We start from the raw sequence: 56,447 nt of genomic DNA on the forward strand, positions 1-56,447 counted from the left end.
CGTTCGCGAATAGCGTTCGCGACCCCTATGCGCGTTCGCGTAGCGCGATCCCGGTTCGCCATGTCACCATGGGCGCCATGGACACCCTCGACATGGAGATCCAGGACGCGGCGAAGAAGCGGAAGCGAGCCGAGGAGGCCTTCAACCGCGCCGACGCCGAGTTGCGCGCACTCCTGGTCAAGGGCCGCGCGGAGGGGAAAGGCCCGTCGCACATGGCGAAGCTGACCGGCTTCACCCGCGAATGGGTCGCGAAGATCGCGCCCGACCCGAAGGCCGCCGCCGCGCAACCCAAGCGCAAGGTCGTCGTGCGCCGTCGCAAGCCTGCGGCCGAGGACTGACCTGTCCATCTCCCCTCCCCTCTCTGCCCCGCGGCCGGTGCCGCGGGGCGTTGTCGTGTCAGGCGGCGTGCTGCTGGCGGCGGAGCTTGCGGCGTTCGCGGGCGGTGAGGCCGGCGCGGATGCCGTGGTCGTCGCCGGTGGCGAGGGCGTCGTCGAGGCAGCTGTCTTTCACCTCGCACCGGCCGCAGATCCGTTTGGCGTCGCGGACGGTGCCGCCCTTGGTCGGGTAGAAGGGGTCGGGCCCGGTCTGGGCGCACAGGGCGGAGTCCTGCCAGGACATGTCGGGGCGGGCCATCACGCGGCCTCCTCGTACTGGCGGCGGGCGTGGGCGGTCCAGCCGTTGACGATCTGCTTGACGTAGTTCTCGGAGCGGCCGACCCGGCGGGCGATCTCTCCGGGCGCGATGCCGAACGAGGCGAGGTGGCGGATCTCGTCGGCGACCAGCGGGTCGCGCCGACTGCTCGCCGCGGAAGTTTCGACGGCGGCCGGGTCGAAGGCGGGGTCGTCGATGTGGCCGTAGTCCTCCCACCAGGTGGGGTCGGGCCAGCCCTGGGCGGCGGCGCGGCGTCGGTTCGGGGTGTAGCTGCCGGGCGTCTGCGATATGCGGCGGTAGGTGGCGGCGATGCGGTCGCGGGTGATGCCGCGGACGCTGCTCTGGTGGCCGTTGACGATGTCGTTGAGGGTGGTGGATTCGGTGCCAGCGTCGGCGGCGATGGCGGTGAGGGTGTGGCCGATGGCCATGAGCGCTTGGAGGCGGCGGCGGGTACCGGTGGCGTCGATGTAGCGGCCGGGTGCGGGCTTGGGCCGGACGGCGAGGATGCGGTTGGCGGCGGACCGCTGGATGGTCTCCTGGCCGGCGAGGAGCCGGTGGAGGGTGGAGGTAGAGCACCCGGCGGCGCGGGCGATGCCGGGCCAGCCCATGCCGGAGTCGAAGAGGACGCGGACGTGGGCGGCGACGGGCTGGGCGGGGATGCGGAGATTGCGGCCGGTGGCGTTGAGGACGCGGCGGCGCTTGCTGTAGCGGGCTTTGGCGGCCCGGCAGGGCTTGCAGGGGCATCCGGGGACGCCTTGGGCGGGCCGGCCGGTGGCTCGGGCGGTGGTGCCGTGGGGCGGCAGGGGGCTGATGGAGGGGCGGAGCGGGCGGCTCACGGCCGGTCCTCCTTCCGGTCGGGTGTGGGTGTGGGGCGGCAGCAGAGGCGGTGGGTGGCGAGGGCGAGGAGTCCGATGGCGGCCCAGGCGGTGGCTACGGCGAGGGTGATCACGCGGCGGCCTCCCTGCGGGCGGCGCGCTGCTGGGCTATGCCGCGGCCCTTGGCGGACAGGCGCCAGACGCTGATGCGGTGGCCGTGGGTGGGGCCGGAGGTGGAGGGCACCATGCGGCCGGTGTGTTCGATGACTCCGCCGGTGCGGAGGGCGTTGATGGCGGCGCCGAGGTAGCCGTGGCCGAGTTCGGGGAGCACGTCGCGGAGGTCGTTGCAGGAGAACTCGGGCTTGCGCTGGCCGTAGTGGAAGACGGCCTGCTCGACGAGGAACTGGCTCCATTCGGACTGCTGGATGATCTGGTCGAGGGTGGTGTTCTTGTCGGCGTCGGCGAGGCGTTCGGCTGGGGTGAGGGTGCGCGGCATGGCTGGTCTCCTCGGTGTGGTTCTCTGGGGGTGGGCCGCCCCCGATTGCCGCGGGGGCGGCCCGGGGGGTTCAGTCGACGAGCTCGCCCTCGATGGGGCCCTCGTCGTAGTCCTCCGGCCCGGCCGGCTCGGCCTGCGGGCGCGGGGTCTGGACGGCCGCGGTGGGCCCGTTCTCGGCGGCGACTTCCTTCGCGGCGCGCAGCTGCTCCTTGCGCCACTCGGTGGAGGTCGGCACCCACGGCTCCAGGCGGCGGGCGACGGTCTTGAGGACCATCTGGTCGAACCACTTCACCCACGGGGACTTGGGGTGGTCGCTGCCGCGGGACTCCTTGCGGACCTTGTCGATGTAGTCGCGGTTGATGACGACGACGCGGGACGGGGTGCCGTCCTGGAAGATGCCGTAGGCGTAGGCACCCTTGACCTCGCCTCGGTCGCCGAACCAGTCGACCTCGTGGTAGGGGACGGTCTGGGGGCCTTCCCAGCGGGGCGGCTGGTGGTCGTCGATCTTGCCGGGCTTCCAGATGAACTCGTCGTTGGAGCAGACGACCTCGGCCTGCACGGTCTTGATGGCGCCGGCGCGGTAGATGCGTTCGACGACGCCGCGGTAGCCCTCGATGCCCTGGACCTCGTTGCCGAACGGGACGAGGTAGTAGGACTCGGTGCCGGGCTCGTGGCCGAGGCGGGCGCAGTCGAGGAGGGCGTTCATCAGGGAGCCGGGGTTGCGGCTGGCCGCGGCGGCGAGGTTCTGGTCGCGGCGGAGGCTGCCGACGGCGAGCCGCATCCAGGTCTCGCCCTTGATGTGCTCGGGGAGGACGAGGGTGAAGTCTTCGCGGTACTGGCGGACGAGGGCTTCAGGCCCGTTGTCGCGGGTGGCTATGGCGTTGCTGATCTGGCTCATGCGGCGGTGCTCCTGTAGGGCTGGAGGGCGTGGGTGGTGCCGTCGGGGTTGACGGTCCGGTAGGCGATGCGGCGGTCGCCGCAGACGGCGCGGTAGCCGCTGCCGATGAGGTCGAGGACTTCGGAGGCGGCCTGGCGTCTGGCTGCTTCGGCGGCCCGCAGGTTGGCGCCGGTGGCCTCGTACCGGTCGGCGAGGTCGATGGGGATCTGAACGTCGACGTCTTCGCGTCCGGCCGGCTGGCGGCGGATGGTCTGGTAGGTGGCGTCGGAGTCGTCGATGTCGGGCCGGTTGCCGTGGCGGACGTCGTCGAGGAACCGTTCGGCGGCGTCGCGCATGACCTGGGCGTCGGTCTCGTCGAACCAGACGGTGTATTCGCGGTAGTCGCAGCCGCCGATGAGGACGGCGATGTCGGTGCGGCGGTAGCCGAGGACGTCCATCTGCTGGAGCGTCTGGCAGCGGTAGTGGATGGGGACGCCGTCGGGGTCGCCGTCGGGTCCCCATTCGTCGCCGGTGGGGCTGGTTTTGAGTTCGACGAGCCGGTCGTCGGCGATGCGGTCGGGGGTGGCGCGCTGCCATTCGCGCTGGGCGTGCCGCCAGGTGCCGGTCTCGTGGAGGGTGAGGTCGGGGTGGTTGTCGGCGTACTTGGCGGCGACGGCGGGCTCCAGGCGGACGCCCCATTCCATCGCCGGGTTCGTCTCGAACGGGGGGCTGGGGAGGCCGGCTTTCTTGTGCCAGAGGGAGAAGCGGGACTGCCAGGGGGACAGGCCGAGGACGGCGGCGATCTCGGTGGCGGTGATGCACAGGCCGCCGCGGGCTTTCTCCCATTCGGGGGTGCCGGGGGTGAACTGGCCGAGGAGGATGCCGGTCGGGGTGATGGCGGTGGTCACTAGAACGGCACGACCTCTCGGCGCCTGCGCCACAGGGGGAGGCGGATTCCGGCGGGGTCCCAGCAGTCGCAGAGTTCGGGGCCCCAGGTGGTGTCGATGCCGCCGTGTCCGGCGCAGGTGGGGCATGCGGGGTCGGGCTGGCGGGTGATGTAGAGGGCGCGCTGGTGGAGTTCGATCTCCCAGCGCCAGAGGCGGATGCGCACGGGCTTCTCCTTGGGGGGTCAGCGCTGGGCGCCGCAGCGGGCGCAGCCCTTGTGGCCGGGGATCTGGACGTGCCCCTCGGGCCGTTCGTTGCCGTACAGGTCGATGCAGCGGTTCTTGTTCATCTCGGGGCCTTTCGAGGTCGAGTGCCGTTGGTGGCGGTGGCCGGGGCTTGGTGCACCTGCCGCCGGGCCGGTGTCATCCCGGCGGCAGGCGGTCGGGGGTTAGGCGACGTGGTTGTCGCGGGCCTGCGGGGCGAGGCGGTGCCGGCAGGAGCCGGTGAGGCAGGGGCGGGCGCGGCGGTCCCACTCGTCGCCGTTGACGCGCTCGTGCTGGTAGCCCTCCGCGGTCTCGCGGCGCCGGTCGGCGGCGCGCGGGATGAACTCCTTGTGCGCGGCCTCGGCGGGGTCGCTGTCGAGCGCGGACGGGTAGACGGAGCCCTCGACGCAGCCGGCAGGGTTGATGCGGATCCAGAAGGCCATCACGCGCCCGCCTTCGCGGCGATGTTGCGGTCGGTGCCGCAGTGCACGCAGCGGACGAGGCCGCAGTCGCGGCCGTTGCGGTGCTCGACGCTGGGGGACCAGGCGTAGCCGCGGTGGAGGACGACGGCGTACAGGACCGGGTCGTACTCGCTGCGGTCGTCGCGGAGCGCCATCTGGGCGAAGGTCGCGTTGTAGTCGGCGGCGTCGGCGAGGGCGGTCTCGGCGCTGTCCTTCTGGTGGATGTCGTCCATGCCGGAGATCCAGACGGCCCACTCCTGGTCCTCGTAGCCGAGGCGGGTGCGGTCGGGGCCGAACAGGTTCGTGGTCACTGCTGCTCCTTGAGGGATGCGTGGAGGTGTCGGGCGAGGGTGAGGAGTGCGATGCCTGCGGTGGTGAGGGCGATCGCGCCGGCCGGGCAGGCGAGACGGGCCAGGGCGGTCACTGGGCGGCCTTGCGGTGCTCGGGGCACAGGTCCCGTCCGTCGCGGGTCCATCGCCAGCCACGGGTCTTCAGCAGGCGGCGCAGCTCGCGGTGGGTGTACGGCTCGAACCGGACCGGCCAGTGGCCTTCGGGGTATTCGCACTCGGGGTGGTCGCAGAGGAGGATCAGGTAGGCGTCGGCGCTCACTGCTGCTCCCCTTCCGTGTGGACGACGGCCCCGTTCCAGCAGTCGGCGAGGTCGGGGTCGATGTCGAGGAAGGCGTGACGTTGTTCGGCGAGGTGGGGGCTGGTCTGGCAGGCGCGGAGGTTCTCGATGAGCTGCTCCAGCGGCACGTCCAGGTCCGCGATCGTCCGGCCGACGGGGGCGGTCATCGGGGCTCACCCGCCTCGGCGTCCTCGACCAGCTCGGTCCAGCACTGCGGCCACTCGTCGGCGGGCTCCGCATACGGGCTCCACGGCTCCGACGCGGCGGTCTGGATCCACCCGAACGCCATCCGCTTCCCGGTGCCGGGGTGCACGGTGATGTGCTCGACGCGGAAGCGCGTGAGGAGTTCGGGAGCGGTGAACCCGTTGGCGTCGTAGGCGTAGGTCCGGCCGGGCTGGAAGAAGTCGGCGGGCACACCGGGGCACCTGCCGTGTACCGCAGTCCCTTTACGCAGTCCGGAGTGGAGGTGGGCGGGGTGCGGCTCCGGACGCACGCACGGGACCGCCTCGGCGCCGGCCTGCTGCTCCAGCTCGGCGACCCGCGCCCGCGCCTCGTCCCGCTCGCGCTCCAGCCGCTCGTTCGCGGCGCAGCGGTCGGCCTCCACCGACGCCAGCGCCTCCAGCTCGGCCCGCAGCCGCTCCACCTCGGCCCGGTACTGCTCGCACTGTGCGGCGAGTCCGTTGGCGGTGGCGCGGAACTCCGCCGGATCGACCATCCCGCTGCTGGTGGCGAGGTTGAACGCCCACTTGATCAGCGTCTCGGCGGCCTCGCGCTCCGGCGACAGGGGGGTGGACTCGCTCATGCCACACCCCCGAGCTGCTGCTGGGGAGCGGGCCCGCTGGTGACGGCGTCGCAGAAGCGTGCGATGTCCTCGAAGGACTCGGCCTCGCGCCGGTACTCGATCAGGTAGAGCGTGCGGAAGCTCAACTCGAACTCCGTCGCATTCCTCCGCGCGGCCTCCGGAGCGGCTCCCCGGGCAAGGAGGTACCGCTCTGCTGCCGTCGGATCCTCCGCCGTCCACGGTGCCGGGTGGAGGGACACTCCCGCCTTCGCCAGTTCGTAGACCGCGTCGCAGGCAGCCGAGCGATTGCCGTCGTTCACGAGGGAACCGGCCAGCGCGGCCCTCTCGGCCAGTTCGTTCAAACGGGCCAAGGTCATCCGGCACTCGAAAGCGGCATGCCCGCGGGCCTCCGCGGTGGCGGACGCGCTGCAGTGGGCTTCGAGGACGGCTTCGGTGAGCCGGGTATAGGGAAGCCCTTGGGCGTACTCAACGACCTCGGCGAAGTCCCCGGACTCGAAGGCTTCCCGGCCGGCTGTGGTGGGCCATCGCTCGGAGCAGAAGGCGATCAGGGCAGCTTCGTTGTCCTCGAACTCAACGTGGGGCGTGGACACCCAGGAGCGGGCCACCGAGATGCCGTGCGCCATCGCGGCGTTCTCGTGTTCCTTGACCCGCTTCGCGGGGTCTCCGGTCTGGCCGACCTTCACTGTCCCGCTGCTGAACTCCAGGACGTAGACGTACCGCTCAAGGCGGCGGCGGATGTTCTCTCGCTGGCGATGCCGGCGATCAGCTTGCGATGATGGAGACAACAGAGGTCCCCTTTCTTCTCGTGGGTGAAGGTGGATCTCAGGCCCCGGCTGCCGGGATGGCCCCCGGCGGTTGGGGCCGCATGCCGCTCAGGCGGCGGCGTACTCGACCGGTGCGTTGGCGGGATCGATGTCCGGGTTGCTGTGGGGGTCGGCCGCCTCCTGTGCTTTCAGCCACGCGTCGAGGACGGCGATGCGGTAGGCGACCCGGCCGCCGATCTTGAAGCTGGCGGGCCCCTTCTTCTTCAGCCGCCACTTACGCAGCGTGCTGACCTCGTAACCGAGGTAGTCGGCGGCGTCGTCGAGCCACAGGACTCCCGGCGGGGCCTTCCTCGGGGTGCGGTTCACAGGGTCTTCCTCTCTCAGGTGGGGGTCTTCGAGTTGGTGGACGAACCGTTCTGATCCGGAGACGCGGGCGGCGCGAAAAGCACCAGGACGGCGACGCCGACGGCCTCCGCGATGCGGTGGGCGGTCTCCATGTCGCAGTCCTTGCGGACGCCGTTCAGGAGGTGCCCTATCAGCGAGTGGTGGGTGAGCCCGACCTCTTCGGCGAGGGTTCGGGTGCTGTACGGGGTGCCGCGTCCGGGGTGCTCCATGACCCATTTGAGGGCCTTGGGGTCCCGGAGCGTGTAGCGCACGCTCAATGGATCTCCATTGGGACGAACTGGCTTCGCTTGAGACCACTTAAGCAGACTGGAGACGTTACGTCTACAGATCAGAACGGCCGAAGGTGAAGTTTTGGCCGACTCGCTAGTCAGGTAGCCTCATCTTGTAGACGATGTGTCTCTGATCGGGGGAACGCTGCACGGCCTGACCTGCGAATTGCAGAGTCGGGACCGACTCACACGAGAGACAGACGACGTGAATGAGACCGAAGGGACACCACCCATGGAGGCTCCCGCCCAGGGCCTCGGCCGTGGCCAGACCAGCCCCGGCCCCCTCCCCGAAGCCGCCCGCGACATCGACCGCGACGACCTGAGCCGCCTCGTCCGCGAGGTCAACGACGCAGGCGTCTCCTTCCAGCAGATGGCCGATCGCGCCGCAGCCGCCGGCGAGAAAGGCTCCAAGCCCTACTTCCAGAAGCTCGCCACCAACGCGGTCGCCACCGCCCCCTCCCCCGACCTGCTGCGCGGCATCGCCGCCGGCCTGCGCAAGCCGCTCACGGTGGTGCAGCGGGCCGCGGCCGTCCAGTTCCTCGACTACCAGGCCACCGAGCTGTCCGGCTACGACGACGACGTGCGCGTCATCGTCGCCCACCTGGCAGGCATGGAGAAGATCGAGCGGAAGCGCTGGCTGGCGATGATCGAAGCCAGCGAGCGGGCCGCCCGCGAGGAAGGCTGACCACCTTCCGGAGACGGTTTGTCTACAACCTGTTGTGTCGTCAACTACACAGGGGTACCGTCCTTCCCTCAGGCGCATATGCCTCAGGGGACCCCCATCACCCTGCGGCGACACATATGGGGGTGCCCTCATGCTCTCTGTCCGCTTCGAGCACGACGAACTCGGCCTCTGTACCGACGACGAGCCGGTCTACACGGTGGAGCGAAGAGGAGGGATCACCTACAAGCTCCACTGCGGCCTGTTCCTCCCCGAAGGGGTCGCGGCTCTCAACTCGGCTGCCGCCCGGGTCCTCAGCGGGGGACAGTGGTTCCAGCTGTGGGGAGGCGAGATCATCAGCATCAACTCGCCTGAAACGGGAGGCCGCCATGCCGGGGTACATCGAGGACCGCTGGTTCACTAAGGACAAGAAGCCCACCGCCCGGCACGGCAAGGGGATGCGGTACAAGGTCACCGGCATCCCCGGCGTGCGGGCCCGGTCCTTCCCCGACGGGAAGCTGACTGCGGCGCGGGCGTGGAAGGCGAAGGCCGAGCACGAGGCGCAGATCGGCGAGTTCGTCGATCCGCGCCTCGGCCAGCTCTCCCTCAGGGACTACGTCGAGGGCCACTGGTGGCCGGCGAAGACCGGTGACCCGGCGACGCTGCTGACGATCCGTTCCCGGCTGGACCACATCACCGCGCTGCTCGGCGCCCAGCCGCTGAACGCCATCCGGGTGCCGCAGCTGCGGCTGTTCCTGAAGCAGATGGAGTCCCGCGTCGGCCCGTCGACAACGCACGAGGTGTGGGGCTACCTGTCGGCGGTGCTGCAGGCCGCGGTGGAGGACGAGCGGATCCGGAAGAATCCCTGCCGGGCGAAGACCATCACTCTGCCGAAGATCCCGGACCGGAAGGTCCAGCCGTGGAGCAAAGAGCGGATCCGGGCGGTGCGCGAGGCGCTGCCGGAGCGGTTCCGGGCGATGGTGGACGTTGGGGTCGGGTGCGGGCTGCGGCAGGGTGAGGTGTTCGGCCTGGCGGTCGAGGACATCGACGAGGCGGCCGAGGTGCTGCATGTGCGGCGGCAGGTGAAGAAGGTCGGCTCGAAGCTGGTGTACGCGCTGCCAAAGGGCGGCAAGACTCGCATCGTGCCGGCCCCGCCGTACCTGCTGAAGACCCTCAAGGAGCACATGGACGCGCATCCGCCGAGAGAGGTGACGCTGCCGTGGGGGGACCCGGCGGACCCGACCACGGAGAAGGAGGAGCGGGAGCGGGCCCCGCGCACCCACGCTCTGATCTTCCTCGCCGCCCAGGGCGGGGCGTGCCGGCGGGATGTGTGGAACGGCCGGTACTGGAAGCCGGCGCTGGCGGCGGCCGGAGTCATCGGTGAGGCCGTGCAGGTGCGGCAGGGGCCGCGGCGGCGGGCGGTGCGCAAGTACGAGGCGGCCCGCGAGGACGGCTTCCACGTGCTGCGGCACACCTTCGCCTCCGTGCAGCTTCACGCGAGGGAGCCGGTGGTGGCAGTATCGAAGTGGCTCGGCCACGCGGATGCGGCGATCACGCTGCGGGTGTACGCGCACATGATGCCGGAGGCCGACGGGCGCGGGCGGCGCGCGATGCAGGAGTGGTTCGAGGCGGATTCCTAAACGATCTCCCCAGATTCTCCCCAGTCTTATTGGATCAAGAGAAGCGGGCCCCTCTCGCCGGAGCGAGAGGGGCCTGTCGGCTTTCGTCAGCAGATGCCGACAGAAGCCAGCGCGCGCCTCTGACCTGGAGAAACATGGGCCGGGAAGAGGACGTAGCAGACGCCGCCCGTGCCGCTCCGCACCCGACCGTTGGCGTCGTACCGCTTCGTCCTCAGCCAGATGTTCTCGAACTGACGGCGCTTGTAGACGTGGCGGACGGCCTCGTTGCTGGGGCTCGCCGGGTCGTTGGCGATGACGTCGCCGTCCTCCGTGAAGCCGATGACGGTCATCAGGTGGCCCGAGGTGCCGTAGCCCGCGCCGTCCAGTTCGGAGGCCATGAAGGACTGGGACGTGATCAGGGGGATGCCCGCGCGGATCAGCCTCTCGGCGTCCGCCAGGGAGTCCAGACGCGTCACGATGCCCTGCATGTCGCGGTACGTGGCCGCGTACGCGGTGTTGAACGGCCAGTTCCCACAGCCGGAGTACTGGTAGTCGTAGGTGAAGCGGGCGGCGTGGCAGACCTGGGGGTCGGCGTACTCGGGGTTGACCCAGGCCAGGTCCTCGGCGGTGGGCTTGCGGCCCCAGTACTCGATGATCATCTGCGAGGAGGTGGGGCTGCACCACGCCTCTCCGCCGTTGTCGTACTCCGGGTACTGGCCGATGTGGGTGTTCTGCGAGTAGCGCGGGACGTCCAGCTCCACGCCCGCGGCCACGCCCGGCGCGGTGGCCGGGACCTCGAAGCGGTCGGGGACGTCGGAGCCCATGGCGCCCAGGCGCCAGAGCGTCGGGGTGGCGTCGGTGCCGGGGGCGCGGTGCAGGGTGGCGCGCAGCCGGTAGGAGGCCAGGCGCAGGCCGGTGGAGGTGTCGTCGACGGCGAAGGTGTCGGTCCAGACGCTGGACTTGCCGTCGCCCTGGTCGTCCACGGAGGTGCGGCGGACGTCCTGGTCGCCGGCGGCCCAGACGCCCAGGGTGTACCAGGGGGTGTCGGTGCCGTCGGTGTAGGTCCCCCGCATCTCGATCCGGATCCAGGTGCCGGCCGGGGTGTGGGCGTTCCAGGAGGCGACGAGCTCGCTCGCGGGCACCGGCAGGCGGTGGACCGGGGAGGTCCAGACGGCGTACTCCCAGGTGGCGGTGCGCCGGGTGTGCGGGTCGGTGTAGTCGGTGGTGCCCGCGGGCGCGGCGATCGCGACGCCGGGGCGCCGGCCGGCCGCCACACGGGTGCCCTGCCCGGTGCCGGACCGCCAGTCGGCGGCGGAGGTCCAGCCGTGGTAGTCCACCGAGGAGCCGTCCCGCGAACCGCCCCGGGAGGCGGCCGGAGCGGCGGAGAGCGGGGAGGCGGCGGCCGAGGAGGCGACGGCGGCGGTCGCCGCGGTGGCGATGGCGGCGGCGAGTACGGTGCGGCGGGTGGCCGGTCTGCTGTCGGTCATGGCGGTGGGTACCCCGGTCCTTCCGTGAGTCGGTGCGTGGAGGAGGCCGCGTCCGTGAACCGCGCGGGTGTGGCGGGTGCGGTGCGGCGAGGCACCGTGAGGTCTCCTCATCTTGCCCCCGGCGGATCACCGCGGCCAGTGTTCGCGTCCGCCGGACGCGCGGATTCATTGGTCTCGTCCTCTGCCGGGGAGGGCGGCCGGGGCGCCGGCGGGCGGCCGTACGCTGGAGCGGTGACCCCACGAGCCTCCAGCGCCTCCGGTGCCTCCGTCGGCCCCGGTGACCTCGCCGGTCTCGCCCGGCGGTTGCGCGCCCTGCCGCCGTCGTGCGGGCCGGTGCGCCTGGTGGCGGTCGACGGGCACGCGGGGTCCGGCAAGAGCACGCTGGCCGGACGGCTGGCGGCGGAACCGGGCGGGGCCCCGGTGCTCCATCTGGACGACCTGGCCAGCCATGACGCCCTGTTCGAGTGGACCGGCCGCGTCCTGGAGCAGGTGGTCGCGCCCCTCGCGCACGGGGAGCCGGCCCGGTACGGGGTCTACGACTGGGAGCGCCGGGTGTTCGACGGGGAGCGCACGCTGCCGCCCGCGCCGGTGGTGCTGGTGGAAGGGGTCGGCGCGGGCCGCCGTGCCCTGCGCCCTCATCTGGCCTGCGTCCTGTGGCTGGACGTGCCGCGCGAGGAGGCCTGGGCGCGCGGGCGGCGGCGGGACGGGCCGCGGCTCGACGCCTTCTGGGACGGCTGGGAACGCGCGGAGGAGCGGCACTTCGCCGCCGATCCCACCCGCCCCTACGCCGACCACCTGGTGCGGCGGGACGCGGGGGGATATCTGGTGCGTCCGGGCCCGCGCGGGGCGGACGCCGAATCCGCCCGCGCACACGGTGGGTGACGTGCCGTCGGAGGCGGACGCTCCCGCCGTACCGGGCGGCGGATCCCCGTCCGGCCCGGCTTGACCGACCACGGGTCCGGGTTCTACGTTCTCCCCGAACGGCCCGGACAGGCCGTTCACCACGCGAAGCCCCCGGTTGTTCCCCCGTGACCGGGGGCTTCGTTCTGCCCGGACGCCCTCGGCCTCCCCGTCTCACCCCGTCTCACCCCATCTCACCCCACCTCACCCCGTCCCACCCCACCTCACCCCGTCTCACTCCGCCTCGCATCACCGTCCGTCACCGAACGGCCGCGCCCCGAGCGCCGGTCCGCCCCCTCTGCCCCACTGGCCTGCCCATACGCCGTCTACGACCGAAACCGTCGCGCGGGTACCATGCCAAAGGCCGTGGGGGGTCGGGGCACCGCCTTGCCGTCTGCGGCAACTTCCTTCCTCAGCAAGGCCGTTGAGCGTCGTTGGGAACCGCCACCGCCGCCGGGCGACCACCCGGCGCATACCTTCGGGGGACGTTTCGTGGGGGACGTGATGGGCTACGGCACGCAGGACACCCATGGTCCGCAGGCCCCCGCCGACCTCGCCTGGCTGCGCGGGGTCGACGCGTACACCGTCGGCGGCTACGCCCACGCCGAGGAGGAGTTCCGCGCCGCCGTGCGCATCGACCCGGGCATGGCCGACGCCTGGCTGGGACTGCACGCCCTGCGCGTGGACACCGCCACCGCCCTGCTGCGCATGCACGAGCACCGCCACCGCTTCGGCGAGCAGCGCGCCCGGCACGGCCGGTCCCTCAACTCCTGGTACTGGCTGGGCTGGTGGGTGCAGCCGGTGCTGGAGACCGAGCGCGACCTGCTGCTGGCGCACGCCTCGCACTGGCTGGACGGCCGCCACGTCGCCGAGCTGGACCGGGCCCTGGCCGAGTGCCCGCCGGTGGAGACCGATCCGCAGGTGAGGTTCCTGCACGCCTGCCGCGCCTACCTCGCCAAGGACTGGGAGCTGCTGGTACGGCACACCGAGCCGCTGGTGGGCGATCCGCTGCTGGGCATCGAGGCGAGCCTGTTCGCGGGCATGGCCCGGGTCCGGCTGGAGATGTACGGACAGGCCGAGCCGCTGCTGGCCGCCGCCCTGATGCGCTGCCGCAGCGAGCAGCCGCAGCGCAAGGAGCTGCGCTACTGGCTGGCCCGCGCCCGGGAGGGCACCGGGCGCAGCGCGGCGGCGCTGCCGCTGTACCGGGCGGTGCACCGGGTGGACCCGGCGTTCATGGACACCTCCGCCCGGCTGACCGCCATCGCCGAGGGCGACGGGCTGGACGACGCGCCGGGCATGGCGACGGCCGTGACGGTCGCGGACGGCGGGACGGACGGCGCCGACGTGCTGGGCGATCTGCTGGAGGGCGGCCCGCCGGTCGGCGGCGCGTACGCCGTCGACGGCGTGGACCTCACCGAACCGGCCGCCGACGGCCCGCGGTCCGGCGGTGCGGCGGGCGGCACGGCGGGCGGCACGGCCGGTCCCGTGCCGGCGGAGGCCGACGGCGTACGGGAGCGGTCGTCGTCCGGCCGCCGCGGGGCCGACGGGCGGTTCCCGGCCGGGCCGGCCGACCCGGTGCTGCTGGCCGGCGCGATGGGGGAGCTGGAGCGCATGGTCGGCCTGGAGCCGGTCAAGCGCCAGGTGCGGGCGCTGTCGGCGCAGTTGCACATGGCGCGGCTCCGCGCCGAGCAGGGGCTGCCCGTCCAGCCGCCCAAGCGGCACTTCGTCTTCTCCGGTCCCTCGGGGACGGGCAAGACGACGGTGGCGCGCATCCTGGGGCGGGTGTTCTACGCGCTGGGCCTGCTGGGCGGCGACCACCTGGTGGAGGCGCAGCGCGCCGACCTGGTGGGCGAGTACCTGGGCCAGACGGCGGTCAAGGCGAACGAGCTGATCGACTCCGCGCTGGGCGGGGTGCTCTTCGTGGACGAGGCGTACAGCCTGTCCAACACCGGTTACGGCAAGGGCGACGCGTACGGCGACGAGGCGCTGCAGGTGCTGCTCAAGCGCGCCGAGGACAGCCGGGACCGGCTGGTGGTGATCCTGGCGGGCTACCCGGAGGGCATGGACCGGCTGCTGGCCGCCAACCCGGGCCTGGGCTCGCGCTTCACCACCCGCGTGGACTTCCCCAGCTACCGGCCGCCGGAGCTGACGGCGATCGGCGAGGTGCTGGCGGCCGAGAACGGCGACGTGTGGGACGAGGAGGCGCTGGACGAGCTGCGCAGCATCAGCGGCCACGTGGTGGACCAGGGCTGGATCGACGAGCTGGGCAACGGCCGCTTCCTGCGCACGCTGTACGAGAAGTCCTGCGCCTACCGCGATCTGCGGCTGTCGGGCTACCCGGGCACGCCCTCCCGGGAGGAGCTGGCCACGCTGCGGCTGCCGGACCTGATGCAGGCGTACGGGGAGGTCCTGTCCGGCCGCGGCCCCGAGGGGCCGCGGCGCGAGCCTCCGTCGTTCGCCTGAGTCCCGGACCGGGCCGGCCTCAGGGAGCGGGAAGCGGCGCCGGGGTCCGGCCGCGAGGCGGGTGCGGCCGGGACACCGCCCGGCCCCCGGGGAGCCGCCCGCCGACGCGGGTGCGGCGGCGCCGCGCGAACCGGGGCGGGGTACGGGAGGGCCGGGCTCAGCCGGCCGCCGGTCCCGTGCCGTACCGCTCGGCCAGTTCGCGCAGGGTCCTCGCGTCCCGGACGGCCTGCTGTTGCGCGATGCCGGGCTGGATGCCCATGGCGGGCAGGGTGGTGCCGTCGGAGAGGTCGAGGAGGACCCAGGGGTCGCCGGGGCGGAGGTTCACCTTGATGATCTCTGCCCATTCCAGGTGACGCCGGGTGGTGAGGTTGACGACCGTGACACCGTCGGCGTCGGCGACCACCTTCGGGCGGCTGAGCAGGGCGAGGACGCCGAGGAACAGCAGACCGGTGACGACGAAGCTGGCCCGCTCGCCCGCCCCGAGCCCCTCCAGCAGCATCGCGACCGTGGTCAGGGTGGCCAGGATCGTGACGCCGACCGTCAGCAGGACGACCCGGGTGCGGGTGGGCCGGAAGGTCACCGGCAGGCCGGGGCCGGTCTCTGCGCCGGGTTCGGGGGCGGGGGCGGACACGGGCGTCGCTCTCCGGGGTGTGTGCGTCGGTGCGGTCGGTGCTGACGGCGGCGGGCCGTCAGAGGCGGCAGGCGTGGATGCCGGTGGTGAGGATCGCCCGGGCGCCCAGGTCGTAGAGGTCGTCCATGATCCGCTGGGCGTCCCTGGCGGGGACCATGGAACGCACCGCGACCCAGCCCTCGTGGTGCAGCGGCGAGATGGTGGGCGACTCCAGGCCGGGGGTGAGGGCCACGGCCTGCTCGACCTTCTCGGCGCGGATGTCGTAGTCCATCATCACGTAGCGCCGGGCCACCAGGACGCCCTGCATGCGGCGGAGGAACTGCCGCACCTTGGGGTCGTCGGCGGGGGCCCCGGTACGCCGGATGACGACGGCCTCGGACTCCAGGATCGGCTCGCCGATGATCTCCAGCCCGGCGTTGCGCAGCGTGGTGCCGGTCTCGACGACGTCGGCGATGATCTCGGCGACGCCGAGCTGGATGGCCGTCTCCACCGCGCCGTCGAGGCGGACGACGGAGGCGTCCACCCCGTGGTCGGCCAGGTGCTTGGCGACCAGGCCGGGGAAGGAGGTGGCGATGGTCATGCCGCCGAAGTCGCCGACGCCGTCCGCGGTGCCGGGGCGGGTGGCGTAGCGGAAGGTGGAGGCGGCGAAGCCGAGCTGGAGGATCTCCTCGGCGGCGGCGCCGGAGTCCAGCAGCAGGTCGCGGCCGGTGATGCCGATGTCGAGCTTTCCGGAGCCCACGTAGACGGCGATGTCGCGGGGGCGGAGGAAGAAGAACTCCACCTCGTTGTCGCCGTCCACCAGGACCAGCTCGCGGCGGTCCTTGCGCTGCTTGTAGCCCGCCTCATGGAGCATCGCCGACGCAGGCTCGGACAGTGAACCCTTGTTGGGGACGGCGATGCGCAGCATGGGGCGGTCTTCCTTCGCGTTCTGGGGCCGGTGCGGTCGGCGCGGGGATGTGCGGTCGGTGCTGACGGCGGCGGGGGCGCCGGTGGGGGCGCGCCCCCACCGGGACGCGCTCTACAGGTGAGCGTATACGTCGTCGAGGCTGATGCCCCGGGCGACCATCATCACCTGAAGGTGGTACAGCAGTTGGGAGATCTCCTCGGCGGTGCGGTCCGCGCCCTCGTACTCCGCGGCCATCCACACCTCGGCGGCCTCCTCGACGACCTTCTTGCCGATGGTGTGGACGCCCGCGGCCACCAGCTCGGCGGTGCGGGAGGTGGCGGGGTCGCCGGTGGCGGCCTTCTGCCGGAGCTCGCCGAACAGTTCCTCGAATGTCTTGTTCGCCATGGTGCCCCCTACCCTACGCCGGTCCCGTCCCCGCTCAGCGCCAGGGCTCGGCGACGGTGCGCAGGACGGCGGCCGTCGCGACGGCGGCCGTCACCGCCTCGTGGCCCTTGTCCTCGCCGGAGCCCTCCAGGCCGGCGCGGTCCAGGGCCTGCTCCTCGGTGTCGCAGGTCAGCACGCCGAAGCCGACGGGCACGCCGGTGTCCACCGAGACCTGGGTGAGGCCCTGGGCGACGCCCTGGCAGACGTAGTCGAAGTGCGGGGTGCCCCCGCGGATGACCACGCCGAGCGCGACGACCGCGTCGTAGCCGCGGGCGGCCAGCACCTTGGCGGCGACGGGCAGCTCGAAGCTGCCGGGGACGCGCAGCACGGTGGGCTCGTGGATGCCCAGCTCGCCCAGGGCGCGCAGCGCGCCGTTCAGCAGGCCGTCCATCACCTTCTCGTGCCACTGCGCGGCGATCACGGCCACGCGCAGGTCGCCGCAGTTCTTGACGGTCAGTTCGGGGGCGCCCTTGCCGCTCACGTTGCTCCTCGTTCTGTGGGGTGGTGCCGGTACCGGTGGACGGGTCGTTCGACGGGACGCGGGGTCACTGGCTGCCGCAGACGGCGAGCGGTTCCCCGTCCAGCCAGGGCAGGTCGTGCCCCATGCGGTCCCGCTTGGTGCGCAGGTAGCGCAGGTTGTGCTCGCCCGCCTGGACGGGCATCGGCTCGCGGCCGGTGACGCGCAGCCCGTGGCGGGTCAGGGCCTCGGTCTTGCCGGGGTTGTTGGTCATCAGGCGCAGGGAGCGCACGCCGAGGTCGGTGAGCATCTGCGCCGCGGCGGCGTAGTCGCGGGCGTCGGCGGGCAGGCCCAGTTCCAGGTTGGCGTCGAGGGTGTCGCGGCCCATCTCCTGGAGCTGGTAGGCGCGCAGCTTGGACAGCAGGCCGATGCCGCGCCCCTCGTGCCCGCGCAGGTAGACCACCACGCCGCGGCCCTCCTCGGCCACGCGGCGCAGGGAGTCCTCCAGCTGGGGGCCGCAGTCGCAGCGCAGCGAGCCGAACACGTCCCCCGTCAGGCACTCGGAGTGCACCCGCACCAGGACGTCCTCGGCGCCCTCGACGTCCCCGGCGACCAGGGCGATGTGCTCCACTCCGTCGGTGGTGGAGCGGTAGCCGTGGGCCCGGAAGCCGCCGTGGGCGGTGGGCAGGGCGGTGACGGCCTCGCGGCGGACGACCGGGACCGCGGGGGCGGCGGGGACCGCGGGCGCGGGCCGTTCGGAGGAGCGGCGGTGGGCGATCAGGTCCTCGATGGAGATGATCGCCAGGCCGTGCTTGCGGGCGAAGGGCACCAGTTCCGGCAGGCGCAGCATGGTGCCGTCCTCGGCCGCGATCTCCACGATGGCGGCGGCGGGGCGCAGTCCGGCGAGGCGGGCGAGGTCGACCCCGGCCTCGGTGTGGCCGGGACGCTCCAGGACGCCGCCGGGGCGGGCGCGCAGCGGGAAGACGTGGCCGGGGCGTACGAAGTCGCCGGCCTCGGAGACGGGGTCGGCCAGCAGCCGGATGGTGGTGGCGCGGTCGGCGGCGGAGATGCCGGTGGTCACGCCGTGCGCGGCGGAGGCGTCCACGGAGACGGTGAAGGCGGTGCCCATCGACTCGGTGTTGTCGCCGACCATCTGCGGCAGTGCCAGGCGGTCGAGTTCGCCGGCCTCCATCGGCGTGCAGATCAGGCCGCGGCACTCGCTCATCATGAAGGCGACGATCCCGGGCGTGATCAGCTCGGCGGCGACGACGAGGTCGCCCTCGTTCTCGCGGTCCGCGTCGTCGACGACGACCACCGGGCGCCCGGCGGCGATGTCGGCGATCGCGCGCTCGACCGGGTCCAGGACCAGGGCGCCGTCGAACGCGTCGGCGGTGCCGGCGGTGTCGGCGGTGTCGGCGGTGTACGGATTCCAGGTGTGCAGCGCGGTCATGTCGCGGCTCCTTCCAGAGCGGGGTCGTTCGCCGCCCGGGCGCGGGAGCGCAGCCACCAGTCGCGCAGACCCCACAGGACGAGGACGAAGTAGATGACGTAGACCAGGCCGGAGAAGGCGAGGCCGCTGCCGAAGGCGAGCGGGACGCCGACCAGGTCCACCAGCAGCCAGGCGAACCAGAACTCCACCCATCCGCGGGCCTGGGCGACCATCGCGGCCAGGGTGCCGACGAAGATGTACGCGTCGGCCCACGGGCTCCAGGACAGCTGGGGGTAGAGCGTGAACAGCCCGCCGACGGCGAGGGTGCCGGCCGCCGTTCCGGCCAGCAGCCATCCGCGTTCGCGCCAGGTGGCGAAGCGCACGGTGATCCTGCTGTCGGAGGACGGTTCGGCCGCCGCGTCGGCGGCCGCCGACGCGGCGCCGCCGTCACGCCGCCACTGGCGCCAGCCCCACACGGCGACGCCGATGACCAGCAGTTGCTTGCCGACGCCGCCGGAGAGCTGGGCGGAGGCGTAGGCGGCGACCAGGACGAGGCCGGCCAGGAACTGGGCGGGCCAGGTCCAGATGGACCGGCGCCAGCCGAGGGCGAGGGCGATCAGGCCCATGGTGTTGCCGACCATGTCGGACCACTTCACGGTCTGGCCGAACGCCTCGAAGGCGGTGCCGTTGAGGGTCCCGTCGAGCCACTCCAGCGCGCTCACCGGACGGCCCCGGTGATCCCGGTGGTCCCGGTGATCCCGGCCGGCGTGGCGGCGGGGGCCGCGGGAGCGGTGGCGCGGTGGCCCAGCAGCCGCTCGACGTACTTGGCCAGGACGTCGACCTCCAGGTTGACCGGGTCCCCCACGCCCTTCACGCCCAGCGTGGTCAGGGCGAGGGTGGTGGGGATGAGGCTGACGGTGAAGTCGCTCTCGCCCGCCTCGACGACGGTCAGGCTGACGCCGTCCACGGTGATCGAGCCCTTCTCGACGATGTAGCGGGTGAGCCCGCCGGGGACGGCGATCCTGACGATCTCCCAGTTCTCGCCGGGGACGCGCTCGGTGACGGTGCCGGTGCCGTCCACGTGGCCCTGGACGATGTGGCCGCCGAGCCGGCCGCCGAGCGCCATGGGGCGCTCCAGGTTGACGCGGTCGCCGGCGGAGAGCGCGCCGAGGCTGGAGCGCCCGAGGGTCTCGGCCATGACGTCGGCGGTGAACTCGCCGTCGCGGGTGTCCACGACGGTCAGGCAGACGCCGTTGACCGCGATCGAGTCGCCGTGCCGCGCGCCCTCGGTGACCAGCGGGCCGCGCAGCCGGAAGCGGGAGCTGTCCTCCAGCTTCTCGACGGCGACGACCTCGCCCAGTTCTTCGACGATTCCGGTGAACACTCAGGACTCCTTGGGCTCGTGGACGGCGGGGGCGGGGGCGGCGGGCACGGCGTCGACGCGCAGATCGGGCCCGATCCGCTCGATTCCGGTCACCGTCAGGCGCAACACGTCGGCGATGGTGGCGATTCCGGCGTCGGCGAGGGCGGCGGGGCCGGCGCCCAGGAGGGCCGGGGCGAGGTAGGCGGTGACCCGGTCCACCGCGCGGGCGGCGACGAAGGCTCCGGCCAGGGTGGCGCCGCCCTCCAGCAGCACCGACCGCACGCCGCGGGCGTGGAGGGCGGTGAGCAGCGCGGCGACGTCCAGGCCGCGGCCGTGCCCGCCGCCGTCGCGCGGCAGCCGCAGCACCTCGGCGTGCCCGTCGAGGTGGGCGGTGGCGGCGTCCGGCAGGTCGTCGGCGACGGCGATCAGGGTGGGCGCGGCGCCGTCCAGGACGCGGGCGCCGGGCTTGACGGCGGAGGCCTCGGTGTCGGCGACGACGCGCAGCGGCTGGACGGCCCCGGGTACGCCGCGCACCGCGAGGTGGGGGTCGTCGGCGCGGGCGGTCCCGGAGCCGACGAGCACGGCGTCGGCCTCGGCGCGCAGCCGGTGGACGTCCGCGCGGGCCTCGCCGGAGGTGATCCAGCGGCTGGTGCCGTCGGCGGCGGCGGTGCGGCCGTCAAGGGTGGCGGCGTACTTCCAGCGCACGTGGGGGCGGCCGAGGCGTACCGAGGTCAGCCAGGGGGCGTTGACCTCGGCGGCCTCCTCCGCCAGCATCCCGCCCTCGACGTCGATCCCGGCGGCGGCCAGGGTGTCCGCGCCGCCGCGCGCGGCCGGGGTGGGGTCGGCGACGGCGTAGACCACCCGGGCGACGCCGGCGTCGATCAGGGCCCGGCTGCACGGGCCGGTGCGGCCGGTGTGGTCGCAGGGCTCCAGGGTGACGACGGCGGTGCCGCCGCGGGCCGCCTCCCCCGCCTCGGCGAGGGCGTGGACCTCCGCGTGGGGGCCGCCGGCGCGCCGGTGCCAGCCCTCGCCGACGATCCGCCCGCCGGTGTCGAGGACGACGCAACCGACGACGGGGTTGGGGCTGGTGGAGCCGAGGCCGCGGGCGGAGAGGAGGACGGCGCGGCGCATGGCGTCGCGTTCGCGCTCCCGCGCGGTGGGCGCTGCGGCTTCGGTGGCCACCGGGTCCTCCTGCCTCTTCGGGCACGGACTCCGGGGCGTACGGGAAAACGAGCGGTCTCGCGGGGGGACGGGACGCCGGGTGACAGGCGGACTCCGTGCGCGCCCGGTGGGGGCGCCCGAGGATCCGCCGACAGCGGCGTACCGGCCGTCTCGCGGCCCGCCGCGCACTGCCTCCCATCCGGACTTTAACCGTCGGTCCAGGAGTTTCACCTGGTCAACCGGCCGCTGGCAGCGGCCGGGTCGCGGACTGTAACCGCCGGTTCGGACTTTCACCGACCCCGGAGTGCGCTTGACGTTGGTACGCGACCAGTGTGCCACGTCCGGATCGGGCGGCACCAGCGGGGAGTTGTGGCCTGACTCACAGAAGTTGCCGCTCAATTGGTCCAGACCTATTGACCGTCTGGTCTAGTCCTCTTAGTGTCTGCGGCACCTTCGAGGAGTCGGCCCGGGGCGTGCGCACGCCCCGGGCCCCCGAGCACGAACCCGCCCCCCGGACCGCACCGCCCGCCCCGCACCGCCCCGGACCCTCTGGCCGGGCGCCCCGGGCGCGGCTCCGTCCACCCCTCACCCTCACCCCGCACCGGAGGCCCCCGTGTCGCCCAGCACGCCCGTCCCCGCACCCCGCAGCAGACCGCCCCGCACCCGCACCCGCGTACGCGCCAGGGCCGCGTTCGCGGCGACGGCCGCCGCCGTCGCCGGACTGCTGCTCGGCACCCTGCCCGGCTCCCCCTCCCACGCCGCCGAGGACCACGCCTCCTGCCGCCCCGACGGGCTGTACGCGACACCGGGCGTCGACGTCCCCTACTGCTCGGTGTACGACACCGCCGGGCGCGAGAAGATGGGCGCCGACCACCAGCGGCGCATCATCGGCTACTTCACCGGCTGGCGCACCGGCGCCGACGGCGCGCCCCGCTACCTGGCCTCCGACATCCCGTGGGACAAGGTCACCCACATCAACTACGCCTTCGCGCACGTCGACGGCGGCAACCGGCTCTCGGTGGGACCCGACGGGCCGGGCAACGCCGCGACCGGCATGACCTGGCCCGGCGTCGCGGGCGCCGAGATGGACCCGTCCCTGCCGTACAAGGGCCACTTCAACCTGCTGAACAAGTTCAAGAAGCAGCACCCGGACGTCAGGACCCTGGTGTCCGTGGGCGGCTGGGCCGAGACCGGCGGCTACTTCGGCCCCGGCGGCGAGCGGGTGGACTCCGGCGGCTTCTACACCATGGCCACCAACGCCGACGGCAGCGTCAACCAGGCGGGCATCGACACCTTCGCCGCCTCGGCCGTCGACTTCGTCCGGAAGTACGGCTTCAACGGCGTGGACATCGACTACGAGTACCCCACGACCATGAAGGACGCCGGCAACCCGCTCGACTGGCGGATCGCCAACGCCCGCCGCGCCGGGCTGGTCAAGGGCTACGCGGCCCTGATGAAGACGCTGCGCGAGAGGCTGGACCGCGCCGGCGCCGCCGACGGCAGGCACTACCTGCTCACCGTCGCCGCGCCCTCCTCGGGCTACCTGCTGCGCGGCATGGAGACCTTCCAGGTGCAGAAGTACCTGGACTACGTCAACATCATGTCCTACGACCTGCACGGAGCCTGGAACGAGTACGTCGGCCCCAACGCCTCGCTGTACGACGACGGCCGGGACGGCGAGCTGGCCCAGGCGGGCGTCTACACCACCTCCCAGTACGGCGGCATCGGCTACCTCAACACCGACTGGGCGTACCACTACTTCCGCGGCTCGATGCCGGCCGGGCGCATCAACATCGGCCTGCCGTACTACACGCGCGGCTGGAAGAACGTCACCGGCGGCACGGACGGGCTGTGGGGGAAGGCGGCGGCGACCGAGTGCCCGGCGGGCTCGGGGCTGACCAGGTGCGGCGACGGAGCGGTCGGCATCGACAACCTGTGGCACGACAAGGACGCGAACGGCAAGGAGTCCCCGGCCGGCTCCAACCCGATGTGGCACGCCAAGAACCTGGAGAAGGGCATCGTCGGCGACTACGTCGGCGCGTACGGCCTGCCCGCCGGCACCGAGCTGACCGGCGACTACGTCCGGAAGTACGACGCGACGCTGACCGCGCCGTGGCTGTGGAACGCGCGGAAGAGGGTGTTCCTGTCCACCGAGGACGAGCAGTCGGTGAACGCCAAGGCCGACTACGTGGTGGACAAGGGCATCGGCGGCACCATGGTGTGGGAGCTGGCCGGCGACTACGGCTGGAACGCGGCCAAGGGCCAGTACGAGACGGGCGACACGCTCACCACGGCGATGTACGAGAAGTTCAGGTCGGCCTCCCCGTACGGCGCGCGGCGCGCGAACACCGACATGCCGGACCGGGCCCTGGACATCGGCGTGGAGTTCGGGAAGTTCGCCCTCGGCGACTCCAACTACCCGATCGCGCCCAAGCTGAGGATCACCAACAACTCGAAGGCGACCCTGCCGGGCGGCACGGAGTTCCGGTTCGACTACGCCACCTCCGCGCCGGGCAACGCCAAGGACCAGTCGGGCTTCGGCACCGCGATCGTCGACAGCGACCACACCCGCGCGGGCAACGTCGGCGGACTGGACGGCGACTTCCACCGCGTCTCGCTGAAGCTGCCCGCCTGGCAGACCCTGGCGCCGGGCGCGTCGGTGGAGCTGGACTTCGTGTACCACCTGCCCGTCTCCACCCCGTCGAACTGGACGGTCACCTTCGGCGGGAGGACGTACGCGCTCGCCGGCGACCTGGCGCGCGGCGTGACGGTGGTGGACGGCGGCGACCCGTCCACCGGCGGCACGACCACCGGCACCACCACCGGCACGACCACCGGGGGTACGGACGGCGGCACCACCACCGGCACGACCACCGGGGGCGCCACGGGCGCCGCGGGCGGTGGCGGCGAGTGCTCCGCCGCCGCGTGGAACCGGGCCACCGCCTACTCCGGCGGCGCGACCGTCTCCTGGCGGGACCGCACCTGGAAGGCCAGGTGGTGGACGCAGGGCGAGGAGCCCGGCACCACCGGCGAGTGGGGCGTCTGGCAGGACCTGGGCGCCTGCTGAACCGGTCCGCACACCGGTGACGCCCCCGGCGGGAGCCGTCCACCTCGCGTCACCGCGGGGTGAACAGCTCCCGCCGCGCCGCGTCCAGGGCCGTCACCAGGCCGCCGCCGAGCACCGGGCTGCCCTCGACCGTGCCGCACAGCACCTCGGTGGCCAGCGGCGACATCCCGGCCAGCCGCTCCGCGACGCGCTCGGCGAGCGCCCGCCCCCCGGCCCGTCCCACCTCCCCGCCGAGCACCACGCAGCCGGGGTCGAGCACGGAGGCGACCGCCGCGGCGCCCACGGCGACACGTCCGGCCAGCGCGTCCAGGAACGCCTCCCCCCCGGCCCCCGCCTCCCCCGCCACCGCCGCGCGCACCACCGCCTCCGCGGCGCGGGAGCCGTCCCCGGGGTCGTGCGGCGGCGGCCGGACGCCGTGTTCGCGGGCCAGCGCGCACACCGCCTCGGCGCCGGCCAGGGAGTGGAAGCCGCCGTCGCAGACGGTCGCCGACGGCAGTCCGGCGGTGCCGGGCACCGGCAGGAAGCCGACCTCGCCGGTGCCGCCGGAGGCCCCCCGGCGCAGCGCGCCGTCCAGGACGACGGCGGCGCCCACCCCGTGGCCCAGCCACAGCAGGACGAAGGTGTCGCGGCCGCGCGCCGCGCCGAGGCGGTGCTCGGCGATGCCCGCGAGGTTCACCTCGTTCTCCAGCACCACCGGCGCGCCCAGCCGTTCGCGCAGGGCGGCCGGGACGCGGGCGTGCCAGGCGGGCAGGGAGGTGCTGCGGCCGAGGGCCCCGGTGGCGGGGTCGATCATGCCGGGGGCGCCGACGGCGACGGTGTGCAGCGCGGTGACGCCGTTCTCGCGCAGCGCCTCCCGGAGGGCCGCCACCGTCCGCTCCACGGGGTCGCCCCCGTCCTCCTCGACGGGCAGCACCGTCCGTCCGACCGCGCCGCCGGCGAGGTCGGCCAGGGCGAAGGAGACGCTGCCGGTGCGGACGTCCACGGCCGCGACGTGGGCGCGGTCGGCGACCAGGCCGTACAGCCGCGCGTTGGGGCCGCGGCGGGCCGCGCCCGCCTCTCCGACGTCCTCGACCAGTCCGTCCTCGGCGAGCCGCCGCAGCAGGTCGGCGACGCTGGGCCGGGAGAGCCCGGTCAGCTCCTTGAGCCGGCCGGCCGTCAGGGGGCCGTGCTCCACCAGCAGTTCCAGCGCGATCCGGTCGTTGATGGCGCGGGCCGTGCGGGGCGACGCGGTGCGTGCGGGAGGTGCGGGACGTGCGGGCAGGGTCATTCCGGAATCCTCGCAGATAACCTTTTTCTTTCAGGCAGGCTTCCTGATAGTTTACGCGCATGCCGACTTCCCCCATCCGCCGGGCCCGGCGCTCGGTCGCCCTGGTGTTCGCCCTGCACGGCGCGGTCTCCGGCGGCTTCACCACCCGCATCCCCTGGATCAGGGACCAGCTCGACCTGAGCAACGGCCAGTTGGGGCTCACCCTGGCCTTCCCCGCGATCGGCGCCACGCTCGCCATGCCGCTGGCCGGGCGCATCGTGCACCGCTACGGCGGGCGGGCGGCCGTACGCACCCTGCTCGCCCTGTGGTGCGCCTCCCTCGCCCTGCCCGCCCTCTCCCCCCATCCGGCCGTGCTGTGCGCCGCGTTCCTCGTGCTGGGCGCCACCGCCGGAATGGCGGACGTGGCCATGAACGCGCAGGGCGTGGAGGTGGAGCAGCGCTACGGGCGCTCGATCATGTCCGGGCTGCACGGCATGTGGAGCGTGGGCGCGCTGCTGGGCTCGGCGGCCGGAGTGGGAGCCGTCCACCTGGGTCTGGACGCCCGGATCCACCTGGCGCTGGCCGCCGCCGTCCTGGTCGCGGCCGTGCCGGTGGCCTGCCGCGGGCTGCTGGACGTACGCCCCGCGCCGGAGCAGGAGGCGCCGCCGCGCTTCGCCCTGCCGCCGCGCTCGGCCCTGCTGATCGGCGCGGTGGGGGTGTGCGCGGTGCTCGCCGAGGGTGCGTCGATGGACTGGTCCGGCGTCTACCTCAGGGACGTCACCGGCTCGTCGGAGACGATCGCCGCCGCGAGCTACACCGCGTTCGCCTGCACCATGGCCGCCGCCCGCCTGGCCGGCGACGCCGTCGTACGCCGCCTCGGCCCGGTCCGCACGGTACGGATCAGCGGCGCGCTGGCCACCGCCGGCGGAGCGCTGGTGGTGGTCGCCCCCGGCCCGGTGGCGGGCGTCACCGGCTTCGCGCTGCTGGGCATCGGGATCGCCGTGGTGGTGCCGCTGGCCTTCGCCGCGGCCGGGCACAGCGGCCCGGCGCCCGGCCAGGCCATCGCCGGCGTCGCCACCATCACCTACACCACCACCCTGGCCGCGCCGACCGTCATCGGGCTCCTCGCCGAACTGATCTCGCTGCGGGCGTCGTTCGGCCTGGTCACCGCCGCGACCGCCGTCCTCGTCCTGGCCGCCGGGGTGCTGGGCGTGCCCGGCCGGGGCGGTGTCGTGGCCCGGAGCGCCGGGGATGCGCGGGCGGAACTGCGGGGAAACTGACCGGAGCGGCAGGAGCGGAGACGAGCGGACGGCCCGGCGGGACGGGCCCCGGGGAGGTGCGGCCGTGGAGGGGCGGCGGGAGCCGGACGACGCCGGGCGCGCGCGGGTGGTGCGCGCCCGGCGCGCCGTGGCCGTGGTCTTCGCCGCCCACGGGGCGGCCAGCGGCAGCTTCGCCACCCGCATCCCCTGGATCCAGGAGCACCTGGGGCTGGGCACCGGCCGGCTCGGGCTCGCCCTGGTCTTCGCCACCGTCGGCGCCGCCGCCTCGATGCCCTTCTCGGCGCGGCTGGCCCACCGCCACGGGCCGCGCGCCGCGCTGCGGGTGCTGATGGCGCTGTGCTGCACGGGTCTCGCGCTGCCCGCTCTGGCCCCCGGCTTCGGCTGGCTGTGCGGCGCGCTCCTCCTCTACGGCGCGGGCCTGGGCATCGCGGACGTGGCGATGAACGCCCACGCGGTGCAGGTCGAGGAGCGCTTCGGCCGGTCGGTGATGTCGGGGCTGCACGGCATGTGGAGCGTGGGCGCGCTGGTGGGCGGTGGCGCGGGCGCGCTCGCCGCCCACGTCGCCCTGGACGCCCGGATCCACCTCGCCCTGGCCGCCCCGGTGCTCGCCGCGGTCTCGGTGGCGGCGGCGCGCCGGACGCTGAACGTGCGGACCGGCCGGACGCCGCGGGAGCCGCCGCGCTTCGCCCTGCCCCACCGCGGGATCCTGGCCGTCGGGGCGATCGGCTTCTTCGCGGTCTTCGCCGAGGGCGCGTCGATGGACTGGGCGGGGATCTACCTGCGGGACGTCACCGGCGCCCCGCCGGGCCTGGCGGCCGGCGCGTACACCGCGTTCGCCTGCACCATGGCCGCCGCCCGCCTGGCCGGCGACGCCGTCGTACGCCGCCTCGGCCCGGTCCGCACGGTACGGATCAGCGGCGCGCTGGCCACCGCCGGCGGAGCGCTGGTGGTGGTCGCCCCCGGCCCGGTGGCGGCGGTGGCGGGTTTCGCGCTGCTGGGCATCGGGATCGCCGTGGTGGTGCCGCTGTGCTTCGCGGCGGCGGGCCGTACCGCGTCGGCCGCTCCGGGGCAGGCCATCGCGGGCGTGGCGACGCTGGCGTACGCCTCGGGGCTGGCGGCTCCGGCGGCGGTGGGCTGGACCGCCGAGTTCACCTCGCTACCGGTCTCCTTCGCTCTGGTGACGGTGCTGCTGTCCGGGCTGCTGCTGGGCGCGGGGGCGCTGCGCCCCGGCCCGGCCGGCCCGGTGGCGGACTCGTCGGCGGACCCGGCGGACCCGGCGGGCGCGCGGCCGCCGTCGGGCGGCTGACCGGGCGGGGCGGGAGGCGACGCCGCTGGTCAGGAGGGCGGTTCCGGTGGATCCGGCCATGATCGACCACCTGACATCTCCCGGAGGCGGCCCGTAGCATGTGGACCGGTCGATTCCGATCGCACATCTGATCGCACGCCGGAGCGCGTCGCCGCACGAACACGAAACGGAGCACCCATGGGCCTCGGTCTGCGCTGGACCCTGCACGGCGACGGCCGCACGCCGGCGCCCGGAGCCGTCGTACGGCCCGACGAGCGGCTGTCGTGGCCGCGTACGGCCGGGCTGGGGGCACAGCACGTGGTCGCCATGTTCGGCGCCACCTTCGTCGCCCCCGTCCTCATGGGCCTGGACCCCAACCTGGCCATCATGATGTCGGGCGTCGCCACCATGGTGTTCCTGCTCCTGACGCGCGGCCGGGTGCCCAGCTACCTGGGCTCCAGCCTCTCCTTCGTCGGCGTCGCCGCGGCGATCCGGGCGTCGGGCGGCGACAGCGGGACGATCACCGGGGCGCTGCTGGTGGTCGGCGTGGTGCTGCTGCTGGCCGGTCTGGTGGTGCAGCGGTTCGGCGCGCGGGTCATCCACGCCGTGATGCCGCCCGTGGTCACCGGCGCGGTCGTGATGCTGATCGGCTTCAACCTGGCGCCGGTGACGGCCTCGACGTACTGGCCGCAGGACCAGTGGACGGCGCTGCTGACGATGCTCTTCACCGGGCTCGCCGTGGTGGCGCTGCGCGGCTTCTGGTCGCGCGTGGCGATCTTCCTCGGGCTGGTCTTCGGCTACCTCGTCTCCTGGGTGCTGGACCGGGTCTTCGGGAGGATCCACTCCCCGGCGGGCGGCACCGAGGCCGTCGACCACTGGCGGCTGGACCTCTCGGCGGTCTCCGAGGCCGACTGGATCGGCCTGCCCTCCCTGCACGCCCCCGAGTTCCAGTGGTCGGCGATCCTGGTGGCGCTGCCGGTGGTGATCGCGCTGATCGCCGAGAACGCGGGGCACGTGAAGGCCGTGGGCGAGATGACCGGCGACCCCCTCGACGACAAGCTGGGCACCGCGATCGGCGCCGACGGCGCGGCCACGGTGCTCTCCACGGCGGTCGGCGGCCCGGCCACCACCACGTACTCCGAGAACATCGGCGTGATGGCCGCGACCCGCGTCTACTCCACCGCCGCCTACTGGGCCGCCGCGTGCTTCGCGGTGCTGTTCGGGCTGTGCCCAAAGTTCGGCGCGGTGATCGCCGCGATCCCCGGCGGGGTGCTCGGCGGGATCACCGTGATCCTCTACGGCATGATCGGCCTGCTCGGCGCGCAGATCTGGCTCGCGGGCCGGGTGGACCTGCGCAACCCGCTGAACCTGGTGCCGGTGTCCGCGGGCGTCATCATCGGCGTCGGCGGGGTCAGCCTGGAGATCACCGACAGCTTCGAGCTGAACGGCATCGCGCTGGGCACCATCGTCGTCCTCACCGGCTACCACGTGCTGCGGGCGCTGGCCCCGGCGCACATGCGCGAGCAGGAACCGCTGCTGGACGAGGGCACCTCCTCCTACGACACCGACACCGACACCGGCACCGACACCGGGACGGGCACGGGGACCGGCGCGGGCGGCGCCGAGCCCGGCGGGCGGTAGGGGCGGCCGCTCCCCGGCTCCGCGCCCCTCGTTCGGAGGTCGCCCGATCCGGGGGACTTCCCGCGAAGACGCCTACGTTACGTGTCGTTCTGTCACTCTGAGTGCATGACGATGACGCAGTCCGGGCTCGCCGCCGGGCCCGCAGCCGGGCCCGCAGCCGTTGACGGGGTGGACGGCGTGGACGGGATGATCGCGCGGATGCGCGCGCTGGAGGAGGAACTGCCCCCGCACGACGGGATCGCGGTCTTCAACCGGGTCTACCTGACCGTGACGCTGTCGGTGCGGCGCGGCCTCGTCGACGGCCTCCTCCCCCGCCCCCGTTCCGCCGCGACCCTGGCGGCGGTCTTCGCCGGCCGCTATCTGGCCGCCGTCGACCTGGCCGCCGCCGGGGCGCCCGGCCCCGCCTGCTGGCGCCCCCTGGTCCAGGCGCGCCACCACCCGGGCGTGCACCCGGTGCAGTTCGCACTGGCGGGGATCAACGCGCACATCGGGCACGACCTGGCGCTGGCCGTGGTGGACACCGCCCGGGCGCACGGCTGCGAGCCGTCCGCCCTGCAGGGCGCGTTCGACCGGATCGGGGACATCCTGGTGGAGCTGGAGGAGCGGGTCCGCGAGGACCTGATGCCCGGTCCCGACCCGCTGGACGTCGCCGATCCGCTCACCCACCTGATCGCCGGCTGGAGCATGGAGCGGGCCCGGGACGCGGCGTGGTCGGCGGCGCGCCTGCTGTGGAGCATGCGGCGGCTGCCGGAGCTGGCCGAGGAGTTCACCCGCCGGCTGGACGCGGGGGTGGGCCTGGTGGGCCGCTTCCTGCTCACCCCGCTGGAGCGCTGCCCGGGCACGCGTACGGGGTGAGACCCCCGGCCCCCGGGCCCCGGTCCCCCGGGATCCGCCCGGCCCCCCGGCCCCGGGCGGATCCCGGGGGCTCATCCCTTCAGTCCCGAGCGGGACACCCCCTCGATCACCCAGCGCTGCGCCACCACGTACAGCAGCAGGACGGGGACGCTGGCGATGACGGCCCCGGCCATCAGCAGGTCGTAGCGGATGTTGTTGGCCCCCTGGAAGTTGGCCAGTCCGGCGGGCAGCGTCAGCGACTCGGGGCTGAGCAGCACGTACAGCGGCCACAGGAAGTCGTTCCAGTTGGCCAGGAACGACAGCAGCGCGAGCGTGACCAGGGCGGGCCGGGACAGCGGCAGGACCACCCGCACGAAGATCTGCCAGCGGTTGCAGCCGTCGATCTCGGCGGCCTCCTCCAGCTCGGCGGGCAGCGTCAGGAAGAACTGCCGCAGGAAGAAGACGCCGAACGCGCCGGCCGCGCCGGGGACGATCACCGCGGGCAGGCTGTCCACCCAGGCCAGCTCGTTGACGATCAGGAAGTTGGGCACCAGCAGGATCACCGGGGGCACGAAGAGGGTGGCCACGACGGCGGCGAAGACCGTGCCCCGGCCGCGGAAGTCCATCCGGGCCAGCGCGTACGCCGCCGGGGCCGCGGTGGCCAGCACCAGCAGCGCGTGGGCGCCCGCCGCGAGCAGGCTGTTGAGGAACCAGCGCATGACGGGGCTGTCGGCGGAGCCCAGCACCACCCGGTACGCGTCCAGGGTGACCGGGTCGGGGAACCAGCGCGGCTCGGTGGCCCCGGCCTCGCCGCGCGTCTTGAACGAGGTGACCAGCATGTACAGCAGCGGACTGAGGTAGAGCGCCGCGACGACGGCCAGCACCAGGTGGAGCAGGGAGCGGCGCAGCCGCTTCCGGGCGGTCGGCCCGCTCCGGGCGGGCCGACCGCCGCCAAGGGCGTCCGGCTCGCGGGCCGGGGCGGCGGCGGGGGCGGTGCGGGTGGCGGTCATCGGTCCTCCTGCCGGTCGCGGAAGATGCGGAAGAGCACCGCGCTGGCGGCCATCAGCGCCAGGGCGAGCACGAAGCTCATCGCCGAGGCGGTGCCCATCTCGAAGCGGCGCAGACCGGTCTCGGCGATCAGGAAGATCGCGGTCTTGGTCTCGTCCGCCGGGGCGCCGGTCGTGATCAGGTAGGACTGGCCGAACATGTTGGCCGACGCCAGCATCGTGGCGTTGACCACGAACAGCAGCACCGGCCGCAGCCCGGGCAGGGTGACGTGGACGAACCGGTGCCAGGCGCCGGCGCCGTCGACCCGGGCCGCCTCGTAGAGCTCCGCGGGGATGTCCTGGAGCCCGGCGAGGTAGATCACGGCGTTGAGGCCGAGCGTCCACCAGACGGTGACGCCGACCAGGCCCCACCAGGCGGCGGGGGTGTCGGTGGTCCACTGGACGTCGTCGGGCAGCCCGAGGACGCCCAGGTAGTGGTTGACGATGCCGATGTTGCCGTCGAGCAGGAAGCGCCACAGCAGGCCGACGACGGCGACGCCGAGCACGTACGGGGCGAAGTACACCGCCCGGTACAGGTTGCGCCCGCGGAAGCGCCCGTTCATCAGCATCGCCACGAACAGCGGCACGATCAGCAGGAAGGGCAGCGACAGCGCGGTGAAGATCCCCGTCGCGCGCATCGCCGTCCAGAAGCGCGGACCCTCCACGCCGGACGAGTCGAGCAGTTCGCGGTAGTTGTCGAGCCCGACGAAGGGTTTGGCCGGGATGTTGATGTCCCACTCGTGGAGGCTGATCCACAGGCCGTAGCCGATCGGGGCCAGGACGAAGACGGCGAACAGCGCCAGGTAGGGCGCCATGAACAGGTACGGCGTCCACCACCGGTAGGGGCGGGTGGCCACCCGGGCGGGGGCTCTGCCCGCCCCCGCTCCCGGGGTCTTGGTGGTCGGCCGTGCGATCAGCCGCGGTGCCACGTCGGATGCCTCACTTCGCGTACTTCTGCTGGTTCTCCGCCAGGAGCTTGTCGGCCGTCCGCACGCCCTCGGCCAGCGCCTCGGCCGGTGCGGCCCGGCCCAGGACCGCCTTCTGGACGGCCAGTTCCAGCGCCTTGGACTGGACGTCGCCGACGCCGGGCAGGGCGGGCAGGAAGTGGAACGCCTCCACGTCCCGCGCCAGGGCGATCTGCGGCAGCTTCGCCACCTCGCCCTCGGCGCGCACGGAGTTGCGGGCGGGGATCATCCCGGCCTTGGCCCACTCGGTGGACTGCTTGCTCATGTAGTCGATGAAGAACTTGGCGGCCTGCACCTTGTTCTCGTCCCTGGCGGCCTGCGAGGTGAGCACGAAGTTGTGCGAGGCGCTCCACACGGCGGCCTTCCCGCCGATCACGGGGACCGGCGCCATCCGCCAGTCCAGCTTCCCGGCGTTGGCCTTCAGGTCGTTGATCTGCCAGATGCCGTCCCAGGTGAAGCTGACCCCGCCGTTCTTGAAGGCGTTGTACTGCGCGTCCTGGGCGACCTGGCCGGGGCTGTACCCCTTGTCGATCTGCTCCCGCATCCAGCTCAGCGCCTCGACGCCGGCGTCCGAGCCCCACAGCGCCTCCGTGCCGTCCTCGCTGTACAGCTCGCCGCCGAACTGCCACAGCAGGGACATGAACATCAGGTGCGCCGGCCACTTGTTGGGCATCCAGAACGGGTGCTTGACGCCCGCGTCCGCGAGTTCGGCGAGCGCGTCCTCGTAGCCGGAGCGGTCGCGGGGCGGTGCGTCCAGACCGGCGCGGGTCAGGTGCCTGGCGTTGGCGTAGTCGGCCAGGCAGTGCACGTCCAGCGGGACGCTGTAGCGCTTGTCCCGGTAGACGCCGGCCTGCCAGACCGCCGGGATGAAGTCCGACTCCTTCATGCCCAGCGAGGAGACCACGTCGTCCAGCGGCACGAGGGTGCGGCGGGCGGCGAAGGTGGCGACCCAGTCGTTGTGGATGACGGCCACGTCGGGGCCCTTGCCCGCGGTGATGGCGGTGGGCATCGCCGGGTAGAGGTCCTGCCACTGGCGGGTGGTGTTCCGGACCTCGATGCGGCCGGCGTACTCCTTGTTGAACGCCTGGACCATGGCGCGCATGTGCGGGCCGTCGCCGCCGGTGAAGCCGTTCCAGTACTGCAGGGTCACCTTCGGCCCGTCGTACTCGCCCCCCTCGAAACGGGGGGCGTCGTCGAGGGAGCCGTCGGTGGAGCCGTCGGCGCCCAGCTCGGTGCCGCCGCCGCAGGCGGTGAGCAGGCCGGTTCCGGCCAGGGCGCCGGCGGCGCCGAGGAAGGCCCTGCGCCGCATGTTCGTACCGTACGGGGATGTACCGCTCATGTTCTGCTCCTCGGGAGGGAGTCGGTCTGTCGGGGGCGGCGGGGCTGTCAGCCCGCGGGGTCCGTGGCGAGCCGGATCATGGTCCAGGAGGCCGGCGGCAGTTCCACGGTGAGGGCGCCGCCGTCGGTCCCGGTGCCGCCGACCGGGCGGGGGGTCACGCGGTCGGGGTGCTCGGCGGTGTTGGCCGCGCCCGGGTCGTCGTCGGCGAGCACCAGGTGCTCCACCACCCGGGCGCCGGGGAAGGGGCGCAGTCCGGCGGTGAGGGTGAGGGGGGAGGTGCGGTCGCGGTTGACGGCGAACAGGGCGATCGCGCCGCTCTCCTCGTCGTGGGTGGCCGTGGCCCACAGCGCCGGGACCTCCCCGTACTCGGCGGTCTCCACCACCGGCGAGTCCGGCTCGACGCGCAGCACCGTGCCGCGGGCGTGGCGGGCGGTCTGCGCGAAGGGGTGGAAGATCGTCTGCCGCCAGGCGGGGCCGTCGGGCTCGGTCATGATCGGGGCGATGACGTTGGCGAGCTGGGCCTGGCAGGCGGCGCCGACCCGGTCGGCGTGGCGCAGCAGGGTGATCAGCAGGCTGCCGACGACGACGGCGTCGGTCACGTCGTAGACGTCCTCGATGAGCCGGGGGGCGGGCCGCCAGTCCAGCGAGTCCTCGCCTCCGAAGCGGCTCTGGTACCACACGTTCCACTCGTCGAAGGAGAGCTTGATCCTCTTGCGGCTGCGCAGCTTGGCGCCGACGTGGTCGGCGGTGGCCGTGATCGCGTCGATCATCCGGTCCATCCCGGTGGCGCTGGCCAGGAAGGAGTCGGCGTCGGTGCCCTCGGGGTCGTAGTACGCGTGCAGGGAGATGTAGTCGGCGAACTCGTAGGTGTGCTCCAGGACGGTCGCCTCCCAGGAGGCGAAGGTGTCGATGTGGGCGTTGGAGCTGCCGCAGGCGACCAGTTCCAGGGAGGGGTCGAAGCGCTTCATCGCACGGGCCGTCTCGGCCGCGAGCCGGCCGTACTCGTGGGCGGTCTTGTGGCCCATCTGCCAGGGCCCGTCCAGTTCGTTGCCCAGGCACCACATGCGGATGCCGTGCGGGTCGGGCACGCCGTGCGAGCGGCGCAGCTCGGAGTGGGCGGTGCCGCCGGGGTGGTTGGCGTACTCCAGCAGGGCCAGGGCCTCGGGGGTGCCGCGGGTGCCGAGGTTGAGGGCCATCATCGGCTCGACGCCGGCCCTGGCGGTCCAGGCCATGAACTCGTTGAGGCCGAAGGCGTTGCTCTCCACGCTGCGCCAGGCCAGGTCCAGGCGGGTGGGGCGCTCCTCGCGGGGGCCGACCCCGTCCTCCCAGCGGTGGTTGGAGACGAAGTTGCCGCCGGGGTAGCGGACGAGGGTGACGCCGAGTTCGCGGACGAGGTCCAGCACGTCGGTGCGGAAGCCGTCCGCGTCGGCCGCCGGGTGGCCGGGCTGGAAGATCCCGGTGTACACCGTCCGTCCCATGTGCTCGACGAACGAGCCGAACAGGCGCCGGTCGACGGCGCCGACCCGGAAGCCGGGGTCGAGGGTGAGACGGGCCGTGGGCATGGGCGCTCCCTGGTGCTCGAGGGGACGGGGCGTACCGCGGACGGGAGGGGGAGGACGGTCCCGTCCGCGGGGCACGCTCACCGCGTACGGGTCCGCTGCCGCGGGCCGTCGGCCGCGGTTCCCTCCGGTGGTCCCGGACGGGCGGCGGACCGGGCGGCTGCCGTGCGCTGATACGATTACATCGTTGAAACAGCGTTGTAAATAGCTCCGACACCGGTTCTTCCGAACCGGATGGGCCCGCCCGCGGGGAGCGCGGACGCGCCACGTGTGGCACCCGGTGCCGAGTCGGCCCGCACCGCGCGCCGGTGATGTGCCAGGGTGACCCGTACCGCTTCGCGAAGGGGCACCGATGGGTGCCGGGTGGAGGTGATGAGAGGTGGGCGCCAGCCTCAAGGACGTGGCCGCACGGGCCGGGGTCTCGGTCAAGACCGTCTCCAACGTGGTCAACGGCTACACCTACGTGGCTCCGCACACGCGGGAGAAGGTCGAGAAGGCGCTGGCCGAGCTGGAGTACCGCCCGAACCTCTCCGCCCGCAACCTGCGCCGCGGCCGCACCGGCGTGATCGCCCTGGCCCTCCCCGAGCTGGACGCGCCGTACTTCGCCGAGCTGTCCCGGTTCGTCATCGACGCCGCCGTCGAGCGCGGCTGGACGGTGCTGATCGACCAGACCGACGGTCTGGCCGACCGCGAGCGCGAGGTGCTCCAGGGCATCCGGGAGCAGCTCATCGACGGGCTGATCTTCAGCCCGATCGCCGTCGGCCGGGAGGAGCTGGCCGCCCGCACCGACAACACCCCGCTGGTGCTGCTCGGCGAGCGGATCCTGGACGGGCCCACCCACCACGTGGCCATCGACAACCAGCGGGCCGCCCGCGAGGTGACCGAGCACCTGATCTCGCTGGGCCACACCCGCATCGGCGCCATCGGCGCCCAGGACAGCCCCGGCGCCAACACCGCCCGGCTGCGGCTGGCCGGGTACCGGCAGGCGCTCCGGGCCGCCGGACTGCCCTACGACGAGCGGCTGGTCCCGCCGACCGGGTCGTACCACCGCGCCGACGGCGCCGCGCTGATGCGCCGCCTGCTGGATCTGGACGAGCCCCCGCAGGCCGTCTTCTGCTTCAACGACCTGCTGGCCCTGGGTGCCCTGCGCACCGCCCTGTCCGCCGGGCTGAGGGTGCCGCAGGACGTGGCGGTGGCGGGGTTCGACGACATCGAGGACGGCCGGTACAGCACCCCGACGCTGACCACGATCTCCCCGGACAAGGCCCGGATCGCCCGTACGGCGGTGGAGCTGCTGGACGCCCTCATCGGCGGCACCGGCCGCGGCGGGCGGCGGGCGGACGGCCCGCCGGAGGTGCGGGAGGTCGAGGCGGACTACCGGCTGATCGTCCGGGAGAGCACGGTCGGCGCGGGAGGGGCGTGACGGGGACGCCCTCCCGCGCCGCTCCCCTCCCCCGCGCCGGCCCGCCCCGCACTCCCGCCGGGCCCCGGTCGCGCTGCTCGGTCCTCGCCCAGTCCTCGCTCGGTCCCCGCTCGATCCCCGCTCAGTCCTCGGGGAGTTCGACCGGGGCGATCTCGTCGTAGACGTCGCCCGGCCCGGGGTTGGCGGCGTCGGTGGAGCCGCCGAGGTGGTTCATCACGCCCCACACCGCGTTGAGCGCCGTCTGCACCGCGCCCTCGGCCCAGCCGGCCGTCCAGGAGATGTCGTCGCCGGCGAGGAAGATGCCGCGCTTGTCCTCGGGCAGCCGGTCCTGCACGAAGTGGGTGAACAGCCGCCGCTGGTAGCGGTAGTGGCCCGGCAGGTTCGCCTTGAAGGCCCCCATGAAGTAGGGCTCGTTCTCCCAGGAGACGGTGACCGGGTTGCCGATGATGTGCTTGCGGATGTCGACGTTCGGATAGATCTCCCGCAACGACTTGAGCATGACCTCCAGCCGCTCCTGCGGGCTCAGCGGCAGCCACTTCAGGGAGTCGTCGCACCAGGTGTACGACAGGCAGATCACGGCGGGCCTGTCCGGTCCGTCGTCCAGCAGGTACGTGCCGCGCGTCATCCGGTCGGTGAGCGTCATGCTCATCGTGTCGCGGCCCGTGCGCTCGTCCTTGTCCAGCCAGAAGGGCCGGTCCACCGGCACGAACAGCTTGGAGGACTCCATGTAGTGGGTCCGCTCGATCGCCGTCCAGTGGTCGATGGGGAACAGGTCGTCGTCGCAGTCGATCTTCGACAGCAGCATCCAGGACTGGGCGGTGAAGATCGCCGCCCGGTAGGTGCGCACGTCGCCGGTCGCGTCGGTGACGGTGATGCGGTTGCCCGCCGTGCGGTGCAGCCGGACCACCGCCGGGCGCGGGTCGCCGCCGTGCAGGGACTTCAGCGAGGTCCCGAGCGGCCAGTGCACCAGCTTGGCCGGCTCGCGCTCCCACAGCCGCAGCGGGAGCTGCTGGCTGCCGCCGACGATGCCGCGGTGGTCGTCGTCGGCGCCGGTGTAGACGACCCGCAGGATCTCCAGGATGGAGTTGGGGAAGTCGGTGTCCCAGCCGCCGGTGCCGAAGCCGACCTGGCCGAAGATCTCCCGGTGGCGGAAGGAGGAGAACGCCGGGGAGTCGCACAGGAAGCCGTAGAAGGTCTGGTTGTCGAGCTTCTCCACCAGGCGCGACCAGATCTCGCGGATGCGCGCCACGTCGCGCGTCCGTATGGCCTTCTGCATGTCGGAGAAGTCGGCGCCCTCCTCCAGGCAGGCGTTCCAGGCGTCCATCACCTGGTGGTAGACCTCCGGCAGGTCGTCCAGGGTCCGGGCGTAGTGGGACTCGCCCTTGAGGTCGACGACGGTGGAGGGTGTCTCGGGGGCCAGCGGGTTGGGGAACGGCTTCGTCTCCAGGCCCACCAGGTCCGCGTAGTGCCAGAAGGCGGTGGAGGACGGCGGGAAGCGCATCGCGCCCATCTCGGCGGTCAGCGCGGGGTCGCAGCCCTCGAAGCGGGCCGTGCGCAGCCGCCCGCCGATCCGGTCGGCCTCGTAGACCACCGGCTTCAGACCCATCTTCATCAGCTCGTACGCGGCGACGATCCCCGACAGGCCGCCGCCGATGACCGCGACCTCGGTGCCGTGCTCGGTGGCGGGCACCTGGCCGAGGCCGGCGGGGTGGGCGAGGTAGTCGTCGTAGGCGAAGGGGAAGTCCGGGCCGAACATGGTGACGGGCGGCTCGGTCTGCGCCCGGGCGTGCTGCTCGTCGTGGACGGCGGCGGGCACCGTGGAGGTCATGGGCGGTTCTCCTGGGTGGTACGTGGCGGGCCGGGTCCGGGCGGTCGGCCCGGACCGGTGGTCGGCTGCGGGGTGGGGGCGGAACGTGACGGGGCGGGGCCGGGCTCAGGCGAGGGACGCGTAGAGCTCGGGGCGGCGGTCGCGCAGGTACGGGTTGTCGGCGCGCGACGCCCTCAGCCGCGCCGGGTCGACGTCGGCGGTGACCAGGTCCTCCCCCGCTCCCGCGCGGGCGCGGACCGTGCCGTCGGGGGCGGCCAGGCAGCTCAGCCCGGCGAAGGCGAACGCGCCGCCCTCCCCCTCCCCGTCCGCGCCCTCGGTGCCGCAGCGGTTGGCGTAGGCGATGTAGAGCTGGTTCTCGAAGGCGCGGGCCGGGACGAGGGTCTCGGCGACGATCTCGTAGGGCCGCATCAGCGCGGTCGGCACCAGCAGCAGCTCGGTCCCGGCCAGGGCGTGGGCGCGGACGTTCTCGGGGAACTCCACGTCGTAGCAGACCAGCATCCCGACGCGGACGCCGTCGAGGTCGGCCTGGACGACGGGGGTGTCGCCCGGGGTGAAGCGGGCGGTCTCGAAGCCGCCGTACAGATGGGTCTTGCGGTAGTTGGCGAGCCGGGCGCCGTCGGGGCCGACGAGCTGGACGGAGTTGTACACCCCGCGGCCCTCCCGCTCGGGGTAGCCGTAGGCGATGGCGAGCCCGTGCCCGGCGGCGATGCGGGCCACCGCCTCGGCGCCGGGGCCGTCGGCGGGCTCGGCCAGCTCCGCCACCCGCTCGCCGAGGGCGTACCCGGTCAGGTACATCTCGGAGGCGACCAGCAGCCGGGCCCCCTCGGCGGCGGCCCGGCGGGCGGCGCGGTCGAGGGCCTCCAGGCTGTCCGCGGTGGAGCCGGGGACACCGCCGGGGCCCTGGAGCAGCGCGGTGCGCAGCGGCGTCATGGGACCTCTCCGTTCGGAGTTCGCTCCGTGCCGCCGTACCCGGGCAGGGGCGGGTACGGGCGCGTGAGCTGGGGACGTCTCGACGGTACGGTCCGCCCGCCGGGCCCCACAAGCCGCACCCGTTGCGCACCGTGCACCGATCCGTTGCGTCTTGCGGCCCGTGGGCGTCGATTCGTTGCGCGCCCGCGGCGTCTCAGGCGGGCGACCCCGAACCGTAGCGGCGCAGCAGCGGGGAGAGGACGAGCACCGACCGGGTGCGCTCCACGAACGGCTCCCCCGCGATCCGCTCCAGCACCCGCTCGAAATGCCGCATGTCGGAGGCGAAGACCTGGACGATGGCGTCCGCGTCACCCGTCACGGTCGAGGCGGACGCCACCTCCGGATAGCGCGCGAGACCCCGGCGGATGTCCTGCGGGGAGGTCTTGTGGCGGCAGTACATCTCGACGAAGCCCTCGGTCTCCCAGCCGAGCACCGCCGGGTCCACCCGCACGGTGAACCCGGTGATGGCCCCCTGCTCGCGCAGCCGGTCCACCCGGCGTTTGACGGCGGGGGCGGACAGCCCCACCTCGGCGCCGATGTCGGCGTAGGAGCGGCGGGCGTCCTCGGCGAGGGCGCGGACGATGCGTTCGTCGAGTTCGTTCAGTCGCACTGCGCGTGGGCCACTTCTGTCGTGCGGGCGGTACGTACGGCACCATGTCCGGAAAACGGCACGGCACATCCGGTAGCCGAAGTACAGCACACCCGGCCCGTCCGGACGCGCCCCGCCGCGACCGGACCCGGCGGCGCACCGCACCGGGCCTCCTCACCGGATCTCCCCACAAGGGCCACAAGACCGCGCCGCCCCGCGACCGGGGCGGCCATGCCTTCCCCTTCCGGACATACCCGCCGGAGCACACCGCCACGAACCGGGCATCGTCCGCACGGCGTCCCGCCGGCCCCGCCGCCGGCCCGCGCACCGCGCTGGCACCGGCGGCCCCCGTTTCTATAGCGTTCCCCTGCACGGTACGGAGATCCGGAACACGGGGGAGGGTTGCGTGTCGTTCGACGACGAGTGGAACCGGCTGGTGAGCGCCGCCGCGCAGCGGAGGTCCACGCAGACGCGGCTGAACCAGCTCGACGGCGGAGAGGGCGGCGGCGGCGCCCCGCAGGGCGACCTGTCGGTGGACCAGAAGGACCTGGCCGCCATCGGGGACGAGGCGTTCAAGCTCCGCGGGCGGCTGGTGAAGGACGGCGACCACGCCCGGGCCAGCAGCTACAGCGCGGCGGCGGCGCTGAGGAAGGACTTCGAGATCGGCGGCGCCCTGGACCACGTCACCACCCGGTGGAAGGAGCAGCTTCGGACCCTGACCGACGCCTGCGCCCACATCTCCAACCACCTGGAGTACACCGACAGGGCCCACAGCAACGACGAGCACTACATCAGCGGGGTCTTCAACAGCCTCTCCCAGCTCGACGAGGGCTTCGACGAGAGGACGCAGCGCTGATGGACCTCGACGCCCTCCGCTTCGCGAACTTCTCCTCCCTCGACACGGCCGTCGGCGACTGGTCCGAGATGGTCGGCAAGCTCAAGACCCTGGAGGAGGACGCCCGGACGCAGCTCGACGGCAAGGCCGGAAAAGCCGACTGGTCCGGCCAGAACGCCTCGGTGACCCGGGAGTTCATCGCCAAGACCGTCGGCGAGTTCGGCGACGCCCACACCCAGGCGTCCTCCATCCACAGCATCCTCAGGGACACCCGCGACGAGCTGGTCGACTACCGGCGGCAGCTCAACGAGGCCATCGAGCGCGGCCTGAAGAAGAACCTGACGGTGAGGGACACCGGCGACGGCGGCTTCACCGTCACCATGAACATCCACCCCGACCGCGCCGCCGAGGGCACCGAGGTCCCCGACCACAGCCCCCAGGACGCCGAGAACCTCCGCGACGAGGTCCAGGCCATCCTCACCAAGGCCACCGAGAGCGACAGCAGCGCGGCCAGGGCCCTGCGCGCCCTGGCCGACCAGAGCCCCTACGGCTTCTCCGACGCGTCCTACAAGGACCGCGACTCCGCCGCCGCCGCGATGAAGGCCGCCGACCGGGCGGCCGAACTCGCCAAGGACCCCAAGGGCATGTCCCCCGAGGAGTTCGACGAGTTCAACTCCACCATGGCCCAGTACAAGGACGACGACCTCTTCGCCGAGCGGTTCGCGACCGCGCTGGGCCCCCGGGGCGTGCTGGACTTCTGGGCGGGCATCAACGACCCGCACACCAACATGCAGCTCGGCCAGGCCCGGGTGGACAAGTACGGCGGCCTGCAGGAGAACCTGAGCCTGACCCTGGCCAACGCCACCCAGTCCGACAGCGCGGCCATGCAGCGCTGGGAGCGGGAGATGGTCGGGCTCGGCGGGGAGTTCGTCCCCTCCAGGGACAACCCGCGGGCCATGGGCGTGCAGGTCATGAGCAACCTGATGCGCTGGGGCGACTTCGACGACAAGTTCCTGAAGAACTACGGCGACGAACTCGTCCGGGTCGAGAAGGAACGCAGCGGCAACGGCAGGGACGCGTCCCTGGCCTGGCGCCAGTTCCCCATGGACCCCATGCTCAACCGCACGGGCACCGACGGCGGCTCGGACCCGATGACGGGCTACCTGATGGCCCTCGGCAGGAGCCCGGAGGCCGCCACCGACTTCTTCAGCGGCACCTTCGTCACCAAGGACGAGGACCACGACTTCACCCGGGACACCGACGGCGACGGCAACAAGGGGAAGGTCGAGCTGTCCGTCTTCCAGTACCTCTTCGAGGAACGGGAGTGGCCCAAGGAGTACAACGACGAGTTCAAGGAGAGCGTCACCGGGCAGAACGCCATGGGCTGGGCCCTGGAGGCCGCGACCACCGGCCACCCGGCCGGCGAGCAGCCCACCCCGGACCTCCCCCCGCACAGCCCGGAGCAGGCCAGGCTGATGGAGAGCATCGTCGCCTCCGTCTCCGACGACCCCGAGCGCCTGACCAAGCGCGGTTACCTGTCCGACAGCTTCGGCCAGATCGCGGCGGAGTACCTGCCCGACATCAACCGGGCCATGGCCGACGACGAGCACGGGAACACCAACCTGCTGTTCCCGGTCGCCGGTTCCGCCGCTGAACCGGACCACAGCGACGTCACGCGCTTCCTGGTCAGCGTGGGCCAGAACACGGAAGGGTTCTCGAAAATCGAGATGGGCCAGAAGGCCTACATGACCAACCTCTTCGACTATCACCTGAACTCCGACGTCCCGGAGGACAGACGCTACCCGCAGGATCCCCAGACCACGGTTGAGGAGATCGCCAAGCGCTCCGGTGAGATCAGCGGAACCCTGGCCATCGGCCGTCAGGAGGCGGTTCTGGGAGAAGCGCACCAGAAGGACGAGGACTACCAGAAGTCGATGGGGCAGGCGAAGAACATCATCTCCGGGACCATCGGCACCGGGATCGGCGTGGGGACGAGCTTCATCGCGACACCCGCCGGCGGAGCCGCCGCCGGTGGAGCCGCCGGCACGGCCACCAGTGTCGTCCTGGAGCAGATCTTCGGTGCGGTCGAGCCGAACAACCTCAAGGACGCCGGAAAGGACGTCGGTGCGCGGTGGGAAAGGGCCCTGGAGAACAGCACGTCACACGGTCAGATCGCCGCGATACAGGTGGCCGAGGCCGGTGACAAGCCCTATGCCAATCAAATCGCCGACTGGGTGAAGGACGGGAACGAGATCGGTTTCTCCATCGCCTCCGACAATGTCAGCAGAATGGCAGGCGACCTCGAAACGGAGATTCCCAACTAGTGGATCACCGGCCGGCGGGCGACAAGAGCATGCGAGATCGGCACTCCACCGGGAGGGGAGACTCGGGAACACCATGAAACCAAGAGGCCAGCTCCGAGCGGCATCCATCGGGGTGCTCGCACTCACCCTCGGCGTGTCCGCATGCGCGGAGGAGAGGGAAAGGGAGTACGAGATCCCCGGCTCGCTGTGCGGCACGGCCGTGCAGACCGAAGCCCTGGAACCCCTCATGCCGCCGGGGAAAGAGGTGTCCACACAGACCTCTTCCGGCGTGGAGGGGCTCACCCGGTGCCGTGTGTCCGTGGACGGGAGGCAGGTGCTCTCCGTCGGTGTCGACTGGCAGAAGGAGGGGAGGTCGCCGTCCGATGTCGCGTCCTTCCTCGCCGGCGTCGAACCGGGCGACAAGGAGACGGAGGACGGGCGCTACCTCTACTCGGACGAGGGGGCTGTCGGAGAGGTCGTCTGCCCGGAGCCCCGACGGCCCGGCCGCAAGCTCTTCGTGACAGCGAGGGCCGACCAGGACGAGGCACCCGGCGAGACGGCGATGAAGGAGTTCATCGCCGCCTACGCCCAGGCCGTCGGGAAGTCCGACGAGTGCTCGTGAGCGTCCCGGTCCGGGCCCGGAAGGGCCCGGACCGCTCGTGCGCCCGGGGCGGACCCGCCCCGGGCTAGCGGCCGCCGTGGGCGGCGTCGGTGTTGAGGCGGGAGTGGCGGATGCCGTAGGCGAAGTAGAGCACCAGGCCCCCGGCCAGCCAGAGGCCGAAGACGGTCCAGGTGACGGCGTCGAGGCCGGCCATCGTCCACACGCAGAAGCCGAAGCCCAGCGCGGGCAGCAGCGGTGAGAGCGGTACGCGGAAGCCGCGGGGCGTCTCCGGGTGGGTGCGGCGCAGGACCACGACCGAGACGTTGACCAGCGCGAAGGCGAAGAGCGTGCCGATGCTGGTGGCGTCGGCGAGGCGGCCGAGCGGGACCACGGCGGCCAGGGTGCCGCAGAAGGCGGAGACGATCAGGGTGTTGGCGCGCGGGGTGCCGGTGCGCGGGTGCACCCGGGAGAACACCTTGGGGATCAGCCCGTCGCGGGCCATGGAGAACAGGATGCGGGTCTGCCCGTACAGGACGGCCAGGACGACGCTGGCGATGGCGATGACGGCGCCGAGGGCCAGCAGGACGGACCAGAAGGCCCGGCCGGTGACCTCCTCCATGATCCCGGCGAGGGCGGCCTCGGTGCCGGTGAAGTCCTGCCAGGGCATGGCGCCCACCGCGACGGCCGCGACCAGGCAGTACAGCACGGTGACGATGACCAGCGACAGGATGATGGCGCGCGGCAGGTCGCGCCGGGGGTTCCTGGCCTCCTCGCCCGCGGTGGAGGCGGCGTCGAAGCCGATGTAGGAGAAGAACAGCGTCGCGGCGGCGGCGTTGATCCCGGCCACGCCCAGCGGTGCGAACGGCGTGTAGTTCCCGGCCCGTACGCCGGTGACGGCGACGGCGCAGAACATCAGCAGCGCGCCGATCTTCACCACCACCATGGCGGCGTTGGCGCGGGCGCTCTCGCGGGCGCCGCCGAGCAGGAGGACCATGGCGAGCAGGACGACCAGCAGGGCGGGCAGGTTGACGATCCCGCCGTCGCCCGGCGGCGCGGAGAGGGCGTCGGGGATGGTGACGCCGATCGTGCCGCCGAGCAGTTCGTTGAGGTACTGGCCCCAGCCGACGGCGACGGCGGCCACCGACACCCCGTACTCCAGGATCAGGCACCAGCCGATCACCCAGCCCAGGAGTTCGCCCATGGTGGCGTAGGTGTAGCTGTAGGAGGAGCCGGAGGCCGGGATGGTGCCGGCCAGTTCGGCGTAGGACAGGGCGGAGAACAGCGCGGTCAGCCCGGCGAGGACGAAGGAGAGGATCACGGCGGGCCCCGCCTCGGGCACGGCCTCGCCCAGGACGACGAAGATGCCGGTGCCCAGCGTCGCCCCGATGCTGATCGAGGTGAGCTGCCACAGGCCGAGCGAGCGCCGCAGGGCGCCGCCCTCCCCCTCGCCGCTCTCGGCGACGAGCCGCTCCACGGGTTTGCGGCGCGTCAGCCGGGAGGCGGTGCCGGCCCCGTGGCGCGGAGCGGGGTCGGGGGCGGGAGGCGCGGTGCCCTGGTCCATCGCGCATGGCTCCTTGCGGGTCGGTCGCGTACGGGACGTACGGCGCGTATCGCGTGTTTCGGCTCAGAGAGTCGCACACCGAGGCGCCGCGGACGCCGTACGCGTGGCCGCGTCGGCCGTCCCGCGTCGGAGGATCACCGTACGGGCAGGGCCCGCACCCAGGTCCGGTCCTCGGTGAGGTAGGCGTCGACGGCGAGGCCCGCGCCGGCCAGCGCCCCCTCGAACTCCTCCCGGTCCATCCGCCGGGAGAGGAACGTCTGGGTCCACGTGCCGTCCGGGAAGACGTACTCGCAGCGGATGGAGGACACCCGCGGGTCGTCGGTGGGGTCGGCGGCGGCGATCCGGACCAGGCCGTCCCCGGCCCTGCGCTCCCGCGGCACCTTCTCGTGCCAGTCCTCGCCCTCGCGCTGGACCAGTACGCAGCCGTCGTCGGCGACGTGCCGGCGGCAGGCGCGCAGCAGGGCGTCGCGCACCCGGACGTCGCCCGCGTGGACCAGGAAGGAGGACAGCAGGACGACGTCGAAGCGTTCGTCCAGTTCCAGGGTCTCGATGGGCGAGCACACGGTGCGGGCGCCGCGCACGTGCTCCAGCATCCGCGGCGACTCGTCGACGGCCGTCACCCTGAAGCCGCGTTCCAGCAGGGGGTGGGTGACCCGGCCCGTCCCGCAGCCCAGTTCCAGCAGCGTCGCCCCGGCGGGGACGGCCGAGGCGACGACCTCGGGCTCGTCGCCGACCGGGAGGCGGGTGTAGACCTCCACCGCGCAGCCGTCGGGGGTGATGGCCCCGGCCCCCGTGCCGCCGTGGCCCTGACGTGTCCTCTCGTGCAGCGGTCCGCTCATGGCGCCATCGAAGCAGCCGCGGCCCGCCCCGGAAAGGGGGCGGGCCGCGGGCGCCGTACGGGGGCGGGCTACCAGCTGGCGTGCAGCGGCTTGCCCTCGGCGTAGCCGGCGGCGCTCTGGACGCCGACGACGGCCTTCTCGGCGAACTCCTCCAGGGTGGCGGCGCCGGCGTAGGTGCACGAGGAGCGCACCCCGGCCACGATCGAGTCGATCAGGTCCTCCACGCCCGGCCGGGCCGGGTCGAGGAACATCCGGGAGGTGGAGATGCCCTCCTCGAACAGCGCCTTGCGGGCCCGGTCGTACGGGGACTCCTCGGCGGTGCGGTTGCGCACCGCGCGGGCGGAGGCCATGCCGAAGCTCTCCTTGTACAGGCGCCCGTCGGCACTCTGCTGGAGGTCGCCGGGGGACTCGTACGTCCCGGCGAACCAGGAGCCGATCATGACGTTGGAGGCGCCGGCGGCCAGCGCCATGGCCACGTCGCGCGGGTGCCGCACGCCGCCGTCGGCCCAGACGTGCTTGCCGTGCCTGCGCGCCTCGGCGGCGCACTCCAGGACGGCGGAGAACTGCGGGCGGCCCACACCGGTCATCATGCGGGTGGTGCACATGGCGCCCGGCCCGACCCCGACCTTGACGATGTCGGCGCCCGCCTCGATCAGGTCGCGGACGCCCTCGGCGGAGACGACGTTGCCCGCGGCGACGGGGACCTGCGGGTCCAGACCGCGGATCGTCCCGAGGACGGAGAGCATGGACTCCTGGTGGCCGTGGGCGGTGTCCACCACCAGGGTGTCCACCCCGGCGTCGAGCAGTCCCTTGGCGCGGCCCGCGACGTCGCCGTTGATGCCGACGGCGGCGGCGACGCGCAGCCGCCCGGCGGCGTCGGTCGCGGGGGTGTAGAGGGTGGCGCGCAGGGCGCCCTTGCGCGTGAGGATGCCGGCCAGCCTGCCGTCGGCGTCGACGGCGGGGGCGAGCCTGCGGTGGGCGGTGTCCAGGCGGGTGAACGCCTCGCGCGGGTCGATGTCGGCGTCCAGGAGCAGCAGGTCGCGGGACATGACCTGGGAGAGCTGGGTGAAGCGGTCCACGCCGGTCAGGTCGGACTCGGTGACGACCCCGACCGGCCTGCGCTCCCCGTCGACGACGACGCCCGCGCCGTGCGCCCGCTTGGGCAGCAGGGACAGCGCGTCGGCGACGGTGGCGGTGGGCTCCAGGACGATGGGGGTGTCCAGGACCAGGTGCCGCTGCTTGACCCAGGAGATGACGTCGGTGACGACGTCCAGGGGGATGTCCTGGGGGATGACGACGAGTCCGCCGCGGCGGGCGACCGTCTCGGCCATCCGGCGCCCCGCGATCGCCGTCATGTTGGCCACGACGATCGGGATGGTGGTGCCCGTCCCGTCGGGGGCGGAGAGGTCCACGCCCTGCCGGGAACCGACCGCGGAGCGGTTCGGCACCATGAAGACGTCGTCGTACGTCAGGTCGTACGGGGGCCGCTGGTCGTTGAGAAATCGCACGTACTTCATTGTTGCATGCCCGCACACACCTTCGGCCATGGAGAAAAGCCCAGGTGAGCGAGGTCGCCGCCGTACGTTCCCACAAGCGCCCCGGAACCGGGCCGGAGTCCTCCGGCCCGGGCCCTCAGTGCGCGCTCTCGTCCGGGTCGGCGCGCTCCAGCGCGGGCCGGGGCCCCGGCCCGGTCTCCTGCAGCAGGTGGTCGGCGGCGGCGGTGTCGGTGACCAGGCTGGTCACCAGCCCGGAGCGGAGCACCGCGCCGATCGCCTCGGCCTTGCGGCGCCCGCCGGCGATGGCGATGACCTCGGGGATGCGGCGCAGCCGGTCGGCCTCGACGGTGATGCAGCGCTCCCCCAGGTCGCGGCCGATGCGGCGGCCCTCGGCGTCGAAGAGGTGGGCGGACATCTCGGCGGCGACCCCGAGGGAGGCGTAGTGGGCGCGCTCCTCCGCGCTGAGCATGTCGTGGACGGTGGAGACGCCCGGCTCCCAGGAGCCGATGGACACCGCCGCCACGGTCACCTTGTCGAAGTACTCGAACGCCGCGGCGATGCTGGTCTGGCCGCGCAGCGCGGCGGCGGTGGCGGCGTCCGGCAGCAGCATCGGCGCGTAGATCGGGTGGGCCTCGCCGCCGGAGACGGCGGCGGCGCGGCGCACCGCCTCCACCGAGCCGCGCTCGGCGGTGCCCGCGTCGTAGACGCCGGTGAGCTGGACGACGGTGCACGGCGGGAGGCGGTGCAGCGCCGTGGCCATGTGGATGGTGGAGCGGCCCCAGGCCAGGCCGAGGACGTCGCCCTCGGTGACCAGCTCGCCGAGCAGGTCGGCGGCGACCTCGCCGAGGTTCTCCGGGTCGGCGGCGTCCTCCGCGGCGTCCGAGGGCGACTCGACGACGACGGCGTGGCGCAGCCCGTAGCGGGCGCGCAGCGCGTCGGACCGCTCGGCGTCCAGTTCGGCCGGGACGCGGATCTCGATGCGCACCAGGTCCCGCTCGAGCGCGGTCTCCAGCACTCTGGCCACCTTGAAGCGGCTCACACCGAACTCGTCCGCGATCTGGATCTTGGACTTGCCCTCCAGATAGAAGCGGCGCGCCATGGCCGCCGCCTGCATCAGCTCGGCGGGACCCATCCTCGTGGCTGACCGCCCGGTCGACACCGCACTCACCTCGCTACCGTTCCGCCGTACTCGTGTACGCGCCGTACTCACCCTGCGCGTTCATCCTCGCAGATCCGTGCTGGTCCTGATCCACTCCGTGCACGGTGCACGCATGCCGGGGGCCGCGACGCCGTCCCCGAGCGGTTCCCGGGCGCGCTCGGGCGCCCTCAGTGGGCGCACGCGCCGGCGGCCCCGGCCGCGGTCTCCCGGGCCTGGGCGCGCAGCGCCCGCACCGCCGCGGCCGGGTCGTCCGCGCCGTAGACGGCCGAGCCCGCCACGAAGACGTCCGCGCCGGCCTCGGCGCACCGCTCGATGGTGGAGGCCGACACGCCGCCGTCCACCTGGAGCCACAGCTGCAGGCCGTGCTTGTCGATGAGCTGCCGGGTGCGGCGGATCTTGGGCAGCATGACGTCGAGGAACGCCTGGCCGCCGAAGCCGGGCTCGACGGTCATCACCAGCAGCATGTCCAGTTCGGGCAGCAGGTCCTCGTACGGCTCGATCGGCGTGGCGGGCTTGAGCGCCATGGAGGCGCGGGCCCCCTTGGCGCGGATCTCGCGGGCCAGCCGCACCGGCGCGGCGGCGGCCTCGACGTGGAAGGTGACGGACCCGGCCCCCGCCTCGACGTACTGCGGCGCCCAGCGGTCGGGGTCCTCGATCATCAGATGGCAGTCCAGCGGGGTGTCGGTCGCCCTGCTCAGCGACTCGACGACCGGGACGCCGAGCGTGAGGTTGGGGACGAAGTGGTTGTCCATCACGTCCACGTGGAGCCAGTCGGCGCCCTCGGGTCCTCCGACGCGACGGGCCTCCTCGGCCAGGCGCGCGAAGTCGGCGGACAGGATGCTGGGGTTGATCTGAACCATGGCCCCAGTATGTCGTGTCACCCGTCCGGCCCCGGCCGCCGGGGCGCCGGACCGGCCCCGGCCCTCCGCCGCGCCCGACGGCGCGTCAGGTCCGGCGCAGCAGGGCCAGGTACATCGCGTCGGTGCCGTGCAGGTGCGGCCAGAGCTGGATGTCGGGACCGTCGCCGAGCGAGGGGACGCCGGGCAGCGTCGGACGGGCGTCGATCAGCTCGGCGCTCTCGTGCCTGAGCACGTCGTCGACGACCGCCCGGGTCTCGGCCGGGTGCGGCGAGCAGGTGGCGTAGCCGACGACGCCGCCGGGCCGCGCCGCCCGCAGCGCCTCGGTCAGCAGCCCGCGCTGGAGCGGGGCGAAGCCGGCCAGGTCCTCGGGACGGCGGCGCCAGCGCGCCTCGGGGCGGCGGCGCAGCGCGCCGAGCCCGGAGCAGGGCACGTCGACCAGGACGCGGTCGAAGCTGCCGGGCCGCCAGGGCGGACGGGTGCCGTCGGCGGTGACCACCTGGTACGGGCCCGGGTTGCCGCGCAGCGCGCGGGCCACCAGGCGGGCGCGGTGCGGCTGCTTCTCGGCGGCGAGCAGGGACGCGCCGCGCCCGGCGGCCAGCGCGCCCAGCAGGGCGGCCTTGCCGCCCGGTCCGGCGCAGCCGTCGAGCCAGCGGCGGTCGCCACCCTCCAGGGGCGCGTTCGCCAGCGCGAGCGCCACGAGCTGGCTGCCCTCGTCCTGCACCCCCGCGCGTCCCTCGCGCACGGCGTCGATCGCGCCGGGCTCGCCGCCCTCGGCGAGCCGGACGGCGTACGGCGACCAGCGGCCGGGGACGGCGTCGGGGGTCAGCAGCTCCTCGGCGGTGGCCCGGCCGGGGCGGGCCACCAGGGTGACCTCGGGCCGGGCGTTGTCGGCCTCCAGCAGCGCCTCGATGCCCTCGCGCCCGCCGCCGAGCGCGTCCCACAGCGCGGAGACGATCCAGCGGGGGTGGGCGTGGACGATCCCCAGGTGCTCCTCGGGATCCTCCTGGTAGGGCGGGGCGACCTTCTCCAGCCAGCCGTCCAGGTCGTCGGCCGCGACCTTGCGCAGCACGGCGTTGACGAACCTCGCCCGCCCGTCGCCGAGCACCACCCGGGCCAGCTCCACGGTGGTGCTCACCGCGGCGTGGGCGGGGATGCGGGTGCCCAGCAGCTGGTGGGCGCCGAGCGAGAGCACGTCCAGCACCGGCGGGTCCACCTCGCGCAGCGGGCGGTCCACGCACTCGGCGACGATCGCGTCGTAGGTGCCCTGCCTGCGCAGCGTGCCGTAGACCAGCTCGGTGGCCAGGGCCGCGTCCCGCCCGTCGATGTCGCCGCGCTCGCGGGCCCCGCGCAGCAGCGGGGGCAGGACGAGGTTGGCGTACGCGTCGCGCTCGTCGACGGCCCGCAGCGCCTCGTAGGCGATCAGGCGTACGGGGTCCTTCTTGGGGCGGCGGTAGGGCCTGGCGGGACGGCGCGGCCGGGTGCTCACGGGAAAGGTGCTCCGGGGGTATCGGGAACGGCGCGGGGGAGGCGCCCGCTCCAGCCTAATCCCCGCTCCGGGCGCCCCGCCCGGGGCGGGACGGACCGCCGGAGCGGGACGGACCGCCCCTCACTCCCCCAGGCGCTCCCCCTGGGGGATGCGCACGCCGCGCGCCCAGTCGGCGGCGGACATCGGCTTCCTGCCCTGCGGCTGGACCCACAGCAGTTCGACCGCGTGCGACCCGGTTCCGGCGTGCACGGTGTTCTTGCCGACGGCCAGCTCGCCGGGGGCCAGGTCGGTGCGGTCGGGCGCGGGGGCGACCTGCCGCAGCTTGAGCCGCTCGCCGCGGAAGAGCGTCCAGGCGCCGGGCGCGGGCGAGCAGCCGCGCACCACGCGGTCCACGCGCAGGGCGGGGGCGGCCCAGTCCACGCGGGCGTCCTCGACCGTGATCTTGGGGGCGAGGCTGACGCCCTCCTCGGGCTGGGGGACGGCCCGCAGCGTGCCGTCCTCGATGCCGTCCATGGTGGCGGCCAGCAGCCCGGCGCCCGCGAAGGCCAGCCGGGTCAGCAGGTCGCCGCTGGTGTCGGTGGGCCGGATCTCCTCGGTGACCACGCCGTAGACCGGCCCGGAGTCGAGCCCCTCCTCGATGAGGAAGGTGGAGGCGCCGGTGACCTCGTCCCCGGCCATGATCGCGTGCTGGACGGGCGCGGCGCCGCGCCAGGCCGGCAGCAGTGAGAAGTGCAGGTTGACCCAGCCCCTGGCCGGGACGTCGAGCGCGACCCGGGGCAGCAGCGCGCCGTAGGCGACGACCGGGCAGCAGTCCGGGGCGATCTCGCGCAGGCGGGCGAGGAAGTCCTCGTCGCGCGGCCGGGCGGGCCTGAGGACCTCGATGCCGGCCTCCTCGGCCCGCTGCGCGACCGGGCTCGCCACCAGGCGGCGCCCGCGTCCGGCCGGCGCGTCGGGCCGGGTGACGACGGCCGCGACCTCGTGCCTCTCCGATGCGATCAGGGCGTCGAGGGCGGGGACGGCCACCTCGGGGGTGCCGGCGAAGACGAGCCTCATCGGTGCGGGACCACCTCTCGGAGACGGACATGAGACCGCGCCGGGACGCGGGGAGGCGCCGGGCGCGGGACGGCGCACCAGTCTACGGCCCGTCACGGCGGCGGAACCGGTGGGCGCTCCGGGCGCTCCCCGAGGGCGTATGGCTCCAGGTGCGCGACCTTGCGACCGCCCTCGCGCTCCCTCAGCGTGACCCCGGCGCCCGGTGCGGCGTTGGTCAATGCAGCTTGACCGAAACGGCCGCAGACGCGGCCGGTCGATCCCACGCCGGTCCGAGAGGCTTGACCATGGCCGACCACGCCACCCCCGACGCCCGGGCACGGGCCAGTCTGCACCTGCTGGTGCGGGACATCGAGCGGGTCCGCCGGCAGGTGGACGCGCTGCGCACCCTGACCGCGCAGCTCGGCAACGTCTACCGGCCGCGGCGCACGGGTCCGTCCACGGGCTTCGTCGTCTACGGCAGGGCTCCGGCCCCCACCGTGCGGCTCGCCCAGGAGCTGCGCGACAGCGTCGAGGCGCTGGTGACGGCGGCGGTGGAGTTCGACCGCTCGCTGGGCTTCTCGTGGGACGCGGTCGGCTCGGCCCTCGGCGTGACCAAGCAGGCCGTCCACCGCCGCTACGGCTCGCGCCGGGCCGCCGCCCAGCCGGGCGGCACGGCCACCGCCACGGTGGCGGCGCCTGCCACCGCCGCCCCTACAACCACCGCCGCTCCCACAACCGCCTCCGCCGCCGACGGGGCGGAGGCGGTGCCGCGGACCTCCCGGGACGAGGAGGGCCCCGGGGCGGCCGCACGCTCCGTGACCGTGGGACCGGGTACCCCGCCGGTGTCCGCCACCGCCCCTCAGCCGCCCGGGCGGCCGACGCAGCCGCCGTCGGACTCCCGCCCGGGCGCCCTCCCCGGCCCCCGCAACGGCTGACCCCCTCCTCAGCCGTCTCCCCCGCCGCCCGGCGTCCGGCCGCATCCCCTCGGCCGGACGCCGGGCGGCCCCGCGTCCCCGTGCGCACGGGGCCGTCCCGCGGGCCCGGTGCGGGGCCGGCGCACGGTCAGCCGATGTCCTCGGGGTCGATGCGGACGCGTACGGGCGCGCTCTCGCGGCGTGCGAGACGGGCCGCCCGCGCGGTCCTCAGCGCGGTGGCGAGCGCCGCGCCGCTGCCCGGCGGCACCCTCACCAGGGCCCGGTCCCACCGCTCGCCCGGTGGACGCCCGCCGGGGCGCCGGGGCCGCCCCGGCTCGGGCGCCGGCAGCGGCACCGGGCCCAGGACCTCGGCGTCGGCGGGCAGTTCGGCCGCGGCCAGCAGCTCGGCGACGGCCTCGGGCGGCCCGGTCACCGCGGCCATCCGGGACACCGGCGGGAAGCCCAGCTCGGCACGCTCGGCCAGCTCGCGCCGGGCGTGCCCGGCCGGGTCCCAGCGCACCAGCGCCTGGACGGGGCGCAGCGTCGGCTCGGCCATCACCACCACCGTGCCGCCCTCGCCGTGGGGGCGCACCAGCGCGGCGGCGTCCAGCCAGCGGCGCAGCGCCTCCTCCCCCGCGCGCAGGTCGGGACGGGAGAGCAGCGCCCAGCCGTCCAGCAGCAGGGCCGCCGCGTAGCCCGGTCCCTCGGCGACCGGTTCCGCGCCGGGGGTGCTGACCACCAGCGCGGGCCGGTCGGGCACCGTGTCCAGGACGTGGTCGCGGCCGGAGGTGCGGACGGGCACGGCGGGGAAGGCGCGGCCCAGCTCCTCGGCGGTGCGCCGGGCGCCGAAGACCCGGCCCCGCAGCCGTGCGCCGCCGCACTCCGCGCACGACCAGCCGGGCTCGTCGCGGCCGCACCAGCCGCAGCGGGGCGGGGCGCCGGCGCCGGTGGCCTCCAGGGGGCCGGAGCAGTGGGCGCAGCGCGCGGGTTCGCGGCAGCGCTCGCAGGCCAGCCGGGGCACGTAGCCGCGCCGCGGCACCTGCACCAGCACCGGGCCGCGCGTCAGCGCCTCGCGCACCGTGCTCCAGGCGAGGGTGGGCAGCCGGGCGGCGCGTGCGGCCGGGTCGCGCGCCTCGTCGCCGTCGCCGACGGTGCGGACCAGGGGGGCGCTCGCGCGCACCGCGTCGCGGTCGGCGGCCAGCGGGCGGGCCCAGCCGGTCTCGACGAGCTGGGCGGCCTCCACGGTGCAGCCGTGCGAGCCCAGCAGGAAGGCGCACTTCTCCCGGGCGGTGCGCAGCAGCAGCACCTCGCGGGCGTGCGGCATGGGCTCGTGGGGGTCGCGGTGGCTGGAGTCCCCGTCGTCCCAGATGGCGACCAGCCCCAGGTCGCGCACGGGCGCGAACATCGCGGCGCGGGTGCCGACGACGCAGCGCACCGCGCCGCGGTTGACGGCGAGCCAGCGGCGGTAGCGGGCCTCGGCCCCGGAGTCGGCGGTGAGCAGGACGTGCCGGCCGTCGCCGACCAGGGCGGTGAGGGCGGCGTCCACACGGGCGGCGACCCGCCCGTCGGGCAGGACGGCGAGCGCGCCGCGGCCGGAGGCCAGGGTGGCGGCCAGCGCCCGGGCCAGCTCGTCGGGCCAGTGCGGCCCGGGCAGCGCCGTCCACACCGCGCGGGGGGACTCGCCCCCGGCCAGCGCCCGCAGGTAGCCGGGCCCGGCCGGGTAGCGCGCCCAGGAGGCCGCCTCGGGCCGCGGGGGCGGCGGTCCGGCGGACCCGGCCGCCGCCTTCTCCGCACGGGCCATGCGCGGCGGCACGGCGAGCTGGACGACGTCGGCCAGCGCCCCGGCGTAGCGGTCGGCGACGGCGCGGCACAGCCGCAGCAGGCCGGGGCCGAGGACCGGCTCCGGGGAGAGGACCTGGGCGATGGGGGCGAGGACGCCGGGGAAGTCGGAGTCCGCGCGCCGTTCGACGATGAAGCCGTTGACCAGCCCGCCGCCCTCGCGGCGCCCGCCCCGCTCCCCGGCCCCGAAGCGCACCCGCACCCGCGCGCCGGGCCGGGCCTCGGCGTCCATGACGGCGGGGACGGCGTAGTCGAAGAGGCGGTCGAGGTGGAGCAGCCCCTTGTCGACCAGGACGCGGGCGACGGGGTCGCGTTCGGCGAGCTCGGCCCCGCGCCAGGTGCGCGGCCGGGCGCGGGGCGGCTTGGCCCGGCGGACGGTCTCGCGGATCAGCGCGAGCTGCTCGCCCCCCGGCGGATCGTCCGCCGGGGGCCTGCCCGGCCGCTCGTCCTCGCTGCTCACAGCCCTCAGTCCTACCAGAACCCACTGACACGGCCCGGGTCCGGGCGGGCAGCCGCGGATCCGGGCCGTGCCGGTGGTGTGCCGGTGGTGTGCCGGTGGTGTGCGCCGCCGCTACAGTCCGGCGGCGGTGCGCAGGGCGTCGGTGCGGTCGGTGCGCTCCCAGGTGAAGTCGGGCAGCTCCCGGCCGAAGTGGCCGTAGGCGGCCGTCTGGGCGTAGATCGGCCGCAGCAGGTCCAGGTCCCGGATGATGGCGGCCGGCCGCAGGTCGAACACCTCGCCGATGGCCCGCTCGATCCGCTCGGGGTCCACGGTGGAGGTGCCGAAGGTCTCCACGAACAGCCCCACCGGCTCGGCCTTGCCGATCGCGTACGCCACCTGCACCTCGCACCGCGACGCCAGCCCGGCGGCCACCACGTTCTTGGCCACCCACCGCATCGCGTACGCGGCCGAGCGGTCGACCTTGGAGGGGTCCTTGCCGGAGAAGGCACCGCCGCCGTGCCGGGCCATCCCCCCGTAGGTGTCGATGATGATCTTCCGGCCGGTCAGGCCCGCGTCCCCCATCGGGCCGCCGATCTCGAACCGTCCGGTGGGGTTGACCAGCAGGCGGTAGCCGTCGGTGTCCAGCTTGATCCCGTCCGCCACCAGACCGGCCAGCACGTGCTCCACCACGAACTCCCGGATGTCCGGGGCCAGCAGCGAGTCCAGATCGATGTCGGAGGCGTGCTGGGAGGAAACCACCACGGTGTCCAGCCGCACGGCCTTCTCCCCGTCGTACTCGATGGTCACCTGCGTCTTGCCGTCCGGGCGCAGGTAGGGGATGGTCCCGTTCTTGCGCACCTCGCTCAGCCGGCGCGAGAGCCGGTGGGCCAGGTGGATCGGCAGCGGCATCAGCTCCGGCGTCTCGTCGCAGGCGTAGCCGAACATCAGGCCCTGGTCGCCGGCGCCCTGCCGGTCCAGCTCGTCCTCATCGCCCTCCACGCGCTGCTCGTAGGCGGCGTCCACGCCCTGGGCGATGTCCGGGGACTGCGCCCCGATGGAGACCGACACCCCGCACGAGGCGCCGTCGAAGCCCTTCTTGGAGGAGTCGTAGCCGATGGCCAGGACGGTGTTGCGCACCAGGGTGGGGATGTCGGCGTAGGCGGCGGTGGTGACCTCGCCGGCCACATGCACCAGAC

At 73.7% G+C, this 56,447-nt stretch carries 55 protein-coding genes and 1 riboswitch (1 of these 56 only partly in view); of the genes, 15 read left to right on the forward strand and 40 right to left on the reverse strand.

Going from position 1 to position 56,447, the window contains the following annotated elements:
* Positions 1-77 precede the first annotated feature (77 nt).
* Complete coding sequence (locus tag QC029_RS05465) at positions 78-338, forward strand: hypothetical protein (RefSeq protein ID WP_279554247.1); 261 nt, start codon at positions 78-80, stop codon at positions 336-338.
* A gap of 58 nt (positions 339-396) precedes the next feature.
* Here the strand turns inward: QC029_RS05465 and QC029_RS05470 are convergent, their stop codons facing one another.
* From QC029_RS05470 to QC029_RS05535, 14 genes are all read right to left on the reverse strand, one after another.
* Positions 397-633 carry a WhiB family transcriptional regulator gene (locus QC029_RS05470; RefSeq protein WP_279554248.1) on the reverse strand — a complete coding sequence of 79 codons (237 nt, stop codon included), beginning with the start codon at positions 631-633 and terminating at the stop codon, positions 397-399.
* Positions 633-1,487 carry a hypothetical protein gene (locus QC029_RS05475; RefSeq protein ID WP_279554249.1) on the reverse strand — a complete coding sequence of 285 codons (855 nt, stop codon included), beginning with the start codon at positions 1,485-1,487 and terminating at the stop codon, positions 633-635. Before QC029_RS05475 ends, QC029_RS05470 begins: the two co-directional genes overlap by 1 nt.
* A 109-nt stretch (positions 1,488-1,596) precedes the next feature.
* The gene (locus QC029_RS05480; protein WP_279554250.1) at positions 1,597-1,962 is read right to left on the reverse strand and encodes a hypothetical protein; all 366 of its coding nucleotides are present in this window, start codon (positions 1,960-1,962) and stop codon (positions 1,597-1,599) included.
* A gap of 70 nt (positions 1,963-2,032) precedes the next feature.
* A complete protein-coding gene (locus tag QC029_RS05485) occupies positions 2,033-2,860 on the reverse strand; it encodes a recombinase RecT (protein ID WP_279554251.1) in 828 nt (275 codons plus the stop codon).
* Complete coding sequence (locus QC029_RS05490; RefSeq protein ID WP_279554252.1) at positions 2,857-3,747, reverse strand: YqaJ viral recombinase family protein; 891 nt, start codon at positions 3,745-3,747, stop codon at positions 2,857-2,859. Before QC029_RS05490 ends, QC029_RS05485 begins: the two co-directional genes overlap by 4 nt.
* Positions 3,747-3,950: a hypothetical protein gene (locus QC029_RS05495; RefSeq protein ID WP_279554253.1), complete on the reverse strand. Its 204-nt coding sequence runs from the start codon at positions 3,948-3,950 to the stop codon at positions 3,747-3,749. Before QC029_RS05495 ends, QC029_RS05490 begins: the two co-directional genes overlap by 1 nt.
* A gap of 222 nt (positions 3,951-4,172) precedes the next feature.
* A complete protein-coding gene (locus QC029_RS05500) occupies positions 4,173-4,430 on the reverse strand; it encodes a hypothetical protein (RefSeq protein ID WP_279554254.1) in 258 nt (85 codons plus the stop codon).
* Positions 4,430-4,759 carry a hypothetical protein gene (locus QC029_RS05505; RefSeq protein WP_279554255.1) on the reverse strand — a complete coding sequence of 110 codons (330 nt, stop codon included), beginning with the start codon at positions 4,757-4,759 and terminating at the stop codon, positions 4,430-4,432. The genes QC029_RS05500 and QC029_RS05505 overlap by 1 nt, the downstream gene beginning before the upstream one ends.
* Positions 4,760-4,868: 109 nt before the next feature.
* A complete protein-coding gene (locus QC029_RS05510; protein WP_279554256.1) occupies positions 4,869-5,057 on the reverse strand; it encodes a hypothetical protein in 189 nt (62 codons plus the stop codon).
* A complete protein-coding gene (locus QC029_RS05515; RefSeq protein ID WP_279554257.1) occupies positions 5,054-5,242 on the reverse strand; it encodes a hypothetical protein in 189 nt (62 codons plus the stop codon). Before QC029_RS05515 ends, QC029_RS05510 begins: the two co-directional genes overlap by 4 nt.
* A complete protein-coding gene (locus tag QC029_RS05520) occupies positions 5,239-5,877 on the reverse strand; it encodes a hypothetical protein (RefSeq protein WP_279554258.1) in 639 nt (212 codons plus the stop codon). Before QC029_RS05520 ends, QC029_RS05515 begins: the two co-directional genes overlap by 4 nt.
* The gene (locus tag QC029_RS05525; RefSeq protein ID WP_279554259.1) at positions 5,874-6,662 is read right to left on the reverse strand and encodes a hypothetical protein; all 789 of its coding nucleotides are present in this window, start codon (positions 6,660-6,662) and stop codon (positions 5,874-5,876) included. The genes QC029_RS05520 and QC029_RS05525 overlap by 4 nt, the downstream gene beginning before the upstream one ends.
* An 87-nt stretch (positions 6,663-6,749) precedes the next feature.
* Positions 6,750-7,007 (reverse strand): AlpA family transcriptional regulator, encoded by a 258-nt coding sequence (locus tag QC029_RS05530; protein WP_279554260.1) that lies wholly within the window; start codon positions 7,005-7,007, stop codon positions 6,750-6,752.
* A gap of 14 nt (positions 7,008-7,021) precedes the next feature.
* Complete coding sequence (locus tag QC029_RS05535; protein ID WP_279554261.1) at positions 7,022-7,297, reverse strand: hypothetical protein; 276 nt, start codon at positions 7,295-7,297, stop codon at positions 7,022-7,024.
* Between the two features lie 250 nt (positions 7,298-7,547).
* On the opposite strand from QC029_RS05535, the gene QC029_RS05540 reads away from it, so the two are divergent.
* Positions 7,548-8,000 (forward strand): hypothetical protein, encoded by a 453-nt coding sequence (locus QC029_RS05540; RefSeq protein WP_279554262.1) that lies wholly within the window; start codon positions 7,548-7,550, stop codon positions 7,998-8,000.
* A gap of 365 nt (positions 8,001-8,365) precedes the next feature.
* Positions 8,366-9,616, forward strand: coding sequence for a site-specific integrase (locus tag QC029_RS05545; protein ID WP_279554263.1), 1,251 nt, complete (start codon positions 8,366-8,368; stop codon positions 9,614-9,616).
* An 86-nt stretch (positions 9,617-9,702) separates the two neighbouring features.
* On the opposite strand, the gene QC029_RS05550 is transcribed toward QC029_RS05545, so the two are convergent.
* Positions 9,703-11,082 (reverse strand): peptidase C39 family protein, encoded by a 1,380-nt coding sequence (locus tag QC029_RS05550; RefSeq protein ID WP_279554264.1) that lies wholly within the window; start codon positions 11,080-11,082, stop codon positions 9,703-9,705.
* 231 nt (positions 11,083-11,313) lie between these two features.
* On the opposite strand from QC029_RS05550, the gene QC029_RS05555 reads away from it, so the two are divergent.
* Positions 11,314-11,964, forward strand: a complete 651-nt coding sequence (locus QC029_RS05555) for a uridine kinase (RefSeq protein WP_279554265.1) — start codon at positions 11,314-11,316, stop codon at positions 11,962-11,964.
* 522 nt (positions 11,965-12,486) lie between these two features.
* Positions 12,487-14,445 carry an AAA family ATPase gene (locus QC029_RS05560; RefSeq protein WP_279554319.1) on the forward strand — a complete coding sequence of 653 codons (1,959 nt, stop codon included), beginning with the start codon at positions 12,487-12,489 and terminating at the stop codon, positions 14,443-14,445.
* A gap of 157 nt (positions 14,446-14,602) precedes the next feature.
* Here QC029_RS05560 and QC029_RS05565 read toward each other — a convergent pair whose 3' ends face one another.
* From QC029_RS05565 to ribD, 8 genes are all read right to left on the reverse strand, one after another.
* Positions 14,603-15,076, reverse strand: coding sequence for a PH domain-containing protein (locus QC029_RS05565; RefSeq protein ID WP_279554266.1), 474 nt, complete (start codon positions 15,074-15,076; stop codon positions 14,603-14,605).
* A 58-nt stretch (positions 15,077-15,134) separates the two neighbouring features.
* The gene (gene hisG / locus QC029_RS05570) at positions 15,135-15,983 is read right to left on the reverse strand and encodes an ATP phosphoribosyltransferase (RefSeq protein ID WP_279554267.1); all 849 of its coding nucleotides are present in this window, start codon (positions 15,981-15,983) and stop codon (positions 15,135-15,137) included.
* Between the two features lie 111 nt (positions 15,984-16,094).
* Positions 16,095-16,367: a phosphoribosyl-ATP diphosphatase gene (locus tag QC029_RS05575; protein WP_279554268.1), complete on the reverse strand. Its 273-nt coding sequence runs from the start codon at positions 16,365-16,367 to the stop codon at positions 16,095-16,097.
* A gap of 34 nt (positions 16,368-16,401) precedes the next feature.
* Positions 16,402-16,887 (reverse strand): 6,7-dimethyl-8-ribityllumazine synthase, encoded by a 486-nt coding sequence (ribH, locus tag QC029_RS05580; RefSeq protein ID WP_279554270.1) that lies wholly within the window; start codon positions 16,885-16,887, stop codon positions 16,402-16,404.
* Positions 16,888-16,951: 64 nt separating this feature from the next.
* A complete protein-coding gene (locus QC029_RS05585) occupies positions 16,952-18,313 on the reverse strand; it encodes a bifunctional 3,4-dihydroxy-2-butanone-4-phosphate synthase/GTP cyclohydrolase II (RefSeq protein ID WP_279554271.1) in 1,362 nt (453 codons plus the stop codon).
* A complete protein-coding gene (locus QC029_RS05590) occupies positions 18,310-19,014 on the reverse strand; it encodes a nicotinamide riboside transporter PnuC (protein WP_279554272.1) in 705 nt (234 codons plus the stop codon). The genes QC029_RS05585 and QC029_RS05590 overlap by 4 nt, the downstream gene beginning before the upstream one ends.
* Positions 19,011-19,676, reverse strand: a complete 666-nt coding sequence (locus QC029_RS05595) for a riboflavin synthase (RefSeq protein WP_279554273.1) — start codon at positions 19,674-19,676, stop codon at positions 19,011-19,013. The genes QC029_RS05590 and QC029_RS05595 overlap by 4 nt, the downstream gene beginning before the upstream one ends.
* A complete protein-coding gene (gene ribD, locus QC029_RS05600; RefSeq protein ID WP_336621558.1) occupies positions 19,677-20,837 on the reverse strand; it encodes a bifunctional diaminohydroxyphosphoribosylaminopyrimidine deaminase/5-amino-6-(5-phosphoribosylamino)uracil reductase RibD in 1,161 nt (386 codons plus the stop codon).
* A gap of 160 nt (positions 20,838-20,997) precedes the next feature.
* Positions 20,998-21,128: riboswitch (FMN riboswitch) on the reverse strand.
* Between the two features lie 409 nt (positions 21,129-21,537).
* On the opposite strand from ribD, the gene QC029_RS05605 reads away from it, so the two are divergent.
* Entirely contained in the window at positions 21,538-23,883 is a 2,346-nt protein-coding gene (locus QC029_RS05605) for a chitinase C-terminal domain-containing protein (protein ID WP_279554321.1), read from the forward strand.
* Between the two features lie 49 nt (positions 23,884-23,932).
* Here the strand turns inward: QC029_RS05605 and QC029_RS05610 are convergent, their stop codons facing one another.
* Positions 23,933-25,150 carry an ROK family transcriptional regulator gene (locus QC029_RS05610; RefSeq protein ID WP_279554274.1) on the reverse strand — a complete coding sequence of 406 codons (1,218 nt, stop codon included), beginning with the start codon at positions 25,148-25,150 and terminating at the stop codon, positions 23,933-23,935.
* Positions 25,151-25,209: 59 nt separating this feature from the next.
* Here QC029_RS05610 and QC029_RS05615 point away from each other — a divergent pair, with 59 nt between their 5' ends.
* The 4 genes from QC029_RS05615 (at position 25,210) to QC029_RS05630 (ending at position 30,190) form a co-directional block, all read left to right on the forward strand.
* Positions 25,210-26,409, forward strand: a complete 1,200-nt coding sequence (locus tag QC029_RS05615; RefSeq protein ID WP_279554275.1) for an MFS transporter — start codon at positions 25,210-25,212, stop codon at positions 26,407-26,409.
* Between the two features lie 64 nt (positions 26,410-26,473).
* Positions 26,474-27,715, forward strand: a complete 1,242-nt coding sequence (locus QC029_RS05620) for an MFS transporter (protein ID WP_279554276.1) — start codon at positions 26,474-26,476, stop codon at positions 27,713-27,715.
* Positions 27,716-27,892: 177 nt separating this feature from the next.
* Entirely contained in the window at positions 27,893-29,335 is a 1,443-nt protein-coding gene (locus QC029_RS05625) for a solute carrier family 23 protein (RefSeq protein ID WP_279554277.1), read from the forward strand.
* A gap of 186 nt (positions 29,336-29,521) precedes the next feature.
* Positions 29,522-30,190 (forward strand): DUF5995 family protein, encoded by a 669-nt coding sequence (locus QC029_RS05630; protein ID WP_279554322.1) that lies wholly within the window; start codon positions 29,522-29,524, stop codon positions 30,188-30,190.
* 71 nt (positions 30,191-30,261) lie between these two features.
* Here QC029_RS05630 and QC029_RS05635 read toward each other — a convergent pair whose 3' ends face one another.
* From QC029_RS05635 to QC029_RS05650, 4 genes are read right to left on the reverse strand one after another with little or no spacing between them, the layout of a single operon-like run.
* Complete coding sequence (locus tag QC029_RS05635) at positions 30,262-31,179, reverse strand: carbohydrate ABC transporter permease (protein WP_279554278.1); 918 nt, start codon at positions 31,177-31,179, stop codon at positions 30,262-30,264.
* A complete protein-coding gene (locus tag QC029_RS05640) occupies positions 31,176-32,144 on the reverse strand; it encodes a carbohydrate ABC transporter permease (protein ID WP_279554279.1) in 969 nt (322 codons plus the stop codon). The genes QC029_RS05635 and QC029_RS05640 overlap by 4 nt, the downstream gene beginning before the upstream one ends.
* Before the next feature lie 10 nt (positions 32,145-32,154).
* Complete coding sequence (locus tag QC029_RS05645; protein WP_279554280.1) at positions 32,155-33,519, reverse strand: ABC transporter substrate-binding protein; 1,365 nt, start codon at positions 33,517-33,519, stop codon at positions 32,155-32,157.
* A gap of 47 nt (positions 33,520-33,566) precedes the next feature.
* On the reverse strand, positions 33,567-35,081 hold the full coding sequence (locus QC029_RS05650; RefSeq protein ID WP_279554281.1) for an alpha-N-arabinofuranosidase: 1,515 nt from the start codon (positions 35,079-35,081) through the stop codon (positions 33,567-33,569).
* 376 nt (positions 35,082-35,457) lie between these two features.
* Between QC029_RS05650 and QC029_RS05655 the strand changes: the two genes are divergently transcribed.
* Entirely contained in the window at positions 35,458-36,501 is a 1,044-nt protein-coding gene (locus tag QC029_RS05655) for a LacI family DNA-binding transcriptional regulator (protein ID WP_279554282.1), read from the forward strand.
* Positions 36,502-36,622: 121 nt separating this feature from the next.
* Here the strand turns inward: QC029_RS05655 and QC029_RS05660 are convergent, their stop codons facing one another.
* From QC029_RS05660 to QC029_RS05670, 3 genes are all read right to left on the reverse strand, one after another.
* Positions 36,623-38,329 carry a flavin monoamine oxidase family protein gene (locus tag QC029_RS05660; protein ID WP_279554283.1) on the reverse strand — a complete coding sequence of 569 codons (1,707 nt, stop codon included), beginning with the start codon at positions 38,327-38,329 and terminating at the stop codon, positions 36,623-36,625.
* Between the two features lie 105 nt (positions 38,330-38,434).
* Positions 38,435-39,259, reverse strand: coding sequence for a carbon-nitrogen hydrolase family protein (locus tag QC029_RS05665; RefSeq protein WP_279554284.1), 825 nt, complete (start codon positions 39,257-39,259; stop codon positions 38,435-38,437).
* A gap of 193 nt (positions 39,260-39,452) precedes the next feature.
* Entirely contained in the window at positions 39,453-39,908 is a 456-nt protein-coding gene (locus QC029_RS05670) for an Lrp/AsnC family transcriptional regulator (protein ID WP_279554285.1), read from the reverse strand.
* 385 nt (positions 39,909-40,293) lie between these two features.
* Here QC029_RS05670 and QC029_RS05675 point away from each other — a divergent pair, with 385 nt between their 5' ends.
* From QC029_RS05675 to QC029_RS05685, 3 genes are all read left to right on the forward strand, one after another.
* Entirely contained in the window at positions 40,294-40,743 is a 450-nt protein-coding gene (locus QC029_RS05675; RefSeq protein WP_279554286.1) for a hypothetical protein, read from the forward strand.
* A complete protein-coding gene (locus tag QC029_RS05680) occupies positions 40,743-43,046 on the forward strand; it encodes a DUF6571 family protein (protein WP_279554287.1) in 2,304 nt (767 codons plus the stop codon). Before QC029_RS05675 ends, QC029_RS05680 begins: the two co-directional genes overlap by 1 nt.
* Positions 43,047-43,179: 133 nt before the next feature.
* Positions 43,180-43,647, forward strand: coding sequence for a hypothetical protein (locus QC029_RS05685; RefSeq protein ID WP_279554288.1), 468 nt, complete (start codon positions 43,180-43,182; stop codon positions 43,645-43,647).
* Positions 43,648-43,711: 64 nt separating this feature from the next.
* On the opposite strand, the gene QC029_RS05690 is transcribed toward QC029_RS05685, so the two are convergent.
* From QC029_RS05690 to fmt, 7 genes are all read right to left on the reverse strand, one after another.
* On the reverse strand, positions 43,712-45,187 hold the full coding sequence (locus tag QC029_RS05690) for an amino acid permease (RefSeq protein ID WP_279554289.1): 1,476 nt from the start codon (positions 45,185-45,187) through the stop codon (positions 43,712-43,714).
* 134 nt (positions 45,188-45,321) lie between these two features.
* Positions 45,322-46,026 carry a bifunctional 2-polyprenyl-6-hydroxyphenol methylase/3-demethylubiquinol 3-O-methyltransferase UbiG gene (locus QC029_RS05695; RefSeq protein WP_279554290.1) on the reverse strand — a complete coding sequence of 235 codons (705 nt, stop codon included), beginning with the start codon at positions 46,024-46,026 and terminating at the stop codon, positions 45,322-45,324.
* A 68-nt stretch (positions 46,027-46,094) separates the two neighbouring features.
* Positions 46,095-47,543, reverse strand: coding sequence for a GuaB1 family IMP dehydrogenase-related protein (locus QC029_RS05700; protein WP_279554291.1), 1,449 nt, complete (start codon positions 47,541-47,543; stop codon positions 46,095-46,097).
* A 115-nt stretch (positions 47,544-47,658) separates the two neighbouring features.
* Positions 47,659-48,654 (reverse strand): sugar-binding domain-containing protein, encoded by a 996-nt coding sequence (locus tag QC029_RS05705; RefSeq protein WP_279554292.1) that lies wholly within the window; start codon positions 48,652-48,654, stop codon positions 47,659-47,661.
* A gap of 194 nt (positions 48,655-48,848) precedes the next feature.
* Positions 48,849-49,541 (reverse strand): ribulose-phosphate 3-epimerase, encoded by a 693-nt coding sequence (gene rpe / locus QC029_RS05710; RefSeq protein ID WP_279554293.1) that lies wholly within the window; start codon positions 49,539-49,541, stop codon positions 48,849-48,851.
* A gap of 85 nt (positions 49,542-49,626) precedes the next feature.
* Positions 49,627-51,027, reverse strand: a complete 1,401-nt coding sequence (locus QC029_RS05715; RefSeq protein WP_279554294.1) for an RsmB/NOP family class I SAM-dependent RNA methyltransferase — start codon at positions 51,025-51,027, stop codon at positions 49,627-49,629.
* Between the two features lie 120 nt (positions 51,028-51,147).
* On the reverse strand, positions 51,148-52,080 hold the full coding sequence (fmt, locus tag QC029_RS05720; protein WP_279554295.1) for a methionyl-tRNA formyltransferase: 933 nt from the start codon (positions 52,078-52,080) through the stop codon (positions 51,148-51,150).
* Between the two features lie 284 nt (positions 52,081-52,364).
* Here fmt and QC029_RS05725 point away from each other — a divergent pair, with 284 nt between their 5' ends.
* Entirely contained in the window at positions 52,365-52,994 is a 630-nt protein-coding gene (locus QC029_RS05725) for a hypothetical protein (RefSeq protein WP_279554296.1), read from the forward strand.
* 127 nt (positions 52,995-53,121) lie between these two features.
* Here QC029_RS05725 and QC029_RS05730 read toward each other — a convergent pair whose 3' ends face one another.
* Together QC029_RS05730 and metK are read right to left on the reverse strand one after the other, a co-directional pair.
* Complete coding sequence (locus QC029_RS05730; protein ID WP_279554297.1) at positions 53,122-55,272, reverse strand: primosomal protein N'; 2,151 nt, start codon at positions 55,270-55,272, stop codon at positions 53,122-53,124.
* A 111-nt stretch (positions 55,273-55,383) separates the two neighbouring features.
* Positions 55,384-56,447, reverse strand: the 3' portion of a protein-coding gene (gene metK / locus QC029_RS05735; protein ID WP_279554298.1) for a methionine adenosyltransferase. It continues 145 nt past the right edge of the window; only the last 1,064 of its 1,209 coding nucleotides appear in the window; its start codon lies beyond the right edge, outside the window; its stop codon occupies positions 55,384-55,386.

It is taken from the genome of Streptomyces sp. DH37 (assembly GCF_029813835.1).
GTDB lineage: Bacteria > Actinomycetota > Actinomycetes > Streptomycetales > Streptomycetaceae > Streptomyces.

Coding starts and splice junctions, on each gene's coding strand:
- QC029_RS05465 (WP_279554247.1), top strand. CDS start 78: ATGGACACCCTCGACATGGAGATCCAGGACGCGGCGAAGAAGCGGAAG.
- QC029_RS05470 (WP_279554248.1), bottom strand. CDS start 633: ATGGCCCGCCCCGACATGTCCTGGCAGGACTCCGCCCTGTGCGCCCAG.
- QC029_RS05480 (WP_279554250.1), bottom strand. CDS start 1,962: ATGCCGCGCACCCTCACCCCAGCCGAACGCCTCGCCGACGCCGACAAG.
- QC029_RS05485 (WP_279554251.1), bottom strand. CDS start 2,860: ATGAGCCAGATCAGCAACGCCATAGCCACCCGCGACAACGGGCCTGAA.
- QC029_RS05500 (WP_279554254.1), bottom strand. CDS start 4,430: ATGGCCTTCTGGATCCGCATCAACCCTGCCGGCTGCGTCGAGGGCTCC.
- QC029_RS05515 (WP_279554257.1), bottom strand. CDS start 5,242: ATGACCGCCCCCGTCGGCCGGACGATCGCGGACCTGGACGTGCCGCTG.
- QC029_RS05520 (WP_279554258.1), bottom strand. CDS start 5,877: ATGAGCGAGTCCACCCCCCTGTCGCCGGAGCGCGAGGCCGCCGAGACG.
- QC029_RS05540 (WP_279554262.1), top strand. CDS start 7,548: ATGGAGGCTCCCGCCCAGGGCCTCGGCCGTGGCCAGACCAGCCCCGGC.
- QC029_RS05545 (WP_279554263.1), top strand. CDS start 8,366: ATGCCGGGGTACATCGAGGACCGCTGGTTCACTAAGGACAAGAAGCCC.
- QC029_RS05550 (WP_279554264.1), bottom strand. CDS start 11,082: ATGACCGACAGCAGACCGGCCACCCGCCGCACCGTACTCGCCGCCGCC.
- QC029_RS05560 (WP_279554319.1), top strand. CDS start 12,487: ATGGGCTACGGCACGCAGGACACCCATGGTCCGCAGGCCCCCGCCGAC.
- hisG (WP_279554267.1), bottom strand. CDS start 15,983: ATGCTGCGCATCGCCGTCCCCAACAAGGGTTCACTGTCCGAGCCTGCG.
- QC029_RS05575 (WP_279554268.1), bottom strand. CDS start 16,367: ATGGCGAACAAGACATTCGAGGAACTGTTCGGCGAGCTCCGGCAGAAG.
- QC029_RS05585 (WP_279554271.1), bottom strand. CDS start 18,313: ATGACCGCGCTGCACACCTGGAATCCGTACACCGCCGACACCGCCGAC.
- QC029_RS05610 (WP_279554274.1), bottom strand. CDS start 25,150: ATGACCCTGCCCGCACGTCCCGCACCTCCCGCACGCACCGCGTCGCCC.
- QC029_RS05615 (WP_279554275.1), top strand. CDS start 25,210: ATGCCGACTTCCCCCATCCGCCGGGCCCGGCGCTCGGTCGCCCTGGTG.
- QC029_RS05625 (WP_279554277.1), top strand. CDS start 27,893: ATGGGCCTCGGTCTGCGCTGGACCCTGCACGGCGACGGCCGCACGCCG.
- QC029_RS05630 (WP_279554322.1), top strand. CDS start 29,522: ATGATCGCGCGGATGCGCGCGCTGGAGGAGGAACTGCCCCCGCACGAC.
- QC029_RS05635 (WP_279554278.1), bottom strand. CDS start 31,179: ATGACCGCCACCCGCACCGCCCCCGCCGCCGCCCCGGCCCGCGAGCCG.
- QC029_RS05645 (WP_279554280.1), bottom strand. CDS start 33,519: ATGAGCGGTACATCCCCGTACGGTACGAACATGCGGCGCAGGGCCTTC.
- QC029_RS05650 (WP_279554281.1), bottom strand. CDS start 35,081: ATGCCCACGGCCCGTCTCACCCTCGACCCCGGCTTCCGGGTCGGCGCC.
- QC029_RS05660 (WP_279554283.1), bottom strand. CDS start 38,329: ATGACCTCCACGGTGCCCGCCGCCGTCCACGACGAGCAGCACGCCCGG.
- QC029_RS05665 (WP_279554284.1), bottom strand. CDS start 39,259: ATGACGCCGCTGCGCACCGCGCTGCTCCAGGGCCCCGGCGGTGTCCCC.
- QC029_RS05680 (WP_279554287.1), top strand. CDS start 40,743: ATGGACCTCGACGCCCTCCGCTTCGCGAACTTCTCCTCCCTCGACACG.
- QC029_RS05690 (WP_279554289.1), bottom strand. CDS start 45,187: ATGGACCAGGGCACCGCGCCTCCCGCCCCCGACCCCGCTCCGCGCCAC.
- QC029_RS05695 (WP_279554290.1), bottom strand. CDS start 46,026: ATGAGCGGACCGCTGCACGAGAGGACACGTCAGGGCCACGGCGGCACG.
- QC029_RS05700 (WP_279554291.1), bottom strand. CDS start 47,543: ATGAAGTACGTGCGATTTCTCAACGACCAGCGGCCCCCGTACGACCTG.
- QC029_RS05705 (WP_279554292.1), bottom strand. CDS start 48,654: ATGGGTCCCGCCGAGCTGATGCAGGCGGCGGCCATGGCGCGCCGCTTC.
- rpe (WP_279554293.1), bottom strand. CDS start 49,541: ATGGTTCAGATCAACCCCAGCATCCTGTCCGCCGACTTCGCGCGCCTG.
- fmt (WP_279554295.1), bottom strand. CDS start 52,080: ATGAGGCTCGTCTTCGCCGGCACCCCCGAGGTGGCCGTCCCCGCCCTC.
- QC029_RS05725 (WP_279554296.1), top strand. CDS start 52,365: ATGGCCGACCACGCCACCCCCGACGCCCGGGCACGGGCCAGTCTGCAC.